The organism is Sinomonas halotolerans (genome assembly GCF_039615075.1).
Classification (GTDB): Bacteria; Actinomycetota; Actinomycetes; order Actinomycetales; family Micrococcaceae; genus Sinomonas; species Sinomonas halotolerans.
The window spans coordinates 188,477-233,958 of the sequence record NZ_JBDFRB010000003.1 but is presented as its reverse complement, the minus strand read 5'-3'; the positions used below and the strand labels follow the sequence as shown (position 1 = coordinate 233,958).

Here is a 45,482-nt window from a genome sequence, read left to right as displayed (position 1 = left end):
CGCCTTGGCGGGGGGGGTCCGCCCCCCCCCCCCCCCCCGGGGGGGCCGGCCCCCCCCCCCCCCCCCCCCCCCCGCCGTCGTCGATTTCCTTCAGCGCCGCGGGTACCGCCGCAGCGCTGGTGTCAGAGGGCCTCGATGGCCGCCTTGGCTCGGGGGTCGGAGCCCTCGAGGAACTTCTCGATGCGTTCCGGCTCTCCGTCCTCGCCGATCGCTGCCGCCGCGCGCCCAAGCGCGTAGAGAGCACGGAGGAACCCCTGATTGGGCTCGTGCTCCCACGGGACGGGGCCAGCGCCCCGCCAGCCGCTGCGCCGCAGCGCGTCGAGGCCACGGTGGTAGCCGACGCGCGCGAACGCGTAGGACTCAACGGTGCGGCCCTCGGCCCATGCCTCCTCGGCCAGGATTGCCCAGAGGAGTGAGGACTCAGGGTGCTCGGCCACGAGGTCGGCGGCCTCGTGGCCAAGCGCCAGGCCTCGGTAGACCTCGTCCTCCGCCGGAAGCCGCGTGGGCTCGGGACCGAGCAGGTTCGTGCGGAACTCGTCGCTCACGAGCACCCTCCCGACTACTTGATGGACTTGCCGGCGGAGCCGAGCTGCTGCGCGGCCTCGACGATGCGGGCTGCCATGCCGGCCTCGGCCAGGGCGCCCCACACGCGGGGGTCGTAGGTCTTCTTGTTGCCGATGTTGCCGTCGACCTTGAGGACGCCGTCGTAGTTGGCGAGCATGTGCCCGGCCACCGGGCGCGTGAAGGCGTACTGGGTGTCGGTGTCGATGTTCATCTTGATCACGCCGAACGAGACGGCGTCCGCGATCTCCTGCTCGCTCGAGCCGGAGCCGCCGTGGAAGACGAGGTCGAACGGGTTGGCCTTGCCGATCTTCGCACCCACCTGCTCCTGGATGTCCTTGAGCAGCTCGGGGCGGAGCTTGACGTTGCCGGGCTTGTAGACGCCGTGCACGTTGCCGAACGTCAGGGCCGTGATGTAGCGGCCGTTCTCGCCGGCGCCGAGGGCCTCGATGGTCGCGAGCGCGTCCTCGACGGTCGTGTAGAGCTTCTCGTTGATCTCGTTCTCGACGCCGTCCTCCTCGCCGCCGACCGTGCCGATCTCCACCTCGAGGATCATCTTCGCGGCGGAGGTGCGGGCCAGGAGGTCCTTCGCGATGCGCAGGTTCTCGTCGAGGGCCTCGTGCGAGCCGTCCCACATGTGGGAGTTGAAGAGCGGGTCGCGGCCGGCCTTGACCTCGGCCTCGGAGGCCGCCAGGAGCGGCAGGACGAACGAGTCCAGCTTGTCCTTCGGGCAGTGGTCGGTGTGCAGGGCGATGTTGACGTCGTAGTTCTTGGCGACCTCGCGGGCGAAGGCGGCGAAGCCCAGGGAGCCGGCGACCATGTCCTTGACCGACGCGCCGGACCAGTACGCGGCGCCGCCCGTGGAGACCTGGATGATGCCGTCGGAGCCAGCCTCGGCGAAGCCCCGGATCGCCGCGTTCAGCGTCTGCGACGAGGTGACGTTGACCGCCGGGAACGCGAAGCCGCCGGCCTTGGCGGCATCGATCATCTCGGCGTACTTCTCGGGAGTGGCGATAGGCATAGAGACTCCTTGGTCTGGGTCCGCGAAGGTCCACGCGGGATGAGCGCGTGCTGGCCACTGCCCATCCTAGCGATCGCACCGCAGGCGCGGTGGTCCCGCTTGGCACATGACGCCCGACGGCGCGGCGGCGCTCCCTCGACGGTCAGCCTCCTCTGGCTCGTCGTCGGAACCAGGGCGAGGATCACGCTGAGGGCCGAGACCTCGATCGGGATGCGGTTCCAGCACTGGTATTTAGAACATATTTTCTATTAGAGTTCTGACCGTTCGAACGTCGATACCGGCTGCAGCTGGCACTCGGCGCTTGCAGAGGAATACGGAAGCTGAGCTCGAGGAGGGGCAGTGCACGTGGCAACGATCGAGGATGCGGCGCCCTCGAGTGCGCTCGTCTTCAGCTCCCGCGCACCGAAGGTGCTCCACGGCGCGCTCTGGATGGACACCGCCACTCTGAACACGGCCGAAGGTGCTGCGCGGGGCCTCATCGCACTGGCGGATCTCGACGCCTACCGCGCGAGTCTCGCCGCCCTGCTCGTGACGGCCATGAACGACCATATTGCCGAGACCCCCCTCGTGGGGCGCTCCGGTCAGCCCGCCCGGCTGGGCGGGGAGATGGCCCATGCCGCGACCGTTTCCGAGGTGGCCGCAGCACTCGGGACGTCAGAGGCGGCTGCCGCCCGGACCGTGAACTTCTCGACCGCGCTGGTCGGGACCCACCCCGGAGTCCATGATGCGCTCGCCTCCGGCGACATCACGGAGGCGCATGCCCGCGTGGTGGTCGAACAGGCCTCCACCCTTCCCGAGGAGTCCGCGCACTCGTTCGGGATCGAGGCCCTCACCAAGCTCCACACGCGCCGGGGCCAACTCAGGACTCCCGGCGAGTTCCGGGCCGTCGTACGGAACCTGCGGGAGCGCCGCCACCCGGAATCGATCATCAAGCGCCGCGAGCGGGCACGCGCCGATCGCGGCGTGTGGGTCAAGGCCGAGGATGACGGCATGTGCTCGCTCACGGCCCTGCTGCCAGCGGAGGTAGGCCTCGCCGTGTTCGAACGGGTGGACGCCGCGGCCCGCGCCGCCCAGGGGCGCTGCGACGAGGTCCGGACCCTGCCGCAGCTGCGCGCGGATGCCCTCACGCAATTCGTCCTGCCGCATTCCACGGCTACGGACGGAGCCTCGTCTCCAGACCCGTCGAACGGCCCGTCCTCCGCTGGGCCCAGCAGCCCGCCAGGTGCTGCTCATGTCCCTTCGTTCGAGGAGCTGACGTCCCGCATCTCGGCGGAGGTCGTGGTGCACATCCCGGCCGCAGTCGCGCTGGGAGCGTCGGATGGACCCGCAGAGCTGGAAGGCTTCGGGGCCATCGATGCCACGACCGCCCGACTGCTCGCCGCCGCGGCACCCACATGGCAGCGCCTGTTCGTCGACGACGGCGGGGTTCCGCTAAGGCTGGGCAGGACGGCCTACAGACCGCCCGCGGGGCTGAGGCGATTCATCGAGTACCGCGACGGAGTGTGCGTTGTGCCCGGCTGCACGCGCGCGGCCAGGCGTTCAGAGGTCGACCACACGGTCGAATGGCAGGACGGCGGGACCACCGACGCCGAGAACCTGGCCCTGCTGTGCGGGAAGCACCATGCCCTCAAGTCGCTAGCGCTGTTCACGCTCCGCCGCGAGGTGCCGATGGAGATGGCCGACCCTTCGGACACTGCCCTCGCGCAGGGCCGAATTCAGTCGAGCGCACCCCCGCGCCTCAGCGGAGAGCTCGTGTGGCGGACGCTCCTCGGATTCGAACATGCGGCGGAACCGATCGACCGCACCGCCATCCTCGGCCGACTGGACAACGAGGCAGGCGCGGGCGCAGTCCCGCCCTCCCAGCCAGTCCCGCCTCCCCAGCCAGTCCCGCCTCCCCAGCCAATCTCGCCTTCCCAGCCAGTCCCGCCTCCCCAGCCAGTCCCGCCCTCCCAGCCAGTCCCGCCTCCCCAGCCAGTCCCGCCCTCCCGGAACGCGCGCCCGCCAGAGCGCGGGGGCCCCGCCACGGTGGGCGGGAACGGAGCACCTTTCTGAGTGGTCGGACGGCCGACCGGCATTATTGCGCCCAGGGCCGGGGCACCGCCTCGGGCCGGGGCACCGCCTCGAGCCGTCGACCCGAACGCCGGGCCCTACGACAGCTCAGGGATGGAGGAGCACCTTGGTGTAGCCGTCGGCGCGGGCGTCGAACTTCTTGTAGGCGGTGGGCGCCTCGTCGAGGGAGAGCTCGTGGGAGACAAGCCAGGAGGGGGTGGCCCTTCCGGCCATGATGAGGTCCCTGAGGTAGCGGTTGTACTTCTTCACGGGGCACTGGCCGCCCGCGATGCTGATGCCCTTCATGAACGCGGTTCCGTAGTCGAAGGCGACACGGCCCTGCTTGGCCTGCTTGTTCGCGGCACCGGGGTCCTGCTCGACGTACACGCCGAGCACGCCGATCCTCCCGGTGGCCCGGACGACGTCCACGAGCCGGTCGAGCACCATCGCGGGGTGCTCCTTCCCCGCGGCGTCGTGGGCCTGGTAGCCCACGGCCTCGATGCCGCAGTCGACGCCGAAGCCTCCCGTGGCGTCCATGATCGCCTCGGAGGGGTCGGTCTCGGCGAAGTTGATGGCGGTGGCCCCGATCTGCGTCGCGAGGGCGAGACGGTCGGGTTCCTTGTCCACGACGAACACGCGGGCAGCGCCCCGCAGGATGGAACTGTGCGCCGCCAGGAGCCCCACGGCGCCGGCGCCGAACACGGCAACGGTGCTGCCCGCGCCCACCTGCGCGAGCTCTGCCCCGTGGAACCCCGTGGGGAACACGTCGGAGAGGAGCGCGAAGTCGCGTTCGTGGTCCTTGCCCTCGGGCAGCCGCAGGAGGTTCGTGTCTGCCCACGGGACGCGGAGGAATTCGGCCTGGCCGCCCCAGTAGTCCCCCATCATGGGGTATCCGTAGCCCGCGCCCGGACGGCCCGACGGGTTCGCCCTCAGGCATGCCGAGGTGAAGCCGTCGTCGCAGTTCCGGCACGTGCCGCAGGCGATGTTGAAGGGCACCGAGACGCGGTCGCCCACCTTGATGCGCTCGACGCCGGGCCCCACCTCCTCGACGACGCCCATGTTCTCGTGGCCCAGCACCATGCCCGGCTTGAGTACGGCCCTCCCCTCATAGGGGTGGAGATCGGACCCGCAGATGTTGGTGGTGGTGATGCGGACGATCGCATCCAACGGCGCCTCGATCCGGGGGTCGTCGACCTTCTCGACCGAGACCTTGCGGGGACGCTTGAAGACGACTGCTCTCATGGCTCGCACTTCCTTCACTCGAGGAAGGGCTGGCTTCCGTCCGGGCAAGCCGGCCCGCGGTCTCGGGACTCTTACCCGGCCTGCGGGCTTTCATCCCGATCGCCACCTGCCGCCGTCGTCCGCTAGAGTAGGGAGAGCGCAGGGGAGTATCCCAAGCGCTGCACACGTCAGCACGTCGGGCGCGGGAGCCCGGCCGGGTGCAGCGGCCATCCATGTTCAGGGTGGCGGAGAGACTTGTGGCGATAGTGCCTACCTGCGAAAGGGACAGCAAACCATGTCCGTATCCCCCCTTGTCTGGGGCCTGACGATCGTCCTGATCCTCGGCCTCCTGGCCTTCGACTACTTCTTCCACATCCGCAAGGCCCACGTGCCGAGCCTGCGGGAAGCCGCCATCTGGTCCTCCATCTACGTCGGCGCGGCCGTGGTGTTCGGCGTCGCCGTCCTCGTGTTCGGCGGGGCTGACATGGGCGGCGAGTACTTCGCCGGCTTCATCACGGAGAAGGCCCTCTCCGTGGACAACCTCTTCGTCTTCCTCGTGATCATGGCGAGCTTCCGGGTGCCGCGTGAGGACCAGCAGAAGGTCCTCCTTTTCGGCATCGTGTTCGCGCTCATCGCGCGCACCGCGTTCATCTTCCTCGGTGTGGCCCTGATCAACAGCTTCTCGTGGATCTTCTACGTCTTCGGCATCATCCTGCTGATCACGGCCGGCAACCTGCTCAAGCCTGAGGACTCTGGCGATGACGAGGCGGACAACTTCATCATCCGCCTGGCCCGGAAGTACCTGCGCACCTCCGAGCACTACGACGGCGACAAGCTCTTCACCGTGGAGAACGGCAAGAAGGTCCTCACGCCGATGCTCCTGGTCATGGTCGCGATCGGCGGCACGGACCTGCTCTTCGCGCTCGACTCGATCCCCGCGATCTTCGGCCTGACGCAGAACCCGTACATCGTGTTCACGGCCACCGCGTTCTCCCTCATGGGCCTGCGCCAGCTGTACTTCCTCCTGGACGGCCTGCTGGACCGCCTCATCTACCTCTCGTTCGGCCTGGCCGCGATCCTCGCGTTCATCGGCGCGAAGCTCATCCTCCACGCCCTCCACGAGAACACGCTCCCGTTCATCAACGGCGGCGAGCACGTCCCGGTCTTCGAGATCACCACCGGCCTCTCGCTCACGGTCATCATCGGGGTCCTGCTCGTGACGATCTTCGCCTCGCTCTTCAGCAAGGCCGGGAAGGCGCACGCGGCAGTCAACAACGCCCGCCGCCACGCCGAGAGCTACCTCGACCTCGAGTACACGGCCGACCCGGCCGAGCGCGAGCGGGTCTACCAGGAGCTCATGGACGAGGAGGCCGCCATCCTCGCGATGGACAAGAAGTACCGCGACAAGGTCAAGGACATCGAGGAGATCCGCGAGAAGGTCGCCGAGGCGCACGCGCGGCACGCCGAGTTCACGGCGCGCTAGCCACGCGGAGTACCCCGTACGCTGGAGGGCCCGCGCCACAGGCGGTCAGGCGTAGAGCCGGCAGGCTCAGGCACCCAGCACGCTGGGACAGGCAGACGACGCCGGGCGGTCACCCTGAGGTGGCCGCCCGGCGTCGGTCTTACGCGCCGTCGGTCTTCGACGCCGTCGGTCTTCCGCGCCGTCGGTCTTCCACGCCGTCGGTCTTCCACAGCGCCCCCTCATTCCGCCGAGGTCGCGATGCCGCTGTCGATGGCCCTCGTCGCCGCCTGGGTACGCGAGCTGACCCCGAGCTTGTCGAAGATGCTGCTCACGTGGCGGTGGACGGTCCGCTCGCTGAGGAACAGCTCGCCCGCGATGGCGCGGTTGGTCAGGCCCCGCACGATGAGCCGGAGCACTTGGAGTTCGCGCGGACTGAGGCTGTGGGGCGCCGCAGCCGGTTCGAGGAGGCTCTCGACCGCAGCCAGGTCGGGCCGGGCACCGAGCCGGGAGAAGGCCTCGCGGGCCGAGACAAGCTCGAGCGCGGCAGCCTCTTCGTCGCCGACGGCGCGATAGGCGGAGCCGAGCAGGACGGACGTGCGGGCCGTCTCGTACGGAACGTCCTGTGCGCGCCAGAGGTCGGCTGCCCTCCGCAGGGCAGGCAGGGCCTCCTGCCAGTCCCCGCTGGCCAGGGCAAGCTCGCCGAGGGCACGCGCGTGCGCGGCGCGGACGCTATGGGAGCCGAAGGATTCGGCCAGCACGCCCAGCTCGCCAGCAGCCGCGTGCGCCTCTTCGAGTGACTCTGCCGCGACGAAGACCGTGACCGCGGCAGGCAGGATCTCGACTCGTGCCGACGGCTGGCTGGCCTCGCCGAGCGCCCTACGGATCCCCGCCGCGGCGGCGGGCACATCACCGAGCGACAGCCTCAGCATCGCGAGTCCCGGCTGGGTCGGGCCACCGGAGAACGCCGCCGCCCGATACGCCGCCTCAGCCGCGGCAACGTGCCCGAAGAGCCGATGCGACTCGCCGAGCTCGTAGCGCGCGTGGGCGAGAACCAGGGCTCCGCCCTCCTCGAGGCAGCGGCATGCCGATTCGAGCGCGGCCAGCGCTTCCGACCACCGCCCGGCCAGGCGGAGGTTGGCGGCGCGGTAGGTGAGGCAGTTCCCGTAGAAGGGACCACCGAAGGGCGGCACCCGGTCGAGCCACTCCCCCAAGGCGGCACTCCACTCGCGGACGCGCCCCATCTCGCGCGCCTCCTCGTGGCAGGTGCCGATCGCCGCGCAGAACAGGAGGCTCGTGGCCCGGGGCGAGGTCTCCCCCGCGAGGACGCCGACCATCGCGTCGTCGAGCCTGTCCAGGCCGTCGGCCACGTGGCCGCCCTTGACGAGCGCGCGGCCGGTGAGGAGCGTCGAGAACGCGAGCAGGTCGGCGTCGTGCGCCGCGACCGCGTCCTGGCGCGCCTGGGCGAGCAGCCGTCTGGCCTTGTCGTAGTCGGCCCCGCCGATGCAGCCGTAGGCCCTCGTGATGAGGGGCCAGCCCGGCTCGGCGCCACCGTCCTCGCGCCCGAGCTCGCGCGCCCGGGCCATCCATCCGTTCGCCTGCCCGAACTCGCCGTTGAGCGCGTACGCCTCCCACAGCCAGAACGCGGAAGCCAGTGCATCGCGCACCTGTCCGGCTGCAGCCCGCATCGAGTACGCCCGCTCCAGTGCCGCGATGGCTTCGTCGCGGAACCCCGCGATCTGCGCGCACTCGGCGAAACGCTCCAGGTCCTCGGCGCCGAGCGCCTGGAGTCCGCCCGCGGCGCGGAACTCCTCGCAGGCCCGCCGCCACTCGGACGCGCCCTGCAGGGACCGGGCCTGCGCGAGATGATCTGCGGTGTCGGCCACGCCAACCTCCTGCCCACCACTATGGCACCCTGGCCTGGGCAGGACTACCCATGCCGGGCACCCCAAGCCGGCCCGATCGGCCGATGTGGCGGAGGCCCCTTCGGAGAGAGCCTGAGAGTGGTCCCGCAGCCAGCGGGCCACCGGCATCAGGAGGCAGTCATGTCCGCACCATTCATCTACATCTCGACGTTCACGGTCCGGCCGGGCCGTCTGGATGATGCGCTGGCCGCGTGCCGTGCCATCGTCGGGCAAGTGGAGGCCCAAGAACCCCAGGTGCTGGCCTTCCACTTCTTCCTCGACGAGCAGGGCCAGCGCATCGCGACCGTCCAGCTCCATCCGGACGGCTCGTCCATGGAGTTCCACATGTCGCTCATCGCCGACCATCTGGCGGCCTCGGGGGCCCTCATCGAGTCCTACTCGGCGCCCCTCGTGCTCGGCGAGCCGCCGGCCGCGCTTGCGCAGTGGTGGAAGGAGTCCGGGACGGCCATGGACCTCTTCCCGGCGCACCTCGCGGGGGTCACCCGCGTTGGCGCTCCTGCCGACGCGGCATAGTCGGGCCCGGCGGCACAGTCGGGCCCGGCGCGGCTCACCTCCGCGCCTCCGCGTCGGCGGGACGCCGCCGGGGCGGTGCGGTGAGCCATGGACGGAGGAGCCGCGTGCTCAGCGGCAGGAGCCAGTACGTCATGATGGGCGTCAGCAGGCCGACCGTCAGCAGCACCGAGAGCACCCGCGGCCACTCAGCGGTGACGGGATGGAGCAGGACGTTCGCGAGGACGCTGAGGGGGAAGAACGGCAGGAAGATGGCGACCGCCTGCTTCCAGCGAGGAGGGACGATGCCCTCGGGCACGGTGATGGAGACGTCGCCGGGCTGGTCGAACCAGCCCTCGATCCCGGTGCGGCGCTCCACGCGGGTGACCTGCATGAGTTCGCCCGCACTGTCGAGCCACCACCGCCGCTCGTCCGATTCGTCCCACGCGCGCAGCGACTCGGCTTCCGCGAAGCGGTACATGACGTGCCATTCGTCCGAGTCCGGGCCGGACCGGACCCAGCCGGAGCCGAGGTAGCCGGGCCAGGCGCGCACGAGCTCCTGCCCGGCGTGGGCCCACGCCTCGAACTGGCGGTGGTAGCCGGGCTGGACCGTGCGGGCGATCGAGACGGTGATGGGCTGGGGGCTGCTCATCGGGCCGGTTCAGACCTCGCCGAGGGGACCGTAGGCGAGGTGGACCACGCCGTTGCTGTACGCCTCGGAGGCGAGCAGGGAGAGCTTCGTCGAGTCGGCGCCCTCGCCCCAGAGCCTGGCGCCCTTCCCGATCGCGATCGGGTAGACGAAGAGGTGGAGCTCGTCGATCAGGCCGTCCGCGAGGAGGGCGCGCACCAGCTGGCCGCTGCCGCTGATGTAGATGCTGCCCTCGGTCCTGGCCTTGAGGTCGCGGATCGCCTCGGCGCTGTACGTGCCGAGCGCCGTGGAGTTGTTCCATTCGACCGTGAGCGGGCCCGAGGTCACGACGTGCTTGGGCGTCTCGTTGAAGAACGGCGCCCCCGGGTCCTCCTCGGCCGTCCGGGCAGACCACGCCGGGGCGAACATCTCGTACGTCCTGCGGCCCAGGAGGATGTCCGAGGCGCTGGCCGTCAGTGCGCCGACTGCCTCCTCCATCCTCGGATCCCAGGGCCACCAGTCGGCCGTCCATGACGGGTCCTCGAAGACCCCGTCGAGCGCAATGAACTCGTGTACAACGATCCTGCCCATGCGTGCAGCCCTCCTTGGGATCCTGTGACACCGGAACAGTACCGGCAGCCTCCGGCGCTTCCAAAGGCCCGCGCCCGGCGAAGACCGGCGCATGTGGCCATCGCCACTCGCCGGCCGTGGGGCTAGCCTTCTGTGCGTGGAGCTGACGTTCGACGGCGAGGTCATCGAATGGCGCGGACCGGCGCCTTTCGTCTGGGTGCGGGTGCCGGACGGGGAGTCCGCCGAGATCGCCGCCGTGGCCCGGTCGCTCACGTACGGCTGGGGCTGCATCCCGGTGGCCGTGAGCATCAGCGGCTCGGACTGGACTACCGCCCTCATGCCGAAGGACGGCCGCTACCTCGTGCCCCTGCGCAAGGCGTTCCGCGAGGCAGCGGGGATCGAGGTGGGGGACGTGGTCGCAGTCGGTCTGGCCTTCGGGGCATAGCGGACCGGCTCAGCCCACGCCCTGCCCGAACACCCACCGCCGCACCCACGCGTGCATCGCGATGGCCGCGGCTGAGGCGGCGTTGATGGAGCGGGTGGACCCGAACTGCTCGATGGACAGGGTGGCCTCCGCCGCCGCATGGACTTCTGGTGTGAGGCCCGGGCCCTCCTGCCCGAACACGAGCACGCACCGCTCGGGGAGCTCGTACGTCTCGAGCGGCACCGAGTCGGGGAAGATGTCCACGCCGATGACCGGCAGCCCCTCCCCGCGCGCCCACGCCACGAAGTCCTCCACCGCGGGGTGGTGCCTCACGTGCTGGTAGCGGTCGGTGACCATCGCGCCGCGCCTGTTCCATCGGCGTCGACCGATGATGTGGACCTCCTGGGCGAGGAACGCGTTCGCGGTGCGCACCACGGTGCCGATGTTGAGGTCGTGCTGCCAGTTCTCGATCGCCACGTGGAAGCCGTGCCGCCGCGTGTTCAGCTCGGCGACGATCGCCTCGTGCTTCCAGTAGCGGTAGCGGTCCAGGACGTTGCGCCGGTCGCCGTGCGCGAGGAGCTCCGGGTCCCAGTGGTCGCCCTCGGGCCACTCGCCCTCCCACGGGCCCACACCGACAATGTGCTCAGGGTGGCCGCGGTGCTCCCGCTCGCCGCCGTCCCCGGCGCTGTCGTCTTCTGCGCGCACGACGGCGGCGTCCTCCTCGCGCTCTTCGGTCACCGGACCAGCGTAGTCGCCCGGACTCCCCCATTTTTGTTGAACAATCACTTGCGTCGATTGTTGAACAACCTATACAGTGGTCCGAGTCATAAACTGTGACTCCAGTCACCCGTACCCCCGGACGGACCCATGGAAAACACCAAAGCCCCTGTCGTCATCAAGGCGAAGACCAGCCGCCGAGCGGCGCTTCTGGGCGCCATGTTCCTCATGGCCACGAGCGCGATCGGCCCCGGCTTCATCACGCAGACCGCGGCCTTCACGGTCCAGCTCGGCGCGGCCTTCGCCTTCGCCATCCTCGTCTCGATCCTCGTCGACATCGCCGTGCAGACGAACGTCTGGCGTGTCATCGGCGTCTCCGGCCTGCGCGCCCAGGAACTCGGCAACAAGGTTCTCCCCGGGGTCGGCTGGTTCCTCGCGGGCCTCGTCTTCCTCGGCGGCATCGTCTTCAACATCGGCAACATCGCCGGCACCGGCCTCGGCATGAACGCCATGATGGGCCTGGACGCCAAGATCGGCGGCGCGATCTCCGCCGCCATCGCGATCCTCATCTTCCTCAGCAAGAAGGCCGGTGTGGCGCTGGACAAGATCGTCGTGGCCCTCGGCGCGCTCATGATCCTCATGACGCTCTACGTCGCGATCGTCTCCGCCCCGCCGCTCGGCGAGGCCCTCGTCAACACGGTGGTGCCCGAGAAGGTCGACTTCCTCGTCATCACGACCCTCATCGGCGGCACGATCGGCGGCTACATCACCTACGCCGGCGCGCACCGCCTCCTCGCCTCGGGCGCGACCGGCCCGGACCACACCGCGGAGATCACCCGCTCCTCCATCATCGGCATCCTCGTCACGTGCGTCATGCGCGTCCTGCTGTTCCTCGCCATCTTCGGCGTCGTGGCCAGCGGGGTGACCCTCACGGGCAACAACCTCGCGGCCTCCGCGTTCTCCGCCGCGGCCGGCGAGATCGGCATGCGCATGTTCGGCGTGATCCTGTGGGCCGCGTCGATCACCTCGGTGATCGGTGCCGCGTACACCTCGGTCTCCTTCATCACTAAGCACGACACGAGCGAGCGCAAGTCCAACCTCATCACGGTCGGCTTCATCGCCTTCTGCGCCGTGGCGTACCTGCTGATCGGCCAGGCCCCGCAGCAGCTGCTCATCTTCGCGGGCGCGTTCAACGGGCTCATCCTCCCGGTGGGCTTCGCGGTGCTCCTGTGGGTGGCCTGGCGCCGCCGCGACCTGCTGCATGGCTACGTGTACCCGAAGTGGCTCCTGGCCATCGGCGTCCTCGCGTGGCTCCTGACCCTGTTCCTCGGCTGGAACTCCCTGGCAGGCCTCGCCAAGCTCTGGGCATGAGGCACCAGGTGACCAGCCCGACCAAGCCGAGTGCCGCCGTCGTCGTCCCCCCGGACACGGCGTCACTCTCCCCCGCCGAGGCCCGCGCGCTCTTCCGCGCGGGCCTCGCGGTTCCCACGGCCGGATGGAGCGCTGGCTACGCCCAGGCGAACCTCATCATCGTGCCGAAGGCCCAGGCCTTCGACGTCCTGCTGTTCGCCCAGCGCAACCCGAAGCCGTGCCCCATCCTCGGCGTGCTCGACGCTGGCGAGACCGCGGGGCCGCTCCTCGCCGGCGGCGACATCCGCACTGACGTCCCGAAGTACACGGTCTACGAGGACGGCGTGAAGGTCGCCGAGCCCACCGACATCACGCCCTACTGGCGCGACGACCTCGTGACCTTCATCGTGGGCTGCTCCTTCACGTTCGAGGCGGCGCTGCAGGAGGCCGGCATCCGCGTGGCGCACATCGACCAGGGCGTCAACGTCCCCATGTACCGCACCTCGGTGCGGTGCGAGCCCGCGGGAGCAATGGCCGGACCGCTCGTGGTCTCGATGCGCCCCATCCCCGCCTCGCAGGTGGCCGACGCCGCCCGCGTCACCTCCCGCTACCCCGCCGTCCACGGCGCCCCCGTGCACGTGGGCAACCCGGCCGAGATCGGCATCGAGGACCTGGGCCGGCCCGACTTCGGCGACCCCGTCGAGGTCCCCGAGGGCTGCATCCCCGTGTTCTGGGCCTGCGGGGTCACCCCGCAGGCGGCCGTCATGGAGTCCCGGCCCGCCCTCGCGATCGGCCACGCGCCGGGCCACATGCTCATCACGGACGCCAAGGACAGCGCCTACCTCGTGCCCTGACGCGAGGCCGCCGGGGGGCACGCGGGCCCTGCAGAGGATCCAGCAAGGGGCTCAGGCAGTCCCGAGGTGGGCGAGGAGCTCCTGCTCCGCCTCGCCGAGGTACCCCCGAAGGTCCTCGGCGGCCTTCTGGCGCCTGCCGGCGCGCAGGTCCGCGACGATTCCGGCGTTGCGCTCGACGTAGTGGCTGTGGAAGTCCGGGATGGTGGCCATGGCGTGGAAGACGAGGCGCATCTCGGCAAGGACGCGCTCCATGACCTCGGTGAGCGAGGGACTGCCCGCGAGGGCCACCACGGCGCGGTGGAGGTCCTGGTTCGCGTCTGCCATCCCGGGGATGGACCCTTCGGCGTGGGCCGCGCGGGCGCGGGCCACGATCGCCTCCATCGCGTCCAGGTCCTCGGCGCTCAGGTCCCCCCAGAGGACCGCGGCGGGCTCGATCATGCGCCGGACCCGGTAGATCTCGCGCACGTCCTCGGGGCCGGGCGCCGCGACGAACACCCCCCTGTTGGGGATCCTGTCCACCACGGCCTCGCCGGCGAGGACGGCGAACGCCTCGCGGAGGGTGTTGCGGGACACCCGCAGGGTCTCGGCGAGGGCCTGCTCGGACAGCTTGGTGCCGGGCAGGAGCTTTCCCGCGGAGATACGCTCGCGCAGCACCCCCGCGACCCACGCGCCGGTGTGGGCGTGGGTCGCGGGGGTCGTCTCGATCCCCTCGAAGGCGTTCATGGGCATGGGTCCCAATCTATCGATCCCCCGGGGTCCTCGCCGTCCGCCGTCCGCCGATGGCGCGTCAGCGGATGGCGGCGAGTGCCTGGCCGCGCACGACGGCGTCGCCCGGCTCGAGCGTGCCCCTCGCCAGCGTGCCGCCACGGTGGGCGGCGACCCGGGTCTCCATCTTCATGGCCTCGAGCACGGCCACGGCCTGGCCCTCCTCGACCACCTCGCCGTCCTCGACGAGCCACGCCACGAGCGAGCCTGCCATCGGGGAGGCGAGCTCGCCGTCGTCGTCCGCATCCGCCGCACTCTGGACGCCTGCGCCGGCCGCGCCAGCGCCTGCACCGCCGCCGGCGAGCAGCGCCTCGTAGAGGCGCGTCGGGACGCCGAGCTGCACGGCACGGCCGTCCAGCTCGACCGTGAACGTGGAGCGTGCCGCGTCCGGGGCCGTGCGGGCGATCTCCGGGGAGGCCGCGAGGGGCTCGGCGAACTCGGTCTCGATCCAGGTCGTGTAGACGCCGAGGGAGTCCGGGGAGGTGAACGCGGGCGCCTTGACCACCGCGCGGTGGAACGGCAGCACCGACGGGACGCCGTCGATCCGCATCTCCTCGAGCGCGGCGCGGGCCCGGCGCAGCGCCTGCTGACGGTCCTCGCCGCGGACGATCAGCTTGGCCATGAGGGAGTCGTAGTGGCCGGGGACCGTGGAGCCCGAGCGCACCCCGGTGTCGACGCGGATGCCGGCGCCCGTGGGCGGCTCGAAGCGTTCCACGAGGCCGGGGGCCGGAAGGAAGCCCCGCGCCGGGTCCTCGGCGTTGAGGCGGAACTCGAACGCGTGGCCGCGCGGCTCGGGGTCCTCGGGGATGTCCAGGACGGCGCCGGCGGCGATGCGGAACTGCTCGCGCACGAGGTCGACCCCGAAGACCTCCTCGGTGACCGGATGCTCCACCTGGAGGCGCGTGTTCACCTCGAGGAAGGAGATGGTCCCATCGACGCCCACGAGGTACTCCACCGTGCCGGCGCCTTGGTAGCCGGCCTCGCGGCAGATCCGTCGGGCGGACTCGTGGATCTCTCGGCGCTGCGCGTCGGTGAGGAACGGCGCGGGGGCCTCCTCGACGAGCTTCTGGTGGCGGCGCTGCAGCGAGCAGTCGCGCGTGCCGAGCACGGCGACATTGCCGTGCGTGTCCGCGAGGACCTGGGCCTCGACGTGGCGGGGCCGGTCGAGGAAGCGCTCCACGAAGCACTCCCCGCGCCCGAACGCCGCGACGGCCTCGCGCACCGCCGAGCCGAAGGCGTCCTCGATGTCCTCGGAGCGCCGGGCGATCTTGAGCCCGCGCCCGCCGCCGCCGAACGCCGCCTTGATGGCGACCGGCAGGCCGTGCGCCTCGGCGAACGCGGCCACCTCGGCGGCGTCGGCGACGGGGCCGTCGCTGCCGGGCACGAGCGGCGCGCCCGCGCGGACCGCGATCTCGCGCGCGGTGACCTTGTTGCCGAGCGCCTCGATGGCCTCCGGCGTGGGGCCGATCCACGTCAGGCCCGCCTCGGCCACCGCCCGGGCGAACCCGGCGTTCTCCGAGAGGAAGCCGTAGCCGGGGTGCACGGCGTCTGCGCCCGTGCGCGTGGCGGCGTCGATGACCTTGGCCATGTCCAGGTAGCTCTCCGCGCTCGTCGCCCCGCCGAGCGGCACGGCCTCGTCGGCGAGGCGCACGTGCAGGGCGTCGGCGTCGGGCTCGGAGTACACCGCGACCGAGGCGAGGCCCTCGTCGGCGCACGCCCGGATGATCCGGACCGCGATCTCCCCACGGTTGGCGATGAGGACTTTCTTCATGGCTGGTTTCCTTCGGTGCTGGTGCTGGCGCTGCTGGGCACGCCGGTGCTGGTGGGGCCGACGACGGTGAACCGGAGGCGGCCCCCGGGCGGCGTCTGGGCGGCGAGGGGAAGGTCCTCGGGCACGACGACGGCGATCACCGGGTATCCGCCCGTCACCGGGTGGTCGGGCAGGAAGAGGACGGGATGGCCGCTCGGGGGCACCTGGAGGGAGCCGGTGACGGCGCCCTCGCTGGCCAGCTCCCCGGTCCGCGAGCGCTCGAGCGCGCGGCCCTCGCCCCCGTCCGAGCCACCGGCGCCGACGGGACGGAGCCGGACGCCGATCCGGTTGGACTGCTCCGTCACCGTCCACTCCTGGCCGGTGAGGGCCTCGAGGGCCTCGGGCGCGAACCAGTCCTCGCGCGGGCCGAGCGTCACGCGCAGTGTCTGCGATGGGCGCACGACGACGGCGGGCGGCTCGGGGGCGCCCACGGCGGCGAACGCCGAGGACGGCTCGGCGACGGGCAGGTGGGTCCCGGCCGCGAGCGGGGCGGGTCCGAGCCCGGACATCGTGTCGGCGGCGCGGCTGCCGAGCACCTCGGGGACGTCGATCCCGCCGCGCACGGCGGCGTAGGCGCGCAGGCCGGACTCGGGGGTGCCGAGCTCGAGGACCTCCCCGTCGAGCAGCGCGAACGGCGCGTTGAGCGCGGGACGGCGGATGCCGCCGTCGTGCGCCCTGACCTCGAGGGGCGTCTGCGCGCCCGTCACGGCGAGCACCGCGTCCCCCACAGCGCGCAGGGCGAGGCCGCCGAACAGGTTCTCGATGACCGCTGCGCCCGGGGGGTTGCCCACGAGCCGATTGGCCTGGCGGGCCGAGGGCTCGTCCGCGGCGCCGGCCGCGGAGACGCCCAGGTCGCCCAGGCCCGGGCGGCCGAGGTCCTCGAGAAGGGACTGGAGCCCCGGCGAGACGACCACGAGGGCCGGGCGCCCGGCATCGGGCTCCGCTCCTGCTGCACGGGCCGGGGCGGCGGCGGGCTCGCGGACGGAGACGCTCTCGCGCACCGCCGTGTAGGAGACGGTGTCGCCGGGGCGGACGAGGGCGGGATGCTCACGGTCGAGGTCCCACATGACCGCGGCGGTGCGGCCGATCAGCTGCCAGCCGCCCGGCGACTGGCGCGGGTACACAGCCGAGAACCTGCCGCCGAGTGCCACCGAGCCGGCCGGGACGGCGGTGCGCGGGGACGTGCGGCGGGGAACGTCGAGCACGCTGTCCTCGCCCACGAGGTACGCGAAGCCGGGGGCGAAGCCCCCGAACGCCGCGGTCCAGACCTGGCCCGTGTGCGCCGCGACCACGCCTTCCGCGCCCAGGCCCGTGAGGCGGCCTACCTCGGCGAGGTCCTCGCCGTCGTAAACGACCTCGATGGCGACGTGGCGGCTCGCCGCCCGCTCCCCCGCGTCCGTGCGGGAGGAGGCGAGGCGCTCGAGGACCGCGCGGGCGTTGCGCGCGTGGGCTGCTGTGGCGAACGTGACGAGGACGGTCTCGGCCGCCGCGACCGCGTCCGTCTGGCCCGCGAGCGGCTCGGCGAGGAGCCGGCCGTGCAGGGCCAGGACGGCGTCGAGGGCGTCGGCGGGCAGGCCGGAGGCGGGCAGGCCCGGAGCGCCCTGGCCGGCAAGGCCCACGAGCAGCGCCCGGGGGCCTGCCCAGCGGATGTCCGCCCCCGGTCCCGTCACGCGAAGCTCCGCACGGTGACTCCGGCAGCCTCGAGCGCCTCCCGGACCTTCGCGGCCATCGCGACGGCGCCGGGGGTGTCTCCGTGGACGCAGATGCTCTCGGCGTCCATGGCCAGGACGGAGCCGTCCCGGGCCACGATCGTGCCCTCGGTGGCGAGGCGGACCATGTTGGCAGCGATGGCCTCGGGGTCGTGCAGGACTGCGCCCTCCTCGCGGCGGGACACGAGCGTGCCGTCCGGGTTGTAGGCGCGGTCCGCGAACGCCTCGGCCACTGCGCGCAGGCCCTTCGTCTCGGCCTTGAGCAGCGCGACGGAGCCCGGGAGGAGCAGGAGCGGCAGGCCGGGGCTGAAGGCGTTGACGGCGTCGACCACCGCCTGCGCGTGCTCCTCGTGGTGGACGATCGTGTTGTAGAGCGCGCCGTGGGGCTTGACATAGCGGATCCCGCTGCCGGCGGCGCGGGCAAGGGCCTCGAGGGCGCCGAGCTGGTAGAGCACGTCGTCCGCGAGCTCGGTGGGGGTCGCGTCGACGAAGCGGCGGCCGAAGCCCGCGAGGTCGCGGTAGCCCACGTGGGCGCCGATCGTGACGCCCGCGGCGACCGCGTCGCGGCACGTCTGGGCGATCCCGCTCGGATCGCCGGCGTGGAACCCGCACGCGACGTTCGCGCTTGAGACGTACTGGAAGACTGCGGCGTCGTCGCCCATCGTCCAGGCGCCGAATGACTCCCCGACGTCGCTGTTCATGTCGATGACCGGCATCGTGACCTCCGTCTCAGTGGAACTGCTCACACCATGATCCACCAAAGGGCAGGATTGTTCAACAATCTCCGGGGAGGTCCTTGTGCCCGGTCCCGAAGTGCACAACTCGGGTCCCGGACGGGGCCTAGGGATGCCTCGGGCGAGCCGAGTTGTGCAGTTGGGGACCGGGGTCCATGAACGAGGTGCGGTGGGAGCCTCAGCCGACGGCGTAGACCGACACCGCCGTGGCCTTCACCACGAGCACCACCCCAGCGCCCGGGACGAGGTCCAGCTCGGCGGCCGCGGCCGGGGTCAGGTCCGCGAGGATCCCGGGCGCGGCCGCGCCGGCTCCCGCGCTGGCCTCTCCTGCACTGGGCCCGGCTACGCCGGGCCGGCTCGCCTCGGTGCCGGGCGCGCAGTGCACCCGGACGTGGGCGCCTCGGGGTTCGAGCTCGAGGACGGTCGCGGGCCAGACGTTGCGGGGCGACCCGTGCGGCGCGTCGTGGGGCGCGAACACCGACACGTCCGCGGGCCGGAAGACGGCGACCGCGGCCTCGCCCCCGGCTGGCTGGTCGGCCCCTTCCGGGACAGTTCCCGATACCTCGCCGAGGCCCTCGATCGAGATCCGCGCACCGGCTGCCGTGCCCGAGGACGCCGCCGCGCTGCTCGACCGACTCGTGCCCGCGCCGGCCGCGGCGGCGGGCCCGATCCCCTGCAGCAAGTTCAGTCCTGCGAGGCCCGCGGCGAAGCGGCTGCGCGGGCGCTCGAGCACCTCGGCGGTGGACCCGTCCTCCGCGGCGCGCCCGCCCTCGAGAACGAGGACGCGGTCGGCGAGGAGGTGCGCGTCCAGCGGCTCGTGGGTGATGACGAGCGCCGTCCTCCCGGCCAGGACGCGCCGCAGGAGACGGCGCAGCGCCGGGGCGGCGTCGACGTCGAGGGCCGCGAAGGGCTCGTCGAGGAGCAGCACGCGGGGCTCTGCCGCGAGCGCCCGGGCAATCGCCACGCGCTGCGCCTGCCCCCCCGAGAGCTCCGCGGGCCGCCGGTCCGCGAGCGCGGACGCGCCGACCTCCTCGAGCCAGCGCCCGGCGGCCGCCCGCGCGGCGCCACGCTGGGCCCCCGCCGCCCGCGGCGCGAAGGCCACGTTCTCGAGCACGCTCAGGTGCGGGAAGAGCAGCGGCTCCTGGGCGAGCAGGGCGATCCCGCGCCGGTGCGGAGGGATCCACGCGCCGGAGGCGTCCGCGAGGACCTGCCCGCCCAGGGCCACTCGTCCCTCGTCCGGCCGCAGGAGCCCCGCGCAGAGGCCGAAGAGGGTGGACTTCCCGGCGCCGTTCGGCCCCATCACCGCCACCCGCTCCCCCTGCCCGACGCCGACCGCGAGCCGCACTCCGCGGGCGGCCAGGCCGGCGTCGACCGTGAGGTATGCGTTCACAGCGCCCTCCCCGGTCACCGCAGCCCCCCGGCCGCGCGCCGCCCGTACGCGAGCGCGACGACGGCCGCCGCGACCGCAACGAGAACGAGGGCGAGCGCGACGGCGGCGTCGGGATCGGCCTCCCGCTGGAGGTAGACCTCGAGCGGGAGCGTGCGGGTCACGCCCTGCAGGCTCCCCGCGAACGTGAGCGTGGCCCCGAACTCGCCCAGCGAGCGGGCGAACGCGAGGACCGTGCCGGACGCGAGCCCCGGCAGCACGAGCGGCAGGGTGACGCGGCGGAACGCGTGGGTCGGGGACGCGCCGAGGGTCGCGGCCACGGCCTCGTACCGGCCGCCGGCCGTCCGCAGGGCGCCCTCGAGGCTCACCACGAGGAACGGCAGCGAGACGAAGGCCTGCGCCATGACCACGGCCGCGGTGGTGAACGCGAGCTGCACCCCGGCCACGTCCAGCCAGCGGCCCACGAGCCCCAGCCGCCCGAACGTGTACAGGAGGGCGAGGCCCCCGACCACGGGCGGGAGCACGAGCGGCAGCAGCACGAGCCCGCGCAGCACCCGCAGGCCTGGCAGCGTGCCGCGGGCCAGGGCGAGGGCCAGGGGCACGCCGAGGAGGAGCACGAGAACGGTGCTCGCCGCCGCCGTGCCCAGGCTCAGACGCAGGGCAGCAAGCGAGGAGTCCGAGGTGACGAGCGACGGGAAGCGGGCCCAGTCGACGCGGGCAAGGATCCCGGCCAGCGGAAGGACCACGAACAGCGCCCCGAGCGCGGCCGGCGCCCAGATCCAGCCCGGCACGCCCGTGAACGCTCGGGCGGCTGCCCCGCGTGCTTGCGCGGGGACCCCGCGTCGGGGCTGCCGCGACGCGGGGTCACGTCCCAGCGACCCGGGGTCACGTCCCAGCGACGCGGGGTCACGTCCCAGCGACCCGGGGTCACGTCCCAGCGACGCGGGGTCACGTCCCAGCGACGCGCGGTCAGGGCGCGCCGAAGCCGGCATCGGCCAGCACCCCCTGCCCCTCCTCGCCGACGACGAACCGGACGAACTCCCCAGCGAGCGCCGCATCCCGCGCCCCCGTCAGCGCAGCGATCGGGTACGCGTTCACGGCCTGCGCGGCCTCCGGGAAGCGGACGGCCTCGGCGGCCCCGCCGGACCGCTGCACGTCAGTTGCGTACACGAGTCCCGCGTCCGCCTCCCCCGAGGTCACCTTGCCGAGCACGTCGGTCACGTTGGGCTCCTCGCTCACCGGATGGAGCACGACGCCGCCGCCTCCGCCCGCGCTGCCCTCCCCGCGCGCTGCTGCCGCGGCGCGGTGCGCGGCTGCCCCGCACGGCACCTGCGGCGCGCACGCCACGACCCGGAGCCCCGGTCTGGCAAGGTCCGCGAGGCCGGTGATCCCGTGCGGGTTCCCGGGGGCCACGGCGATCACGAGGGAGTTGGTCGCGAAGCGCTCCGGCGCGAGGGCCTGCCCGGCGCCCGCCACGCGCTCCATCGTGGCCCCGTCCGCGGCGGCGAACACGTCTGCGGGAGCGCCCTGCGTGATCTGCGCGGCCAGGTCCGAGGACCCGGCAAAGCTGAGCACCACATCGACCCCGGGGTTCGCGGCCTCGAATCGCTCGCCGATCCGGGTGAATGCCCCCGAGAGCGAGGATGCCGCGAAGACTGTGAGCGTGCGGTGGGCGCCCGGCTGCGTGCATCCGGCCAGGGATGCCGCCAGCAGGAGGAGGGACCCCAGCACAGCGGATAGGCGCACGCGCCCGGGCCGGCTCACCCGACGGACCGAACCTCCGGGCCGGCTCACACGTCCCGCCCGCGCGGGGTCTCGACGATCACGGTGGTGGCCTTCACGACCGCGGTCGCGACCGAGCCGGGCTCGAGCCCCAGCTCGCGGACGGCCTCGGCGCTCATGAGGGAGACGACCCTGTGCGGGCCGCACTGGAGCTCGACCTGCGCCATGACGGTGTCCATCGTCACGGCCGTCACGAGCCCGGTGAACTGGTTCCGCGCCGAGCGCCCGATCCCCGAGGGGTCCGCGGGGGCGACGGCGATGCGGCGCGCATGGGCGGCGAGCTCGGCACCGTCGACCGCGGCACGGCCCGAGGCGTCCTTCGCGGCGGTGAGCGTGCCGGCGTCGATCCAGCGCCGGACAGTGTCGTCGGAGACGCCGGTCAGCCGTGCGGCGTCGGCAATGCGGAGGAGGCCCATGCACCCAACTCTAGTTCCGCAGATGCGGAGCTGTCAGCCCCAGACAGTCGAATCTGCGGAGGTCTCCAGCGGCGTCCAAGCCTGCGCCGGGCTGCCTGCGCTGGAGCCGGCCGGGTCAGGAGGTCCGCTTCGCCGCCTCGCGGAGTCCGCGCGAGTCCTGCACGACCACGCGGCCGCGGCCTTGGCGGATCAGCCCCTCGGCGGCTAGCTCCCCCATCGCCTTGCTCGTGGCCTCCCGGGTGGCTCCGAGGAGCCCCGCGAGCTGCTCATGGGTGAGCCGGACGGCGGGCGGGAAGCCGAAGCGCGAGGGCGCGGCCGCCTGGGAGAGCTCCACGAGCATCGAGGCGGCGCGGGCCGGGAGCGGCCGCAGGGCCAGATCGGCGAGGCGGGACTCGAGCCGCGCCACCTGCTCGCCGAGCAGGCGCGAGACCCGCACCGCGATCCGCGCGTCCGAGAGGAGGTGCTTCTCGACGTCCGGGGCGCTCAGCTGGCAGATCACCGAGTCCTCGATCGCCTCGGCATAGTTGTCGTACATCCGCTGGCCCACGAGGAGCATCTCGCCGAAGACGGCGCCGGGCTCGAGGATCGCGAGCGTGAGGGCCTTGCCGTCCTCGGCCACCCGGAACACGCGCACCCGTCCCCGCTTGAGGATGAAGAGGGCGTTCATGGGCTCGCTCTGGCTGTACACGAGCTCGCCGCGGGCGAACCGGCGGGCCGGCACCATGCGTTCGACCGCGGCCATCTCCTCGGCGGAGAGGTCCACGAACAGGTCGACCTCCGTCAGGCAGCTGAAATGCTCGGCGGACTGCGGCATGGGGGCAACGGCCTCCTGGAGGCGCGGCGCCCAGACGGGCCGGAGCCGGAGGGAATCGGCCATCTGGACACCGCAGGATTCGTTCACACGCGGCTCGTGAGCAGCCGCGCGGCGGTCACGGCCAGAATAGCCCCGTAGACGAGATGGCCCATGAGGGACATGAGCGCTGCCACGTCCACCATGAACAGCGGCATCCCGAGGACGGTCGGCATGATGACGAGCGGACCCAGGACCCACCACAGGGCTCCGTAGGCGAGCCCCACGAGCACGGCCTTCCCATAGCCGGAGAGCAGGCCGGCGAACGGGACCGTGAGGCCCCACCCGATGAGGACCGAGATGACGAGATGGACCCCGAAGCCGACGGCGGCGGACGAGGAGCCCACCATCGAGGCGATCATGGGCAGCACCCCCATGGCCGCCATGAGCACCCCGAAGACGATCCCGCCCGCGAGCCCGCCCACGGCGCCGGCGAGCAGGCGGCGGCCCAGCACCCCGATCAGCGGGGCACCCGGATGCGCAGCGGCATGTGACTGTGACATGGCATTCTCCTTCGCTTCTGACGCTGACGTGCCCACCGTAGGAACCCGAGCGAGGCAGGTTCAGCAATCCAGCACACACAACGCGATGGGCAACGCGATGGGCAACGCCATCGACAACGCCGCGCGCAGCGCCGCGCACAACGTCAGGGGACGTGGAAGACTGAGGAGGCGTGCGCCGTCGTACGCAGACGCCAGATGTGCCGCCCCCGGCACCCCACCCACCACCGCCGAGCATGTCAGGAGCCGTCCATGAGCGAATCCCCCGCGGCCACCGAGAGCACGACCGGGCCCGTGATCTACCGCAGCGGGCAGGAGATTGAGTGCTGGCTCACGGACATGGACGGGGTGCTCGTGCACGAGAACCACCCCATTGCCGGGGCACCGGAGCTCATCCAGCGGTGGGTGGACACCTCGCGGCGCTTCCTCGTCCTGACGAACAACTCGATCTACACGCCCCGCGACCTCTCCGCGCGGCTGCGGTCCTCGGGCCTGTCCATCCCCGAGGAGAACATCTGGACGTCCGCGCTCGCCACGGCGGTGTTCATCAAGGACCAGATGCCCGGCGCCCGGGCCTACGTGATCGGCGAGGCCGGGCTCACCACTGCGCTGCACGAGGCGGGCCTGATCCTGACCGACCAGGACCCCGACTACGTGGTGCTGGGCGAGACCCGCACGTACTCGTTCAACGCGATAACCACCGCGATCCGGCTCATCCTCGGCGGGGCGCGGTTCATCGCCACGAACCCGGACGCCACGGGGCCCTCCCGCGAGGGCGTCCTGCCGGCCACGGGCGCCATAGCGGCACTCATCACGAAGGCCACGGGCCGCGAGCCGTACACGATCGGCAAGCCGAACCCCATGATGTTCCGCTCCGCCATGAACCAGATCGACGCGCACTCCGAGACCACCGCGATGATCGGCGACCGCATGGACACGGACATCATCGCCGGCATGGAGGCGGGCCTGCACACCGTCCTCGTGCTCTCGGGCATCACGCAGCGCCAGGACATCTCGACCTACCCATTCCGGCCCAACCAGGTGGTCGGCTCGGTCGCGGAGCTGCTCACGCAGCTCTGATGCGGTCCATTTGCGTTCCGGCCCGCGGCGCTACCCGACGCCGCCCCCGGCGCCGGGCGAGCCGAGCGGCAGGAGCTGGGGCACGAGAGTTCCCAGCACCCGGTTGTACACGATCCCGGACCACTGCGGGCTCGCGTGCGCGGGGAACGCGCCGAGCGTCTGGTGGTCCGAGCTGAGCAGGCTGTCCCCGAGGTGCCGCTCCCACCGGGCGCGCGCCGAGGCATAGTCCACAGTCCCGTCCCCCGGGTTGCCGATGAACCCCACGCGCGCGCTGCCCAGCCGGTGCGCGAACCGCGTGACGTCCCAGAGGTAGATGTAGGCGGACTGGCTCTGGATGAGCACCGAGGAGGGGGCGAGCGGCGAGAGCTGCTCGAAGGTCTGGTCCAGGATCTGGCCCCATGTGCGCTCGTTCTTGTGCGCGATCCGCTCCCCCAGCTCGTACCCGCCGCGCAGCACCGAGGGCACGCGGAAGCCGAGCTCGTACAGCTGCACGATGGACTCGAACATGGTCTGGTCCAGGACGTCGTACTTCGATGCCGGGGACGAGTCCAGGACGATCGCCCGCACCTGCACCCCGTCCTCCGCGAGCAGCCGCGCGGCGACCTCGATCGCCACCATCCCGCCGAACGAGTGGCCGTAGAAGTAGAGCCGGCGGAGGCGGCGCTGGCGCACGTGGACCCGGACGGCGTCGAGCACCTCGTCCAGGTCCAGTCCCAGGTTCGAGTAGCCGACCGCGGCGAGCTGCCCCCGCTCCCCGAGCGAGCCGCTCAGGGACGCGAGGATGATGCGGGCCTCCTCCCAGCTCGTCTTGTAGCCGGGGAACAGGAACCAGGAGGCGTCAGGGAAGCGCCGCCGCGCGTCGTCGTCGGGGACGTCCAGCACCACGGTCTGGCGGCGGCGGCTCTGCACCTCGCGGGTGACGAACATGTCCGCGGCGAGCAGGGCGGACGCCGTGGCCCCGCCCAGGAAGGCGCGGCGGGAGAAGGCCTTGAGCCGCAGCGTGGCGGCCAGCATCCTCGCGTCCAAGGAACCTCCTCGCGCGGGCGGGCGGCGGCGGGGTGCCCGGGGCCCCGCCCCAGGCTGTCAGCTCAGTCGAGGCCGAGCTCGTCCTTGCCGAACGCGTAGAGGTACGGGACGCCCGCCTCGGCCTCGATGCGCTCCTTCGCGCCTGTGCCGCGGTCCACGATCACGGCGACGGCGGTGACCTCGCCGCCGGCGTTGCGCACGCCCTCCACCGCGGTCAGGGCGGAGCCGCCCGTGGTCGAGGTGTCCTCGAGGACCACGGCCTTGCGGCCCTCGACGCCCGGTCCCTCCACCTGGCGGCCCATGCCGTACGACTTCTGCGCCTTGCGCACCACGAACGCGTCCACGTCGCGGCCGGCCTCCCGGGCCGCGTGCATGACGGCGGTGCCCACCGGGTCCGCGCCCATCGTAAGGCCACCGGCGGTCTCGACCTGGACGCCGGCCCTGTCGATCAGGTCCAGCATGACCTGGCCCACGAGCTGGCTGGCCTCGTGGTGCAGCGTGACCCGGCGCAGGTCCACGTAGTAGTCCGCCTCCTTGCCGCTCGAGAGGGTCACCTTCCCGCGGACCACGGCGAGCTCCTTGATGAGGGTCAGCAGGCGGGCGCGGGCGGCTGTCTTGTCTGCCGGGCTGGCAGGGGACACGGGCGAGGCGGCGGCGTCAGTCATGCTTGCGATTCTAGTGGGGCCGCTTCAGCAGTGGAGGGGGCAGCAGGCACGCGGCGGGCGGGTGCGCCTATCCTGAACGCGTGAGCACGTCCCTGACACCCGCCGAGGTCTACCACGCCACCGCCGATCCCCTTGAGCCGCTGCCGCCGGCGCTCGAGGTCACCTCGGCCGCGGCGGGGCGCCGCCTCGCCGACCGGGACGACGTCATCCGGCGCAAGAAGAGCGGCTACGCCCTGGTGAACCGGACGCAGACCCCGCACGAGGCGATGGTCGAGGACCTGCTGTTCGTGCGGGACGTGCTCGACCGTGCCGAGATCCCCTATCTGCTCGTGCGCGGAAACGACGCGAGGCCCGTGATCGCGGTGGACTGGAAGCAACGCAAGGAGCTCCGGCGCGCCCTCGTGGAGGCCTGCCGGGACGAGCCGTTCTACTCGATGAGCGTGGACGCACGCAAGGACAGGGCGCTGCTCGTGGCGGACGGAAAGCTCGCCGAATCCGGCCAGGCGCGCATGTTCCGGCTCTACCGGCCGCGGATCGAGCCGGCCGGCGGGCTGTTCTACGGGCAGGAGACCGGAGTCCAGATCGAGCTGTGGAAGTGGGACGGGGACCTGCTGCGCCTGCCCATCGAGAACTCGCTCACCCGCCGCACCCTCCCCGTCAGCGAGGCGGTGCGGGGAACCGTTGAGCGGTTCGGGCACACGTGGCCCACCATCGAGAACATGTTCGCGGACCACGCCACGGACATCGACTTCGGGATCGACATCGTCTTCTCGTGGGTGGACGGGTCGGACCCCGAGCTCCGGGCACGGCGCGCGTCCTACCTTCCGGGCGTGGTGCACGGCGAAGGGGACGAGGCCGAGGCGCGGTACCGCCAGATCAACGAGCTCAAGTACGCCCTCCGGAGCGTGCACATGTTCGCCCCTTGGATCCGGCAGATCTTCATCTGCACCGACTCGAAGGTGCCGGAGTGGCTCGACGCGGACCACCCCAGGATCCGGGTGGTGCGGGCCGAGGAGCACTACAGGGACCCTTCGGTGCTGCCGGTGTTCAACTCGCAGGCGATCGAGTCGCAGCTCCAGCACATCCCGGGGCTCTCCGAGTACTTCCTGTACTCCAACGACGACATGTTCTTCGGCCGCCCCCTCGGCCCGGACATGTTCTTCTCCCCCGGCGGGATCACGAAGTTCATCGAGGCGTCCACTCGGATCGGGCTCGGGGACAACCACCTGGACCGCTCGGGCCACGAGAACGCGGCGCGGGTGAACCGGCGGCTGCTCCACGAGCGGTTCGGGCGGATCACCACGCGGCACCTCGAGCACACGGCGGCACCGCTGCGGAAGTCCGTGCTGCTGGAGATGGAGGGGGAGTTCCCGGCCGAGTTCGCGCGCACCGCCGCCGCGCGCTTCCGCGCCTGGGACAGCATCTCGGTGACGAACTCCTTCTACCACTACTACGCGCTGCTCACCGGGCGGGCCGTCACGAAGGTCGGCGCGAAGGTCCTCTACGTGGACACGACCGTGCGCTCGGGCCTCGAGAAGCTGCCCAAGCTGCTCAAGAAGCGCAATCAGGACTTCTTCTGCCTCAACGACGGCTCGTTCCCGGAGGTCTCCGCGCAGGAGCGCCAGGAGCAGGTGACCGACTTCCTCGAGAAGTACTTCCCGATTCCCGCGCCGTGGGAGACGCCCGCCGCCCCCTGACCGCCCCACGTTCCGGGTACAGCCAATCCCCGCCCACGGCGTCTCGGGTACAGGTCAGGAGACCGGCAGCATCCCCGTCGGCGGGTGCGAGTCCCGCTTCGGAGCGGCCGGCCGTGCGTCCCGGTCCTCGGGGAAGGTGATGCCGGCGGCGTCGAGCAGCGCGGCGATGTTCTCACCCGGGACGTCCCGGCCCACGGTCGCCCCGTCCGCAACGGGAACCACCGAATGCACCACCGAGTCCGCGTACACGTGCACGAGGTTGTAGGCCTGGGCGGCATCGCGGCCACGGGTGCCGCGGTACTTGGTCACGGGGTCCACCGGGTGGGCGAGGTCCTGGGTGTAGCACGCGCCGGAGGCGACCGAGACCGGGATGCCGGCGAACGTCCCCGAGGTCGAGTAGTGCAGGTGCCCTGCGAGGATCGCGCGCACGTCAGAGCCCCTGAGCACCTCGGCCAGGGCGGACTGGCCGCGCAGCTCGACGAGGACGGCCAGCTCCTGGACGGGCGGGAGCGGAGGGTGGTGCATGGCGAGGATCGTGCCGTCCGGGGCGGGGAACTCGAGCTCGTCCGCGAGCCACGCGAGCTGCTCGTCGGAGAGCTCGCCGTGGTGGAAGCCCGGGACCGTCGTGTCGATCGTGATGACGCGCAGCCCGCCGACCCAGTAGACCCGGTCGAGGGGCTCGTCCGTGGGCGGCTCGTCGAGCAGGTGCTCGCGCAGCGCGCCACGGTCGTCGTGGTTGCCCATCGCCCAGATGAGCCGTGCGCCGAGGGCCTCGGCCGCAGGCTCGGCAACGCGGCGGAGGCGCACGTACGCTTCGGCCTCGCCGCGGTCGGCGAGGTCGCCGGTGACGACGATCGCCTCCGGCGAGCCGTCGGCGTCGCACATCTGCTGGAACAGGCGACGCAATAGGTCCTCGGGGTCCACGGCTCCGTGCAGCAGCCCATTCCCGATCAGGTGCGTGTCGCTCACATGCAGGAGGAAATGGCGCGGCCGCGGGTGCTCGGCCTGGATGGTTCCCATCGGACCCTCTTCTCGAGTCTGGTGCATTCGCCAAGTGAACCTATCGAAGGCATCACCAAGGTTAATGTCCAGTGAACACGCCGCAAAACGGCAGCATTCCCAATGTGTCCGAATATTGAGACCGGGGCGCACGGCGGAAGGGCGGGCTACGGCGCACGGTGCGCTGCGTCGTCGTCCGCCCTTCACTGGGGTGCTCCGCGCGGTGGGCGAACCCGGAACGGTCAGGGCGCCGAGTGCCTGACGACCGTCTCCGCGTCCGAGCCCACGCCGGCGCCGGCCTGCTCATGACGGGCGTGGATCTCGGCGACGATCTTGGCGTGGGCCTCGTCCGTGAGCGTGTAGCGGAGCATCACGAGGACGGCGAGGAGGCCCAGGACGGCCGGGATGAGGCCCGCCGCCATCTGGATTCCGAAGACGGCCTCGGCCGTCTGCTGCGCCGCCTTGCCGTCGTAGCCCCCGGCAGCGATCGCGTAGCCGGCGAGGGCGCCGCCGACCGCCTGGCCGGTCTTGCGGGTGAAGGAGAAGAGCGAGTAGATGACGCCCTCGGAGCGGACGCCCGTGCGCCACTCGCCATACTCCACGGTGTCCGCCTCGAGGGCCCACACGACGATGTTGACCACGATGACGCCGCACATCGCGAGGGTGAAGCCGGCGAAGCCGAGCCACACGAGCGCGGCGGGGGCGAGGAGCACGATCACGCCGCCCGCCACGAGCAGGCCGCCGCCGGCGATGTACACGGTGCGCTTGCCGAACCGCGCCACGAGAGTGGGGATGGAGGACGCGAAGGCGAGGGACAGCGCGAGCTGGACGATCGCGAGGACCGGCACGAGGTCGAGCCGGTGCAGCACATCCCGGAAGTAGTACACCTGCACCGTGGTGAGGGCGAGCTGGCCCGAGAGGAACAGGACCGAGGACAGGCACAGCATCCCGAGGGGCCGGTTGCCCTTGAGGGTCGCGAGGCTCTGGCGCACGGTCACCTTCGGCACATCGCGCTGCACGCGCTCGCGGGCCGTGAAGAACGTGAACATGTAGAAGACGAACCCGACCGCCACGAAGACGACGGTCACCGTGGTGAACACCGGCTGCAGGTCTGCGCCGGTCTTGAGCAGCGGCGCCACGAAGATGCCCAGGGCGGAGCCCACGAGGAGCGCGCCCACCGTGCGGGCCGAGGCGAGCTTGGCGCGTTCCTTGTGGTTCTGCGTCATCGAGGCGGCCATGGAGCCGTACGGGATGTTCACGAGTGAGTACGCGAGGCCCAGGGCCGCGTAGGCGACGTAGGCGTAGAGGAGCGTTCCGGATTCGCCGAGCTGCGGGATGTGGAAGTTCGCCATGCTCAGCAGCAGCAGCGGCAGCGAGCCGAAGAGGATGAACGGGCGGAACTTGCCCCAGCGCTTCGTGTTGGTGCGGTCCACCATGCGGCCCGCGAAGATGTCCGCGAACGCGTCGAAGATGCGCACGATGAGGAACAGCGTGCCGGCCGCCGCCGCGGAGATGCCCGCCACGTCCGTGTAGTAGACGAGCAGGAACATCGTGGTGGTGGTGAACGCGAGGTTGTTGGCGGCGTCGCCCGCGCCGTATCCGAGGATGGTGCGCAGGGGAAGCTTGTGCGCCGGCTGGTTTGTCTGTGGTGACATCGTCGTCAGGCTTTCGTCAGGGGGGAGGTTCGGGCTGGTGCGGGCCGGGTCAGCGCTGGGCGCGGTCCCTGAGGCCCGCCCAGCGGCGGCGCAGCGCGTGGGCCGCGGCCTTGGGGCGGCGGTCGCGCGTGAAGGCGCCCTTCTTGTTGCCGTCCACGCGCATGATCCCGTTGGACGTGGCGAAGTCGGCGAAGTTCCACACGTGCTCGCCCACGAGGGCGGGGACGCGGTCGAACACGCGGTGGTACATGTCCAGGAAGTCGGCCTGGTACTCCTCGCTCCACGGCTGGCCGTAGAGCGAGTGGAAGCCGGGGAGGGTGTCCGCGCCGTACTCGGTCATGATCATGGGCCTGCCGAGCTTCTCGGTCCACGTGGTGAGCTCGTCCTCGAGTGCCTTCTCGGCGCTCGCGAGGTCGCCCGTGTTGAGGTACCAGCCGTAGTAGCGGTTGAGCATGATCACGTCGAAGAGGTCCGAGATCACGTCCTTGTCCGGGGTGTCGAACATGACGTTCACGAACCCGACCGGTCGGGTCGGGTCGAGCTCGCGGGCCAGCGCGGCGAGGGGCTCGAAGTACTCGCGGGCGCCCTCGCCGGAGGACTTGGGCTCGTTCGCGATCGACCAGATGACCACCGAGGGGTGGTTCTTGTCCCGCGCGATGAGCTCGCTGATGGCCTGGCGGTGGTTCGCGGCCGTCTCGTCGGTGACCATCTCGCCGTAGGTCGCCATGGGCGTGGTGCCGAAGAAGCCCGCGAAGTCCGCGTTGAGGCCCACCGCCGCCGTCTCGTCGATCACCACGATGCCGTGCCGGTCCGCGAAGTCCATGACCTCCTCGGCGTACGGGTAGTGGGCGGTCCGGAACGAGTTGGCGCCGATCCAGTCCAGGAGCGAGAAGTCGTTGACCATGTGGGCGTCCGAGTGGCCCTTGCCGATCGTGGTGTGGTCCTCGTGCATGCCGAAGCCCGTGAAGTAGAACGGCTCGCCGTTGATGAGGAACTCGGTGCCGCGCACCTCGACCGTGCGCACGCCGAACGGCTGCGAGTAGGAGTCCACCACCGCGCCGTCGGCGTCCAGCACCTCCGCGACGAGGGCGTACAGGTAGGCGCGGCCCGGCTGCCAGAGCACGACGCCGGGGATCGCCGCGGTGCCCTCGACGCCGTGCGCCGTGGTCACCTCGGCGCCATCCGCGTCGAGGATCCGGACACGCACGGCCGCGTCAGCACCGGCGTCGCCCGCCACTGCGATGCGGTACTCCACGGTGCCGGTGAGTTCCCCCGGGGTGCCCTCGAAGCCGGTCACCACGGTGATGTCCTCGACCCGGACCGCCGGGGTGCTGTAGAGCCAGACGCTGCGGTGCAGGCCCGCGTAGTTGTAGAAGTCGTGCATGTACTTCTGCTGGCGGCGGCCGTCAGCGCCCACCGTGATGGAGCCGGGCGGGATGGTGGCCTGCGTGAGCTCGTTGCTGACGGCGATGGTGAGGCGGAACGTGCCGCCGGCCGTCACGTGCTCGGTGATGTCCGCGCCGAAAGGCATGTAGCCGCCGAGGTGCTCTGCCACGAGGGCCCCGTCCACGAAGACCCTGCCCGCGTGGGTCGCGGAGTCGAGGCGGACGTGGATGCGCTCCCCAGCCCAGCCGCGGGGGACGCGGACCTCCCTCTGGTACCAGACCCAGCCCACGTGGTCGCGGATCTCCTGGTCGGCGAACACGTCGTTGTAGCTCGCGGGGACGCCCATCTCGAGGGAGGTCTCGAGGCGCGCATTCTGCCAGCCCTCGGCCAGGCCCGAGTTCGCGGAGTCGACCTTGAAGGCGTAGAGCCCGTCGAGGTTCACGAGTTCGCGGGTGGGGCCGTTCTGGGGCTTGAGCATGTCGTGCACGTCCTTGGGCGTTCGAGCTGTTGTTGCTGTTGATTCAGGGTAGTCATGGCTGCAACGTTGCGGCAATCGCTTGCCATAGGTTGCCAAGCACGGTTCCATCACCTGTTGGGGGGCAGATCCCGTGGGGCCCGGACTTCAGGCCTGGAGCCAGCGGGCCGCTGCCTGCGCGATTGCCGCCGGCGGCTCCGAGATGTCGAAGGCGCAGCCGGCCTCGTCAGGCTCGAGCTCCTCGAGCGTCGCGAGCTGCGAGTCGAGGAGCAGGGCGGGCATGAAGTGCCCTGGCCGCACGGCCAGGCGCGCGGCGAGCAGCTCGCGCGAGCCGCGCATGTGGACGAACACCGCGTCCGGCGCGGCCTCGCGGATCATGTCCCGGTACTTGCGCTTGAGGGCGCTGCAGCCGATCACCATGGTCCCCTCGGCCGCAGCCATGCGCTGCCCGATCTCTCGCAGCCACGGTTCGCGGTCGGCGTCGTCCAGCGGGACGCCCGAGGCCATCTTGGCGACATTCGCGGCGGGGTGCAGGTCGTCCCCGTCCAGGAACGCCCCGCGGAGCTCGCGGGCCAGCAGGGCGCCGACCGTGCTCTTGCCCGAGCCCGAGACGCCCATCGCGATGACGTGGAACGGCCCGGTGCGGGGAGCCGGCGCGCGCTGGCCCGCGAGGCTGGACACGGTGCTCACCAGTCGTGGACGGTGCCGTCGATGAGGCGGTTGTACGGGAGGTAGGCCTGCTGGTAGGGGAAGGAGTTGGCAGCCTCCTCGTTGAACTCGACGCCGAGGCCCGGCTTGTCGCCCGGGTGCAGGTAGCCGTCCACGAAGGTCATGGACTGCTCGAAGACCGTGTTGGTCTTGTCGGAGTGCTGCATGTACTCCTGGATCCCGTAGTTGTGGATCGCAAGGCCCACGTGCAGCTGGGCGGCGAAGCCCACCGGGGAGATGTCCGTGGGGCCGTGGAAGCCGGACTTGATCTGGTACTGGGCCGCGTAGTCCATGACCTTCTTCAGGGGCGAGATGCCGCCGAAGTGCGTCGATGCCGCGCGGACGTAGTCGATGAGCTGTTCCCGGATGATCGTCTGGAAGTCCCACACGGTGTTGAAGACCTCGCCGATCGCGAGCGGGGTGGTGGTGTGCTGGCGGACCAGGCGCAGCGCCTCCTGGTTCTCGGCGGGCGTGCAGTCCTCGAGCCAGAAGAGGTCGTAGGGCTCGAGCGCCTTGCCGAGCTTGGCGGCCTGCATGGGAGTCATGCGGTGGTGGCCGTCGTGGAGCAGGGGGATCTCGGGGCCGAACTCGTTGCGGACGGCCTCGAAGACGGTCGGGAGGTGGCGCATGTAGGCGCGGGTGTCCCAGTCCTCCTCGAGCGGGTAGGCGCCGCGGCCGGCCGGCTCGTAGTCGTAGCGCTCGCCCGAGGCCTGGGCCTGTGCGGCCACGCCGTAGACGGCCTTGATGCCCGGGATGGCGGTCTGGACCCGGATGGACTTGTACCCGAGCTCGAGGTGCTCGCGGATCGAGTCGAAGAGCTGCGGGATGTCCGTGCCGGACGCGTGGCCGTACGCGCGCAGGCCGTTGCGCGACGCGCCGCCCAGGAGCTGGTAGACCGGCATGCCGGCGGCCTTGCCCTTGATGTCCCACAGCGCCATGTCCACGGCAGCGATGGCGGCCATGGTGACCGGGCCGCGGCGCCAGTAGGAGGAGCGGTAGAGGAACTGCCACGTGTCCTCGATGCGGTGGGCGTCACGGCCCACGAGGAGCTGGGCGACATGCTCCTGGAGGTAGGCGGCGACGGCGAGCTCGCGGCCGTTGAGGGTCGCGTCACCGATGCCGGTGATGCCGTCCTCCGTGGTGAGCCTGAGCGTCACGAAGTTGCGGGTGGGGCTCGTCACGAAGACTTCAGCGGAGACGATCTTCATCGTCGCGTCCTTTCACTGCATCGGGAGATTGCCTCAAGACTACGAGCGGCGGCTCGGCGATGGCAACCGCTTGCCATAAGTTGCCATCAGTGCTGCGGGGTTTATGGGGCGGCCACTGAGCCGCGCAGGGCATCGACCCGCTCGACCACTGACTCCTCCCCCGCGAGCTCCGGCGACACGAGGGCGAGGAGGGCGCGGGTGCGCTCCCGGCCCTCGAGCTCCACCGCCGCGAGCACCTTCTCCCGGAGCGGGTCCTGGAAGGCTCGGCCGGACCCCGCGGCCACGGAGACGAAGTCCATCCACGCCGCGATCATGCGCGCCGCGGCGACGCCTGCACGCCCGGCGGCGCGCTCGGCGGCGAGTACCGGCACGGCGCGCATCCGCAGCTTCGTGGTCCCGTCCGCCGCGATCTGCGCCAAGTAGTGGGCGATCCGGGGGTTGGCGAACCGCTCGAGGAGCGCCGCCCGGTACGCGGAGACGTCGAGCTCAGGCAGCGTGAGGTGCCGGGCAGCCTCGTCCCAGAACGCCTCGACCGCGCTGCGGCACTCGGGATCCGCGAGCGCCTCGGCGACCGTTGCGTGCCCGCGCAGCTGGCCGGCGTAGGCCAGGAGCGAGTGCGCGCCGTTGAGCAGCCACAGCTTCCGGTTCTCGAACGGCTCGATCTCCTCCACGAACTGCGCGCCCGCGTCCTCCCAGCGCGGCCGGCCGGCCGGGAATTCCCCCGCGAGGATCCAGTTCGCGAACGGCTCCGCCACCACAGGCGCGGCGTCGCGGTAGCCGCACTTCGCCGCGACCTCCGCCACGTCGTCGTCCGTGGTGCGCGGCGTGATGCGGTCCACCGAGGTGCCCACGAAGCTCACGTTCTCCCGCACCCATTCCGCCAGACCCGGCTCGCCGGCGGCCGCACCGGAGGCACCGTCGGCGTCGAGGCGCTCCGCAAGGCGCACGACGGCGTCACGCGCCACGGCGCCGTTGTCCGCGACGTTGTCGCAGCTCACCACGGCGAGGGGCCCCCCTCCCTCTGCCCGGCGCCGCGCGAGGCCGCGGCACAGGCGCGCGAGGGGCGAGTCGTCGTCGTCCTTCTCGTAGACCGCCTCGGTGACCGTGAGCGTCACGATCGCCGTGCCCGGCGCGGCGAGGAGCTCCTCGAGCCGCGCCGTGTCCGCCCCGTCCACCGCCTCGGCGATGGAGCGGACCACCTCGAAGCGGTCGCCGTCCGGGCCCCGCTCGACCAGCGTGTAGACGCCCTCCTGCGCTGCGAGGGTGAGGGCGGCGTCGGGGCGCCGGCCGGTGAAGGAGGCGATGCCCCACTCGGCGGCGTCCGGGGCGTGCGCCGTGAACCAGGCCTGGTGGGAGCGGTGGAAGGCGCCGAGCCCCAGGTGCACGATGCGCACCGGCGGGGCCGGTACGTCGCCGCGGCCCAGGAGCGGGAGGGCGGTGGTCGCTGCTGCGGTCACGGTGGAATCCTTCAGGTCGAGAAGAGGCGTTGGGCAGGGAACGCGGGGGTCAGAGCTTGAAGACGCGCCGCGGGGCGGCGTCGATGAGGTCCACGATGATCTCGTGCGCGCGGGCCTCGGTGATGCGGTGCTCCGCGACGAGGCGCGCGAGGAACGAGGCCTCCACCCGGCGCGCGGTGTCGTGGCGGGCCGGGATCGAGCAGAACGCGCGCGTGTCGTCGATGAACCCGGAGGAGCGCGAGAAGCCGGCCGTCTCGGTCACGGCCGAGCGGAACCGCAGCATCGCGTCCGGCGCGTCGAGGAACCACCAGGGCGCGCCGAGGTACACGGACGGGTAGAAGCCGGCCAGCGGGGCGAGCTCCCGGCTGAACACCGTCTCGTCCAGCGTGAAGAGCACCAGATGGAAGCCCTCGGCGGTGCCGAAGTCCTGCAGGAGCGGCTTGACGGCCTCCGTGTAGCCGATCCCGAACGGGATGTCGTGGCCCGTGTCCGCGCCGAACCTCTCGAACGTCGGCCCGTGGTGGTTGCGCGAGGAGCCCGGGTGGACCGTCATCACGAGGCCGTCCTCGACGCTCATGCGCGCCATCTCGTACATCATGTGGGCCTCGAACACGTCCCGGTCCTTGGCGGTCGCCTCCCCGCGGCGTGCCTTCTCGAACAGCGCCTCGGCCTCCGCGCGGCCCAGCTTGAGCGTGAGCGGGGTCCGCACCCCGTGGTCCGCGGAGACGGCGCCGTGCTCGATGAAGTGGCGGCGGCGGTTCTCGAGGGCGCGGAGGTAGCCGGTGTAGCCCGCCGCGCCGTCCGCGGCCTCTGCGGTGAGCCGGTCCACGTTCTGCGCCCACGCGGGGTGGGCGACGTTGAGGTAGGCGTCCGGGCGGAACGTAGGCAGGACGCGGCCGGGGAACGACTCGTCCTTCGCGATGAGCGCGTGCGGCTCGAGGGAGTCGAGCGGGTCGTCGGTCGTGGCGAGCACCTCGATCCCGAAGTCCCGGAAGAGCTGGCGCGGGCGGAAGCCGGGTTCCGCGAGCTTCGCCGCGATCGCGTCATAGGAGGCGTCCGCGTGGTCCTGGAGCCGGTCGACCACGGCGGAGGGCAGCCCGAAGACATGCTCGAACTCGCTCCGCAGCCAGTACCCGGACGCCGTGCCGTCGAAGAGCGGCCACGCCTCGGCGAACGTGCGCCACGCAGTGCGGGAGTCGACGTCGTCCGTCCCGCCCACCCGCAGCTCGGCGAGGGAGCGGCCCGAGGCATGGACGAGGCGCGTCACATAGTGGTCCGGGCTCACGAGGAGCGCGGTGGGATCCGGGAAGGGGGTGTCCTCCGCGATCCAGTCGGCCGGCACGTGCCCGTGCGGGGAGAGGATCGGCAGGCCCTCGACCTCGGCGAGGAGCTCCCGCGCTATCCGGCGGGTGCCGGGATCGGCCGGGAGGAGGCGGTCCGGGTGTGCCGCGATCGAGTCAGTCATGGAGGTGCCCTCTTCTCTTCAGTCTCGTCAGTTCGCCTCGACGCCGGCGCGGTCGAGGACCTTCGCGAAGGCCCGGGCAGCCACGCCGAACGCTTCGGGCCCGCTGAAGCCGCCGAGTTCGAAGGCGTCCGCGAGGTGCGGCTCGAGCGATGCGAAGCCCGTGTACCCGCTGTCCCGCAGTGCCTCGACGGTGGCCAGCACTTCGCCGTCGCCCTCGCCGGCCGGCACGACCGTGCCCGTGTCCGCGAGCGCATCCTTGACCTGGAGGTAGGCGATGTGGGGACGAAGGAGCTCGTATCCCTCGGTGAAGGGCTTGACGCCGACCTGGACGAAGTTGGCGGGGTCCCACGCGAGCTTGAGCGCCGGGGAGTCCACGGTCTCGACGAGGTCGAGCACGCGCTCAGGGATATCGCCGAAGATGTCCTTCTCGTTCTCGTGCACGAGCACGACGCCGGTCCCCTCGGCACGGCGGGCGAGCGCCGTCATGCGCTCGATGACGGCGTCGCGGACGTCCTCGGGAGCACGGCCCTCGTAGTAGAAGGAGAAGATGCGGATATAGGGGGCCCCGAGGACCTCTGCAGCGCGCAGGGCCCGTCCCAGGCGCTCGACCTCGTGCTCGACCGGGAGCGAGATGTCCACCTTGCCGATGGGCGAGGCGACGGCGGAGACGCCGAGGCCCGCACCGTCGAGGACGGCCTTGAGCTCGGCGAGCTGGGCCTCGTCCAGATCCACGATGTTGGTGCCCCACGCGCTGCGGACCTCGATGTGGGAGGCGCCGAGCGCCCGGAGGACCGCCGCCTGGATGCGGGGATCGGCGTCGATCTCGTCTCCGAAGCCGGACAGGTGCCACGTTGCGCTCATGTTCGTTCCACTCCTTGGTCAGGCTGCGTGACGCAGCTCACCTCAGGCCGCGACACAGCCAGCCTAGGAATCGGCCGAATGCTCTGGCAAGCGATTGCCAAATGTTGCCAGAGCTGCTGCAATGGAGAGCATGACCGAAGAAGCCACGGCGCGGGACCGCATGCCGACCATCCGCGACATCGCCGAAAGGGCCGGCGTCGCAACCTCCACCGTCTCGCGGGCACTCTCCAACCCGCAGCGTGTCAACGTGCGCACCCGGGAGAAGATCGAGAAGATCGCCGCGCAGCTCAACTACGTGCCCAGCACGCAGGCACGGGGCCTGAGCTCAGGGCGGACAGGCGCCATCGCCGTCCTGGTCCCGGACGTTACCAACCCGTTCTACTTCGACATCATCCGGGGCACCCAGGACCAGCTCAAGGCCGCCGGCTACACCCAGCTCCTCGTGGACACCGAGGAGGCGACCGACATCGAGCTCGAGACGCTGCGGAAGATGCGCCGGACCTCGGACGGGATCATCCTCGCCGCGTCGCGCCTCACCGACGCACAGCTGGCCGACGCCGCGTCCCGGCACCCGATGGTCACGATCAACCGCGCGACGGCGGATGCCCCCACCGTGCTCCTGGACACCCCGGGCGCGATGGTCCAGGCCCTCGAGCATCTGGCCTCCCTCGGCCACACGAAGGTCACCTACGTGGGCGGGCCTACGAGCTCGTGGTCCACTCACCGGCGGTGGAAGGCCATCGAAGAGGCCGCCGCCCGCCGCGGCATCGAGGCGACGCGGATCGGGCCCTACGCGCCCAAGACCTCCTCGGGCGCTGCCGCCGCGGATGCCGCGCTGCGCACGGGGTCCACGGCGTTCATCGCCTTCAACGACCTCATCGCAATCGGCATGCTCGCCCGCCTCCGCGAGCGCGGAGTCCGGGTCCCGGAGGACGTGAGCATCGTAGGCTGCGATGACATCTTCGGAGCCGACTTCTGCAATCCGCCCCTCACCACGATCGCCTCGCCCATCGAGCAGGCCGGCCGCACCGCCGTCTCGATGCTGCTCGCCCAGCTCGACCCGACGCGCGGCGGGACGCCCCGGAAGCTCGCTGTCATGCCCACGCACCTCGAGATCAGGGAGTCCACCGGTCCCGCACCGGCGTCGGCAAAGGCGCCGTAGACGGCGGAGGCTCCCCAGCCGGCGTCGCCGACGCCATCTGCGGAGCCTCCGCCGGACCCAGCCGTCAGGCGCGCTGCGGGAACGTGCCCTCCGCGGCAATCCGCTCGTTGAGAAGGGCCAGGAACTCGTCCTCGTCGAAGTCGAGGGGCACCTCGTGGCCCTTCCAGCTCGAGAGGTGGATGGCGTTGGCGAGGCGCACGCCCTGGATGCCGTCGCTGCCGGGAGCGAGGAGCGGCGTCCCGTCCAGGATGTTGGCGGCGAAGTTCTCCAGGACGCCCGAGTGCTGCTCGCCCCACGCCGAGGCGAACTCGATCGTCTCGCGGGTGTACAGCTCGGAGGGGTCGAACTCCCCCATGAACATGCGGCGCACGTCCTCCATGCCCATGCCCTCGCTGATCTCCCGCTCGGGGCGGTTGAGGCGGGTCACGACCGCCGTCTTGGAGTCCTCGACGACGATCTTGCCCGCGTCGCCGAGGATCTCGAAGCGGTCCGTGCCCGTGATGTCGTGCGTCGCTGTCACGAAGACGCCCGTCGCGCCGTCGCCGTAGTCCACGACGGCGGTGACCTCGTCCTCGACCGCGATGTCGCGGCGGAAGCCGTACGCGGCCTTGGCGTAGACGGACTTCGGCACGCCGCAGATCCATTGCCACAGGTCGAGCTGGTGCGGGGCCTGGTTGACGAGGACGCCGCCGCCCTCGCCGCCCCACGTGGCGCGCCATTCGGACTGGTTGTAGTAGCCCTGCGGGCGCCACCACGTGGTGATGATCCAGTTGGCGCGTCGGATCGTGCCGATCTCGCCGGCGTCCACGATCTCCTTGAGGCGGCGGTAGAGCGGGTTGTTGCGCTGGTTGAACATGATCGCGAACGTGAGCTCTGGCCTGGCCGCGGCGTAGGCGTTCAGCGCCGCGACCTGCTTCGTGTAGACACCGGCGGGCTTCTCGAGCAGCACGTGGACGCCGCGCTCGAGGGCCTGGATGCCCATCTCGGGGTGGAGATAGTGCGGGACGGTCGTCACGACCGCCTCCACCGCGCCGCTCTCGAGGAGGGTCAGGTAGTCGTCGAAGTACTGGACCTCCGGGTGCAGCTCGGCAATCCTCTCCTTCTTGGACGGGTCGGTGTCGGCGACGGCGACGAGTTCGACGCTCGGCACCATCCCCTCCGCGATGAACTTCGCGTACGCGCTGCCCTGGGCGCCGAAGCCGACGATGCCCAGACGGACTTTCCTGCTCATGGTGTGTGCTTCCTTCGTGTGTGGGATCAGAAGAGGTCGGCGAAGCCGAGGGCCACGAGGTTGTCGTGCGAGGTCTGCAGCGCCTCGAACACGGTGCGCCCGTAGAGCTGGTCCTGCTCGACCAGGAGGTACTCGGCCCCGGCGTCGATCGCCGCCGGGATGATCGCCCCGAAGTCGAGGTTGCCCTCGCCCACCTCGGCGAACTGGACCACGCTGGCGAAATGGCCCATGAAGGCCGCGAAGTCGCCCGCCTCGTACGCCGCAATGCCCTCCTCGGGGAGCACGCCGATCCGATAGTCCTTGAGGTGGACCATGGCCGTGCGGCCCGCGTACTTCTGCAGGGTGCGCACCGGGTCGAGCCCGCCGCGGGCCACCCAGTGGACGTCGATCTCGAGGCCCATGGCGGGCGCCGCCTCGGCGAGGACGTCCAGCACGTGCCTTCCGCCCATCTTCGCGAACTCGACATGGTGGTTGTGGTAGTACAGCTCGATACCGTGCTCGCCGAGGGCCTCGGCGGCCTCGTTGGCCCGCTTCGCGTAGTCCAGAACCGTCCGCTCCGACCGCAGCTCCCCCATGGGCAGCATGCCGATGCGCAGCATCTTCGTGCCGAGGCGCCGGCAGTCCTCGACCGTGCGCTCCAAGTCGCCCAGGACGGCGTACGGCGTCTGGCCGGGGTCGCCGTCGACCTGCACCGAGAGCGCCGCGAACTCGATCCCGAGCTCGGCGCGGGCCCGGTCCAGCTCCGCAAGGTTCGCCTCGTCCATGGGGATCTGCGAGACCTCCACGGCGCGGTACCCGATCTCCGCCACCCTGCGCAGGGTCTCGAACGGTCCTTCCTGGGCGAAGCCCTCCCTGAGCATCATCGCCTGAACGCCGATTCTCGCCATCGTCCTTCTTCTCCCGTCTGGTGGGTTTCTCGTCGGTCTCACACGCCGGAGGCGAGGAGCGCCTTCCTCTGGGCACGGCGCTCTGCCTGCCGGTCCGGGTCGGGTACCGGCGAGGCGAGGAGGAGCCGCTGGGTGTAGGGGTGCTCGGGCGCGCGCGTGACCTGCTCGGCGTCGCCCTGTTCGACGATCTCGCCGTGGTACATGACCGCCACCCGGTGCGAGATGTGGCGCACCACGTCGAGGTCGTGCGAGACGAACAGGTAGGACACGCCCGTGTCCCGCTGGATCTCGAGGAAGAGGTCCAGGACGCGGGCCTGCGTCGAGAGGTCGAGCGCCGAGACCGGCTCGTCGCACACGATGAGCTTGGGCGAGAGGGCCAGCGCCCGGGCGATCGCGATCCGCTGGCGCTGGCCGCCCGAGAACTCGCGCGGGAGGCGGTGGATCGCGTCGGCGGGCAGGTGCACCTCGTCGAGGAGCTCGCGAATGCGGCCCCGCGCCTCCGACTCGCTGCGGCCCTGGACCCGCAGCGGCTCGGCGAGGATGTCCCCGATCTGCATGGCCGGGTTGAGAGACGTGTACGGGTCCTGGAACACCACCTGGATGTCCCGGGACAGGCGGCGGCGCTCGGCGCGGGACGCATGGGAGATGTCCTGGCCGTCGAAGACGACCGAGCCCCCCGTGACGGGGGCGAGGCCGAGGACGGCCCGGCCGAGGGTCGTCTTGCCGGAGCCCGACTCGCCCACGAGGCCCAGGGTCTTCCCCGCCTCGATGGCTACGCCCACGCCCTTGAGCGCGCGGAACGGCTTGGCCCGGAACCCCTTGCCCGGGTACTCGACGACGAGGTCCGCCACCGTCAGGAGCTTCCTGCTCATTGCGCTGCTCATCGCACGGCCTCCTTCTCTGCACGCTTCTGGGAGCTCTGCGCGCCCAGCGTGGTCATGGGTTCCTTGCCCTCGAGCATCGAGGCGAGCAGCATCTGCGTGTAGCCCTCCCGCGGGGAGCGGAGGATGTCCCGGACGGGTCCTTCCTCGACGAGGCGGCCGTTCTGCATGACGACGACGCGGTCGCACAGGTCGGCGACGACGCCGAAGTTGTGGGTCACGAGGATCATCCCCATCCCGAGCCGGGACTGGAGGTCGCGCAGGAGGTCGAGGACCTCTGCCTGCACGGTGACGTCGAGCGCCGTCGTGGGCTCGTCGGCGATGATGAGGTCCGGCTCGCAGCTCATGGCGCCGGCAATGAGGACGCGCTGGGCCATGCCACCCGAGACCTCGTGCGGGTAGGCAGCGAACGTCCGCTCGGGGTGCGGGATGCCGACGTCGGCCAGTAGCTTGAGCGCGCGGGCCTTCGCCTCGGCCTTCGTGATGCCGAGGACGCGGACCATGGGCGTCACGAGCTGGTACCCGATCGTGAACGCCGGGTCGAGGTTGCTCATGGGCTCCTGCGGGATGTACGCGATCCGCTTCCCGCGCAGGGGCCGCAGCCTGCCCTCGTCCACACGGTCGTCCGCGGGGGCCACGGTGTACTTCCCGTCGAACTGGACGGTCCCGGCGACGACGCGCGCGTTGTCCGGCAGGAGTCCGAGGATCGAGAACGCCGTCTGCGACTTGCCCGAGCCGGACTCGCCGACGATCCCGACCACCTCGCCGCGGTCCACGTGGAACGAGACGTCGTCGACGACCTTCTTGATGCTGCCGTCCGCCTGCGGATAGCCGATGCCGAGGTGGGTCACCTTGACCAGGTGGTGCTCGGTCCCGTCCTCGACCGGTGGCACGGCCGCTTTCGCGACGGGCCGTGCCTTGGCGTGGTGCGGCGCTGTGTCAGCGCCCGACGTCGACCCCATCGCGGCGCTCGTCGCGGAACCGAGCGCTGCGGTCGTGGCCGCGGTCGTCGCTCCCGACCTGCGTCCGCGCACCCGGTCCGTGTCCTCGAGCGCGTCCCGGACGGCGTTGCCGAGGAGCACGAGTGCGCCGATCGTGAGGCCCATAGCGAGGGCGGGCCAGAGGAGCACGGTCGGGGCGAGGTAGACGTTCTTGAAGCCGTCGTTGAGCATCACGCCCCACGTGGCCTGGGACGGGTCGCCGAGGCCCAGGAATTCGAGGCCGGACTGGATGGCGATGGCGATCCCGCACACGGCAGCGGTCTGGATGATGATCGGGGCGCGGACCACGGAGAAGACGTGTCGACCGATGATGCTCGCGTCGCTCAGCCCGGCCACCCGTGCGGCGTCGACGTAGAGCTCGTTCCGCACGGACTGGACGGCGGAGCGCGTGAGCCGGAAGTAGCTCGGGCTGATGAGGATGCCGAAGGCGATCATCGCGGTCCACACGCTGGGGCCGAAGGCGGCCCGGATCGTGAGGAGCACGATCAGGCCCGGGAGGCTCATGAGGATCGAGACGACCCAGTTGCTCGCGCTGTCGAAGAAGCCGCCGTAGTAGCCGGCGATGAGGCCTGTGGGCAGGCCGATCGCGATCGCCACCGCGGCGCACAGGAGCGCGGAGGCCAGGGTCAGCTGGGCGCCGAAGGCGATCCGGCTGAAGATGTCCCGGCCGGCGGAGTCCGTGCCCAGGAGGTTGACGACGTCGGGCGCCGCGAGGGTCTTGGCGATGTTCGCGTAGTTCTGGTCGAACGGCGCGATCACCGGGGCGAACACGGCAAGAACCACCATGGCGCCGAGGACCGCGATCGCCGCGATGCCGAGCGGGTTCCTGAGCAGGCGCAGGAAGGCGCTCGAGCGGACGACCGTCCCGGCCTGTCCAGTGTCGGGGTCAGGTCCGGCAGGGCCCGGACGGGTGGACGCGAGGGTGGTCATGAGACACGCACCTTGGGGTTGAGCCAGCCGTTGAGGAGGTCGACGATCAGGTTCACGATGATCACGACGACGACCGTGTACATGACGACGCCCATGACGACGGGGAGGTCGCCGAGGCTCGTCGAGGATACGGCCATGGGGCCGAGGCCCGGGAGGGCGAAGATCGTCTCGATGATGAGGACGCCGCCGAGCATGCCGATGAGCTGCAGGCTCAGCACCGTGAGGCCGGCGGGAGCCGCGCTGCGGAGCACGTGCTTGAAGAGGATCTCGTTCTCGCCGATCCCGCGCGAGCGAAGCGTGCGGACGTAGTCCCGCTCGAGCTGCTTGATGACGGCGGAGCGGATCTGCTGTGCCCCGCCCGTGACGCCGTTGAGCACGAGGGCCAGGACCGGCAGCGTGAGCGAGAGCACCCACGCCTCCGGCCCGGCGCCCGGGACGATCGTGCTCGTCGCGGGGAAGGCCTTCAGCTGGATGGCGAAGAACGTCACGAGGACGATTCCGATCACGAACCCCGGGATGGCGTCGCCGACGACGGCCCCGACCTGGACCATGCGGTCCACCCAGCCGCGCCGCACCGCGGCCGCAACCCCGATGAGCGCCGCGATGACCGCGATGAAGCCCATCGCGACGAAGACCATCGTCATGGTGATGGGGAGTCGGTTCCCGATCGCATGGGCGACGGGCTCGGACGTGAACCAGCTGGTCCCCAGGTCTCCTTGGAGGGCATTGCCGATCCACGAGAGGTAGCGCACGGCGAGGGGCTGGTCGAGGCCGAGCTCGGCCTCCTTGGCGGCGACCTGCTCGGGCGTGGCCTGGTCGCCGACGATGTTGCGGGCGATGCTGCCGCTGGACATGTACAGCAGCACGAAGGTGAGGACGGAGACGGTCAGCAGGACGACGAGTCCGCTGCCGAGCCGCTTGAGGATGAACGGGATCATGGCTGGCTCCGGGGTGTGGGCGGGGTAGCCGGTGGCGCCCGGAGCCTAGGGCCCGGGCGCCACCGTCGCGGCTACTTGGCCGGCGCGTAGTTGTAGATCGACGGGACCGCCTGCTGGACCTGCGGCGTGACCGTGACCTTCTTGGGGTTGACGTAGTACATCTGGTTGACCCGGAAGAGCGGTGCGAACCACGCGTTCTCGGTGACGTACTGGTTGACCTCCTGGGCCGCCTTGCCGGCGTCCTTGCCCGCGACCTCGACGGCGTCGATCTTGGCCTGCAGCTCGGGCGTGGTGGTCTTGAACGGGTTGTAGAGGGCCTTGGTGGAGACCATCTGGTTGATCGCGACCCACGGCTCGCCCTGGAACAGGTTGAAGAAGAGTGCGGTGAACTTCTTGGCGGCGATGTCCGAGGTGTAGGTCGACGTGAGCGCGGCGCCCGGGTTGAACGTGATGCCGACTTCGCCGAGCTGCTGCTTGATCGCGGCGAGCATGGCCTCGCTGCCGGGCAGGGTCGGGACCTCGATGACCACGTCATCCGCGTGCCCGGCC

Annotated in this window: 42 protein-coding genes (1 of these 42 cut by a window edge); 9 read left to right on the top strand and 33 right to left on the bottom strand. The window is 71.3% G+C overall.

The genetic code is table 11. The annotated features are described in order from the left end of the window. Positions 1–122: 122 nt before the first annotated feature. On the bottom strand, positions 123–545 hold the full coding sequence (locus tag ABCQ75_RS05215; protein ID WP_345883577.1) for a DUF3151 domain-containing protein: 423 nt from the start codon (positions 543–545) through the stop codon (positions 123–125). A gap of 14 nt (positions 546–559) precedes the next feature. Then, a complete protein-coding gene (gene fbaA / locus ABCQ75_RS05210; protein ID WP_345883575.1) occupies positions 560–1,582 on the bottom strand; it encodes a class II fructose-bisphosphate aldolase in 1,023 nt (340 codons plus the stop codon). Between the two features lie 345 nt (positions 1,583–1,927). Between fbaA and ABCQ75_RS05205 the strand changes: the two genes are divergently transcribed. Continuing rightward, positions 1,928–3,634, top strand: a complete 1,707-nt coding sequence (locus ABCQ75_RS05205; protein ID WP_345883574.1) for an HNH endonuclease signature motif containing protein — start codon at positions 1,928–1,930, stop codon at positions 3,632–3,634. A 105-nt stretch (positions 3,635–3,739) separates the two neighbouring features. Here ABCQ75_RS05205 and ABCQ75_RS05200 read toward each other — a convergent pair whose 3' ends face one another. Beyond that, a complete protein-coding gene (locus tag ABCQ75_RS05200; RefSeq protein WP_345883572.1) occupies positions 3,740–4,873 on the bottom strand; it encodes a glutathione-independent formaldehyde dehydrogenase in 1,134 nt (377 codons plus the stop codon). A gap of 274 nt (positions 4,874–5,147) precedes the next feature. On the opposite strand from ABCQ75_RS05200, the gene ABCQ75_RS05195 reads away from it, so the two are divergent. After that, positions 5,148–6,335, top strand: coding sequence for a TerC family protein (locus ABCQ75_RS05195; RefSeq protein ID WP_345883570.1), 1,188 nt, complete (start codon positions 5,148–5,150; stop codon positions 6,333–6,335). Between the two features lie 218 nt (positions 6,336–6,553). On the opposite strand, the gene ABCQ75_RS05190 is transcribed toward ABCQ75_RS05195, so the two are convergent. Continuing rightward, positions 6,554–8,197, bottom strand: a complete 1,644-nt coding sequence (locus ABCQ75_RS05190) for a helix-turn-helix transcriptional regulator (RefSeq protein ID WP_345883568.1) — start codon at positions 8,195–8,197, stop codon at positions 6,554–6,556. A gap of 159 nt (positions 8,198–8,356) precedes the next feature. Between ABCQ75_RS05190 and ABCQ75_RS05185 the strand changes: the two genes are divergently transcribed. Further along, positions 8,357–8,749, top strand: a complete 393-nt coding sequence (locus ABCQ75_RS05185) for a putative quinol monooxygenase (protein ID WP_345883566.1) — start codon at positions 8,357–8,359, stop codon at positions 8,747–8,749. A gap of 34 nt (positions 8,750–8,783) precedes the next feature. On the opposite strand, the gene ABCQ75_RS05180 is transcribed toward ABCQ75_RS05185, so the two are convergent. Both ABCQ75_RS05180 and ABCQ75_RS05175 read right to left on the bottom strand, forming a co-directional pair. Next, entirely contained in the window at positions 8,784–9,377 is a 594-nt protein-coding gene (locus ABCQ75_RS05180) for an antibiotic biosynthesis monooxygenase (protein WP_345883564.1), read from the bottom strand. A gap of 9 nt (positions 9,378–9,386) precedes the next feature. Beyond that, positions 9,387–9,944 carry a dihydrofolate reductase family protein gene (locus ABCQ75_RS05175; protein WP_345883563.1) on the bottom strand — a complete coding sequence of 186 codons (558 nt, stop codon included), beginning with the start codon at positions 9,942–9,944 and terminating at the stop codon, positions 9,387–9,389. 136 nt (positions 9,945–10,080) lie between these two features. Between ABCQ75_RS05175 and ABCQ75_RS05170 the strand changes: the two genes are divergently transcribed. After that, positions 10,081–10,368: a DUF1905 domain-containing protein gene (locus ABCQ75_RS05170; protein WP_345883562.1), complete on the top strand. Its 288-nt coding sequence runs from the start codon at positions 10,081–10,083 to the stop codon at positions 10,366–10,368. A 9-nt stretch (positions 10,369–10,377) separates the two neighbouring features. On the opposite strand, the gene ABCQ75_RS05165 is transcribed toward ABCQ75_RS05170, so the two are convergent. Further along, positions 10,378–10,986: a TrmH family RNA methyltransferase gene (locus tag ABCQ75_RS05165; protein WP_345883770.1), complete on the bottom strand. Its 609-nt coding sequence runs from the start codon at positions 10,984–10,986 to the stop codon at positions 10,378–10,380. 228 nt (positions 10,987–11,214) lie between these two features. On the opposite strand from ABCQ75_RS05165, the gene ABCQ75_RS05160 reads away from it, so the two are divergent. Together ABCQ75_RS05160 and ABCQ75_RS05155 are read left to right on the top strand one after the other, a co-directional pair. Next, the gene (locus ABCQ75_RS05160) at positions 11,215–12,435 is read left to right on the top strand and encodes an NRAMP family divalent metal transporter (protein WP_345883559.1); all 1,221 of its coding nucleotides are present in this window, start codon (positions 11,215–11,217) and stop codon (positions 12,433–12,435) included. Then, positions 12,432–13,268 (top strand): putative hydro-lyase, encoded by an 837-nt coding sequence (locus ABCQ75_RS05155; RefSeq protein WP_345883557.1) that lies wholly within the window; start codon positions 12,432–12,434, stop codon positions 13,266–13,268. Before ABCQ75_RS05160 ends, ABCQ75_RS05155 begins: the two co-directional genes overlap by 4 nt. Positions 13,269–13,319: 51 nt before the next feature. On the opposite strand, the gene ABCQ75_RS05150 is transcribed toward ABCQ75_RS05155, so the two are convergent. The 10 genes from ABCQ75_RS05150 to ABCQ75_RS05105 form a co-directional block, all read right to left on the bottom strand. Next, entirely contained in the window at positions 13,320–13,997 is a 678-nt protein-coding gene (locus ABCQ75_RS05150; protein WP_345883555.1) for a GntR family transcriptional regulator, read from the bottom strand. A 58-nt stretch (positions 13,998–14,055) separates the two neighbouring features. Then, positions 14,056–15,804, bottom strand: a complete 1,749-nt coding sequence (locus ABCQ75_RS05145) for an acetyl/propionyl/methylcrotonyl-CoA carboxylase subunit alpha (protein WP_345883553.1) — start codon at positions 15,802–15,804, stop codon at positions 14,056–14,058. Beyond that, complete coding sequence (locus ABCQ75_RS05140) at positions 15,801–17,513, bottom strand: 5-oxoprolinase subunit B/C family protein (RefSeq protein WP_345883552.1); 1,713 nt, start codon at positions 17,511–17,513, stop codon at positions 15,801–15,803. The genes ABCQ75_RS05145 and ABCQ75_RS05140 overlap by 4 nt, the downstream gene beginning before the upstream one ends. Further along, on the bottom strand, positions 17,510–18,268 hold the full coding sequence (locus ABCQ75_RS05135; protein WP_345883768.1) for a LamB/YcsF family protein: 759 nt from the start codon (positions 18,266–18,268) through the stop codon (positions 17,510–17,512). Before ABCQ75_RS05135 ends, ABCQ75_RS05140 begins: the two co-directional genes overlap by 4 nt. Before the next feature lie 196 nt (positions 18,269–18,464). Beyond that, entirely contained in the window at positions 18,465–19,676 is a 1,212-nt protein-coding gene (locus ABCQ75_RS05130) for a sulfate/molybdate ABC transporter ATP-binding protein (RefSeq protein ID WP_345883551.1), read from the bottom strand. Positions 19,677–19,690: 14 nt separating this feature from the next. Continuing rightward, a complete protein-coding gene (locus ABCQ75_RS05125; RefSeq protein WP_345883550.1) occupies positions 19,691–20,464 on the bottom strand; it encodes an ABC transporter permease in 774 nt (257 codons plus the stop codon). A gap of 178 nt (positions 20,465–20,642) precedes the next feature. Continuing rightward, a complete protein-coding gene (gene modA, locus ABCQ75_RS05120; protein ID WP_345883548.1) occupies positions 20,643–21,404 on the bottom strand; it encodes a molybdate ABC transporter substrate-binding protein in 762 nt (253 codons plus the stop codon). Positions 21,405–21,463: 59 nt separating this feature from the next. Beyond that, on the bottom strand, positions 21,464–21,871 hold the full coding sequence (locus ABCQ75_RS05115) for a TOBE domain-containing protein (protein WP_345883545.1): 408 nt from the start codon (positions 21,869–21,871) through the stop codon (positions 21,464–21,466). 115 nt (positions 21,872–21,986) lie between these two features. Next, positions 21,987–22,748, bottom strand: coding sequence for a Crp/Fnr family transcriptional regulator (locus ABCQ75_RS05110; RefSeq protein ID WP_345883544.1), 762 nt, complete (start codon positions 22,746–22,748; stop codon positions 21,987–21,989). 20 nt (positions 22,749–22,768) lie between these two features. Next, a complete protein-coding gene (locus ABCQ75_RS05105) occupies positions 22,769–23,224 on the bottom strand; it encodes a hypothetical protein (RefSeq protein WP_345883543.1) in 456 nt (151 codons plus the stop codon). 249 nt (positions 23,225–23,473) lie between these two features. Between ABCQ75_RS05105 and ABCQ75_RS05100 the strand changes: the two genes are divergently transcribed. Then, positions 23,474–24,301 (top strand): HAD-IIA family hydrolase, encoded by an 828-nt coding sequence (locus ABCQ75_RS05100; RefSeq protein ID WP_345883542.1) that lies wholly within the window; start codon positions 23,474–23,476, stop codon positions 24,299–24,301. 30 nt (positions 24,302–24,331) lie between these two features. Here the strand turns inward: ABCQ75_RS05100 and ABCQ75_RS05095 are convergent, their stop codons facing one another. Both ABCQ75_RS05095 and pyrE read right to left on the bottom strand, forming a co-directional pair. Next, positions 24,332–25,315 carry a thioesterase domain-containing protein gene (locus ABCQ75_RS05095; protein WP_427916050.1) on the bottom strand — a complete coding sequence of 328 codons (984 nt, stop codon included), beginning with the start codon at positions 25,313–25,315 and terminating at the stop codon, positions 24,332–24,334. 74 nt (positions 25,316–25,389) lie between these two features. After that, positions 25,390–25,992 (bottom strand): orotate phosphoribosyltransferase, encoded by a 603-nt coding sequence (gene pyrE, locus ABCQ75_RS05090; protein WP_345883538.1) that lies wholly within the window; start codon positions 25,990–25,992, stop codon positions 25,390–25,392. Positions 25,993–26,258: 266 nt separating this feature from the next. Here pyrE and ABCQ75_RS05085 point away from each other — a divergent pair, with 266 nt between their 5' ends. After that, complete coding sequence (locus tag ABCQ75_RS05085; protein ID WP_345883767.1) at positions 26,259–27,689, top strand: stealth family protein; 1,431 nt, start codon at positions 26,259–26,261, stop codon at positions 27,687–27,689. Positions 27,690–27,743: 54 nt separating this feature from the next. Here ABCQ75_RS05085 and ABCQ75_RS05080 read toward each other — a convergent pair whose 3' ends face one another. The 8 genes from ABCQ75_RS05080 to ABCQ75_RS05045 form a co-directional block, all read right to left on the bottom strand. Beyond that, positions 27,744–28,709 carry a phosphodiesterase gene (locus ABCQ75_RS05080; protein WP_345883536.1) on the bottom strand — a complete coding sequence of 322 codons (966 nt, stop codon included), beginning with the start codon at positions 28,707–28,709 and terminating at the stop codon, positions 27,744–27,746. A gap of 221 nt (positions 28,710–28,930) precedes the next feature. Continuing rightward, a complete protein-coding gene (uidB, locus tag ABCQ75_RS05075; protein ID WP_345883534.1) occupies positions 28,931–30,343 on the bottom strand; it encodes a glucuronide transporter in 1,413 nt (470 codons plus the stop codon). 49 nt (positions 30,344–30,392) lie between these two features. Continuing rightward, the gene (gene uidA / locus ABCQ75_RS05070) at positions 30,393–32,207 is read right to left on the bottom strand and encodes a beta-glucuronidase (RefSeq protein WP_345883532.1); all 1,815 of its coding nucleotides are present in this window, start codon (positions 32,205–32,207) and stop codon (positions 30,393–30,395) included. A 144-nt stretch (positions 32,208–32,351) separates the two neighbouring features. Beyond that, on the bottom strand, positions 32,352–32,894 hold the full coding sequence (locus ABCQ75_RS05065; RefSeq protein WP_345883530.1) for a gluconokinase: 543 nt from the start codon (positions 32,892–32,894) through the stop codon (positions 32,352–32,354). Further along, positions 32,891–34,120 carry a D-mannonate dehydratase ManD gene (gene manD / locus ABCQ75_RS05060; RefSeq protein ID WP_345883528.1) on the bottom strand — a complete coding sequence of 410 codons (1,230 nt, stop codon included), beginning with the start codon at positions 34,118–34,120 and terminating at the stop codon, positions 32,891–32,893. Before manD ends, ABCQ75_RS05065 begins: the two co-directional genes overlap by 4 nt. A 101-nt stretch (positions 34,121–34,221) precedes the next feature. After that, positions 34,222–35,577, bottom strand: coding sequence for a mannitol dehydrogenase family protein (locus ABCQ75_RS05055; RefSeq protein WP_345883526.1), 1,356 nt, complete (start codon positions 35,575–35,577; stop codon positions 34,222–34,224). A gap of 49 nt (positions 35,578–35,626) precedes the next feature. After that, positions 35,627–37,042, bottom strand: coding sequence for a glucuronate isomerase (uxaC, locus tag ABCQ75_RS05050; protein WP_345883524.1), 1,416 nt, complete (start codon positions 37,040–37,042; stop codon positions 35,627–35,629). Between the two features lie 27 nt (positions 37,043–37,069). Continuing rightward, the gene (locus ABCQ75_RS05045; protein WP_345883523.1) at positions 37,070–37,903 is read right to left on the bottom strand and encodes a sugar phosphate isomerase/epimerase family protein; all 834 of its coding nucleotides are present in this window, start codon (positions 37,901–37,903) and stop codon (positions 37,070–37,072) included. A 121-nt stretch (positions 37,904–38,024) separates the two neighbouring features. Between ABCQ75_RS05045 and ABCQ75_RS05040 the strand changes: the two genes are divergently transcribed. After that, the gene (locus ABCQ75_RS05040; protein WP_427916041.1) at positions 38,025–39,065 is read left to right on the top strand and encodes a LacI family DNA-binding transcriptional regulator; all 1,041 of its coding nucleotides are present in this window, start codon (positions 38,025–38,027) and stop codon (positions 39,063–39,065) included. 64 nt (positions 39,066–39,129) lie between these two features. Here the strand turns inward: ABCQ75_RS05040 and ABCQ75_RS05035 are convergent, their stop codons facing one another. The 6 genes from ABCQ75_RS05035 to ABCQ75_RS05010 all read right to left on the bottom strand — a co-directional run. Further along, positions 39,130–40,296 (bottom strand): Gfo/Idh/MocA family protein, encoded by a 1,167-nt coding sequence (locus ABCQ75_RS05035; protein ID WP_345883520.1) that lies wholly within the window; start codon positions 40,294–40,296, stop codon positions 39,130–39,132. A gap of 26 nt (positions 40,297–40,322) precedes the next feature. Further along, positions 40,323–41,183 (bottom strand): sugar phosphate isomerase/epimerase family protein, encoded by an 861-nt coding sequence (locus ABCQ75_RS05030; protein WP_345883519.1) that lies wholly within the window; start codon positions 41,181–41,183, stop codon positions 40,323–40,325. Between the two features lie 38 nt (positions 41,184–41,221). After that, complete coding sequence (locus ABCQ75_RS05025) at positions 41,222–42,055, bottom strand: ATP-binding cassette domain-containing protein (protein WP_345883765.1); 834 nt, start codon at positions 42,053–42,055, stop codon at positions 41,222–41,224. An 8-nt stretch (positions 42,056–42,063) separates the two neighbouring features. Then, positions 42,064–43,995: a dipeptide/oligopeptide/nickel ABC transporter permease/ATP-binding protein gene (locus ABCQ75_RS05020; protein WP_345883517.1), complete on the bottom strand. Its 1,932-nt coding sequence runs from the start codon at positions 43,993–43,995 to the stop codon at positions 42,064–42,066. Beyond that, entirely contained in the window at positions 43,992–44,933 is a 942-nt protein-coding gene (locus ABCQ75_RS05015) for an ABC transporter permease (protein WP_345883515.1), read from the bottom strand. The genes ABCQ75_RS05020 and ABCQ75_RS05015 overlap by 4 nt, the downstream gene beginning before the upstream one ends. Before the next feature lie 71 nt (positions 44,934–45,004). Beyond that, positions 45,005–45,482, bottom strand: the 3' end of a protein-coding gene (locus ABCQ75_RS05010; RefSeq protein WP_345883513.1) for an ABC transporter substrate-binding protein. The gene runs 1,043 nt beyond the window's last position; only the last 478 of its 1,521 coding nucleotides appear in the window; the start codon falls outside the window, past its right edge; it ends in the stop codon at positions 45,005–45,007.

What these genes read in the sequence shown, in the direction of transcription:
- ABCQ75_RS05020 (WP_345883517.1), bottom strand. Translation starts at nt 43,995, where the DNA reads ATGACCACCCTCGCGTCCACCCGTCCGGGCCCTGCCGGACCTGACCCC.
- pyrE (WP_345883538.1), bottom strand. Translation starts at nt 25,992, where the DNA reads ATGACTGACGCCGCCGCCTCGCCCGTGTCCCCTGCCAGCCCGGCAGAC.
- ABCQ75_RS05135 (WP_345883768.1), bottom strand. Translation starts at nt 18,268, where the DNA reads ATGCCGGTCATCGACATGAACAGCGACGTCGGGGAGTCATTCGGCGCC.
- ABCQ75_RS05015 (WP_345883515.1), bottom strand. Translation starts at nt 44,933, where the DNA reads ATGATCCCGTTCATCCTCAAGCGGCTCGGCAGCGGACTCGTCGTCCTG.
- ABCQ75_RS05045 (WP_345883523.1), bottom strand. Translation starts at nt 37,903, where the DNA reads ATGAGCGCAACGTGGCACCTGTCCGGCTTCGGAGACGAGATCGACGCC.
- ABCQ75_RS05100 (WP_345883542.1), top strand. Translation starts at nt 23,474, where the DNA reads ATGAGCGAATCCCCCGCGGCCACCGAGAGCACGACCGGGCCCGTGATC.
- ABCQ75_RS05175 (WP_345883563.1), bottom strand. Translation starts at nt 9,944, where the DNA reads ATGGGCAGGATCGTTGTACACGAGTTCATTGCGCTCGACGGGGTCTTC.
- ABCQ75_RS05110 (WP_345883544.1), bottom strand. Translation starts at nt 22,748, where the DNA reads ATGGCCGATTCCCTCCGGCTCCGGCCCGTCTGGGCGCCGCGCCTCCAG.
- ABCQ75_RS05035 (WP_345883520.1), bottom strand. Translation starts at nt 40,296, where the DNA reads ATGAGCAGGAAAGTCCGTCTGGGCATCGTCGGCTTCGGCGCCCAGGGC.
- ABCQ75_RS05200 (WP_345883572.1), bottom strand. Translation starts at nt 4,873, where the DNA reads ATGAGAGCAGTCGTCTTCAAGCGTCCCCGCAAGGTCTCGGTCGAGAAG.
- manD (WP_345883528.1), bottom strand. Translation starts at nt 34,120, where the DNA reads ATGAAGATCGTCTCCGCTGAAGTCTTCGTGACGAGCCCCACCCGCAAC.
- ABCQ75_RS05085 (WP_345883767.1), top strand. Translation starts at nt 26,259, where the DNA reads ATGGTCGAGGACCTGCTGTTCGTGCGGGACGTGCTCGACCGTGCCGAG.
- ABCQ75_RS05040 (WP_427916041.1), top strand. Translation starts at nt 38,025, where the DNA reads ATGGAGAGCATGACCGAAGAAGCCACGGCGCGGGACCGCATGCCGACC.
- ABCQ75_RS05080 (WP_345883536.1), bottom strand. Translation starts at nt 28,709, where the DNA reads ATGGGAACCATCCAGGCCGAGCACCCGCGGCCGCGCCATTTCCTCCTG.
- ABCQ75_RS05115 (WP_345883545.1), bottom strand. Translation starts at nt 21,871, where the DNA reads ATGGGCCTCCTCCGCATTGCCGACGCCGCACGGCTGACCGGCGTCTCC.
- ABCQ75_RS05025 (WP_345883765.1), bottom strand. Translation starts at nt 42,055, where the DNA reads ATGAGCAGGAAGCTCCTGACGGTGGCGGACCTCGTCGTCGAGTACCCG.
- ABCQ75_RS05105 (WP_345883543.1), bottom strand. Translation starts at nt 23,224, where the DNA reads ATGTCACAGTCACATGCCGCTGCGCATCCGGGTGCCCCGCTGATCGGG.
- ABCQ75_RS05150 (WP_345883555.1), bottom strand. Translation starts at nt 13,997, where the DNA reads ATGCCCATGAACGCCTTCGAGGGGATCGAGACGACCCCCGCGACCCAC.
- fbaA (WP_345883575.1), bottom strand. Translation starts at nt 1,582, where the DNA reads ATGCCTATCGCCACTCCCGAGAAGTACGCCGAGATGATCGATGCCGCC.
- uidA (WP_345883532.1), bottom strand. Translation starts at nt 32,207, where the DNA reads ATGCTCAAGCCCCAGAACGGCCCCACCCGCGAACTCGTGAACCTCGAC.
- ABCQ75_RS05185 (WP_345883566.1), top strand. Translation starts at nt 8,357, where the DNA reads ATGTCCGCACCATTCATCTACATCTCGACGTTCACGGTCCGGCCGGGC.
- ABCQ75_RS05095 (WP_427916050.1), bottom strand. Translation starts at nt 25,315, where the DNA reads ATGCTGGCCGCCACGCTGCGGCTCAAGGCCTTCTCCCGCCGCGCCTTC.
- ABCQ75_RS05030 (WP_345883519.1), bottom strand. Translation starts at nt 41,183, where the DNA reads ATGGCGAGAATCGGCGTTCAGGCGATGATGCTCAGGGAGGGCTTCGCC.
- ABCQ75_RS05145 (WP_345883553.1), bottom strand. Translation starts at nt 15,804, where the DNA reads ATGAAGAAAGTCCTCATCGCCAACCGTGGGGAGATCGCGGTCCGGATC.
- ABCQ75_RS05180 (WP_345883564.1), bottom strand. Translation starts at nt 9,377, where the DNA reads ATGAGCAGCCCCCAGCCCATCACCGTCTCGATCGCCCGCACGGTCCAG.
- uxaC (WP_345883524.1), bottom strand. Translation starts at nt 37,042, where the DNA reads ATGACTGACTCGATCGCGGCACACCCGGACCGCCTCCTCCCGGCCGAT.
- ABCQ75_RS05160 (WP_345883559.1), top strand. Translation starts at nt 11,215, where the DNA reads ATGGAAAACACCAAAGCCCCTGTCGTCATCAAGGCGAAGACCAGCCGC.
- ABCQ75_RS05195 (WP_345883570.1), top strand. Translation starts at nt 5,148, where the DNA reads ATGTCCGTATCCCCCCTTGTCTGGGGCCTGACGATCGTCCTGATCCTC.
- uidB (WP_345883534.1), bottom strand. Translation starts at nt 30,343, where the DNA reads ATGTCACCACAGACAAACCAGCCGGCGCACAAGCTTCCCCTGCGCACC.
- ABCQ75_RS05155 (WP_345883557.1), top strand. Translation starts at nt 12,432, where the DNA reads ATGAGGCACCAGGTGACCAGCCCGACCAAGCCGAGTGCCGCCGTCGTC.